The following is a 57671-nucleotide window of genomic DNA, read 5'->3' as shown; positions in this document are numbered from 1 at the left end:
CCCAGATGAGCAGCCGCCAGATACGCGAATACTGTAAGCTGGACGATGCTTCGCTGCAATTGCTTAAACTTGCCATGGAACGTCTGAACCTATCGGCCCGCGCGTATGACCGTATACTGAAAGTAGCCCGCACCATAGCCGACCTGGATGCTGTAGAGAATATTGCCCCACAACACATTAGCGAAGCAATACAGTACCGTAGCCTGGACAGGGAAGGGTGGCTTGGGTAATTTAAGATTGTAGATTTCAGATTTGAGCTTCACTCATACCCATTATATCCTGATAAATAGTTAACCCCTTAATTATAAAAAAATGCTAAAACAAGAATTACAAACCCTGTTTGCAGCGATGCCGCAACTGGTTAAAGATAAATTACAACCCGTTATGGAAAACCTGCTGGAACGCGCCGCTGACCTTGATGCTGAAACTGATAAGGGTTCTGAATATTATGAAGATGAATATGAGGATATTATGAAAGAGGTACATAAGGTAAAATACCTTAACGACCAGTGGCAGATATTAAACGCCAGAAATAATAATTAAGATGGGTTTATTTACAGATGTCTTTGAGCGTTCTAAAAAGCACAAAGAAATTATAAGCGTACGGTGCTACAAAGATGATGAGGGTTTCTGGGCAGGCTACGTGCAGGACTATACAGATGATATTATAAGCCTGAAGCACTATACTAAGTATGGTAAGCCCGACGGCGTAATAATCCTGAATATTAGCGATATAAAAAGCATTGATTTTGACGACGATTACTCACGCGCCATGCAGTGCGTTATAGATTATTCGGCTGAAATTGATAAGGAAATGCCGCTGGATGTTGATATACCTACGTCTGAATTATGGCAGTTCAGCCTATTGAAATATGCCGAAAACAATAAGGAACTGGTAGCCAAAGTTGAAATAAACAACGGTGACCTTTATTCTGGTTTTGTAGAACAGGTAAGTGAAGACGATGTTATACTGCACTTTGTGGGTAACCTTGGCGAAAGCGAGGGCAGGGGCATATACCGCATTGAAGATATAACGGCAGTGCGCCTTAACGATGTTGAAAGCCGTAAAAGGCTGATGCTTTTTAAGTGGCGCCAGGCAAAGCTATAGTATTCATTCCAGTTACTTAAACGCGTCGTTTTGGATTATAAAAACCTTCTTAAATCAGAATGTATTGTGTAGGAGCGCTACCTGTAAAAGGATATGTAGTTTTATCCTTCGCACATTTTTTGATTGCCTTGTCGCCCACGGCATTTGGCAGCACTAAGAGCCTCGATTAGCGAGGTCTTTCAATTGATATAAATCTATATGGCGAAAGCAATATTGCATTGCCTATATTTGTATATAACCTCATCTTATGGATAATAACATCCTCGTAATAATAGGCGGCGATGCGGCCGGTATGTCGGCCGCATCAAAAGTAAGGCGCGTACAGCCTGATAAACAAATAATCGTATTTGAAAAATCAGGCTATACCTCCTACTCCGCCTGTGGAATCCCCTACTTTATCTCGGGGCTCATAGCCACTTCTGACGAACTCATTGCCCGCAGCCCAGAGGAATTCCGCACCAAATATAACATCGATGTGCGTACCCAGCATTTGGTACTACAGGTAGACACCGAAAATAAACGGATTCGCGTGCTGGATAAAATCAAAGACACAGAATTTTGGCAGCCTTACGGCCAATTGCTCATTACCACGGGCGGGAAACCTTACTGCCCAAAAGATATAGCTGGCTACAATGCCCAAAATGTTTTTGGCGTAAGCACCCTGAAAAGCGGCATTAACATCGAGAATTTTATCCGTAACAATAACCCTAAAAACGCTGTGATTATCGGGGGTGGCTACATAGGTCTCGAAATGGCCGAAGCATTGCTTATACGCAATATAGGCGTAACCATAATAAACCGCAGCGCCCAGTTGATGAACACCCTTGACCCCGATATGGGTCAAATCGTAACCGAGGCCGTACGTAACCTGGGCGCAAAAGTGTATTTAAATGAAACCCTTAAAGCGTTTGAAATACAGGAAAATGCGGTTACCCACGTTATCACCGATAAGCAATCACTGCCTGCTGATATGGTAATTTTCGGGATGGGGTCGTCGCCCAATACGGCGTTCCTGGCGGGCTCGGGTATTGCACTGGGTGTACGCAATGCCATAAAAGTAAACGCACAGATGCAAACCAATGTGCCTGATGTTTGGGCAGCCGGCGACTGTACCGAAACGCTGAACCTGGTAAGTAAAAAACATTTCTATATTGCTATGGGTACGGTAGCCAATAAAACCGGCGTGGTGGCAGGTAGCAGCATTGCAGGTGAGGCTGCCACGTTTCCCGGGGCAGTGGGCACAGCGGTATGCAAAGTATGCAGCTATGAGGTAGCCCGCAGCGGACTGCAGGAAAAAGAACTTAGTAAACTGGGTATAGAATATGTTGCCACAATAATAGACAGTACAACACGGGCCGGTTACTACCCCGACAGTAAAAAAATAGTGGTAAAGTTGCTTGCCGAAAAAAACAGCGGCAGGCTTTTGGGCGGCCAGATTATAGGTGAAGAAGGTGCCGCTAAGCGTATTGATGTTTTGGCAACAGCCGTAACACACAACCTTACGTTGCAACACCTTATCGATATGGATTTGTCATACGCCCCACCATTCTCACCCGTGTGGGATCCGGTGCAAACCTGCGCAAGAAAATTAGTGAAGTTGATATAATTTTCTTTATTTTTGGGAAATCAAAATTTAAAAATTAACCAAACCAATGAAAAAGTCTATCCTTTCGGCGGCGCTATTGCTGTCGCTTAACTGTGCCTTTGCCCAAACCGTTTTACCCGATTTTAGCAAATACCCCATAACAAATAGTAAACAGGCTACCGACGCGAATCAAAATGCACTTCAAACTGCCGAATATTTGTTAACGAACCCAATAGACAAGAACAAAGTCGACAGGGCAACCGCAGCAGGGTACCTGATGCGTTGGATGGAAGAAAGCCCCGATTTTACTTTTAGTTTCGACGCCCATTTTGGTCCGGTTAGTAAAGAAGTAGAGGTAAGTGCTATTTATATTGCATCAATGGCGAAGTATCAGATTGAAAACAAAAAGAAGTTGCTTACTGCCGATGAATCGGCCCAGGTTTGGGAAAACTTTGCAAAATACATGGCTAACCCTGCCAACAACGTCCAGCCGAAAGGCACCGTTAAAAAACTGGTAGACGCCTATAAAGAAGGAAAGCTCAAGGAGTATTTAGCCAAACAATAGGTATAAAAAAACGCTGCAAGTTGCAGCGTTTTTTTATATTTAGTGCTTATTTCTTTTTGTATAATGCTACGTTTTGCTCTAGCCATGTAAGATATTCCTCCTTATTGGGAGTATAGCCCACAGGCGCTGGCGCATCGGTCTGCTCTTTACCGTCACTACCAACAAAGGCGTAGTAAGGTTGCGAATTTGTTTTATACTTACTTATCTGTAAGTCGCTCCATTTATTGCCTATAGTTTTTATATCCTTACCGGTAGTGTTACTTGTGTACTGCTCACTTTCCGGCAGCTCTTTTTTATAATCTACATATAACGATACCAGCACTACATCATTTTTAAGAATGGAAAGTATGCGTGGGTCAATCCATACATTATCTTCCATCTTACGGCAGTTTACACACGCATATCCGGTAAAATCTACCATCAGCGGCTTTCCTGTTTTAGCCGCATACGCCAGGCCCTTATCATAATCTTCAAACGCTACAATACCATGAGGCCCATTGTGAGCGCCTTCCGGTAAAACAATTGAGGCATCACCGGCACCGGCATTTCCGCCAAAACCGTTCGGGCTTTCACTATACGTTGGCGACGGTGGGAAACCGCTAATTAACGAAAGCGGTGCTCCCCATAAACCAGGTATAAGGTACACTGTAAACGACAATACCAAAAGTCCAAGTAATAACCTGCCTACTGATATGAACCCGCCGGGTGTATCGTGCGGCAACGTTATTTTACCGAACATATATAAAGCAAGTGCGCCAAATACAGCAATCCATATGGCGAGGAATGTTTCTCTTTCTAAAAGGTGAAGTTGCAACACAAGATCGGCATTGCTTAAAAATTTGAAAGCAAAAGCAAGTTCAAGGAAACCCAGGAACACCTTAACCGTATTGAGCCATCCGCCTGATTTTGGCAGGCTGTTTAGCCAGCCGGGGAACATGGCAAACAGCATAAACGGCAAGGCCAGTGCAAGCGAAAAGCCAAACATCCCTATTACAGGAGCTATGCCGCCTTTTGAAGCAGCTTCTACCAATAGTGTACCTACTATAGGCCCGGTGCAGGAAAACGAAACTATGGCAAGTGCAAGCGCCATAAAAAATATACCTATTATACCACCCCTATCGGCCTGTTGGTCTATTTTATTAGCCCATGAGTTGGGCAGCATTATCTCAAACGCGCCAAGAAACGAGCAGGCAAAAACAATCAATAGCACAAAAAATATAAGGTTAAATGTTACATTAGTAGATAACGCGTTAAGCGAATCAGCACCGAAAATAGCGGTTACTAACGAACCCAATAGTACATATATCACTATTATTGAAACCCCGTATATAATGGCATTTCTTACGCCTGCAGCCTTTGTTTTACTTTGCTTGGTAAAAAAGCTCACCGTCATAGGGATCATGGGGAATACACACGGTGTAAGCAAGGCTGTAAAACCTGAGAAAAATGCTATAAGAAAAATGGCTAGCAGGCCTTTATCTTCTTCTTTTTTTTCTGTTTTTACAACATCAGCTACCCCTGCTTTACTCGCTTTCGCTGTGTCCGCAACTACAGTATCGGCAATGGGAGCCACAGTTGTAGCTGTATCCTGAGCAGTAGTTGCCGCTTCCGGTTCATACCCTGCTACAGCAATAGCCTTAGGCGCAGCAATCTTTTCAAAGCGGTTTACTTCTTTAACAGTACCTTTACCAAGGTCAAACTGAAACAGCTTGGTGTCTTGTATGCATACCTCTTTACACACCTGGTATTCAAAGGTTACCTGTACAATTTTATTAGAATTATCTTTCAATTTTACCATTTGGGTAAGCTGGGCCTTTTCCTTCCAAAAGGTTTCTGTTACACCAAAAACATCGTTAAAGGCCTGCTCGGTCTTACTTTCTTTGGTTTTGCCTATAAGTTCATAGTTGTTTTTTGCATTATTAAAGGTAACCAGCATAGGTATGGCCCCGTTTTCATCGCTAAATTGGGAATACATGTGCCACTCTGCCTCTATAGTAGCATTAAACGTGAGCAGGTATTCGGTAGCCGACTTTTTTTCGGCTTTGGCCGTCCATTTTACAGGCTGCTTTGTCTGGGCATTCGCCAAAAAAGCTACTAGTAAAAGAAATACAAAAACAAGTTTTTTCATTTTATAAAACTTCAATTTTTAAAATTTGTGTTGTTTGCGGTGTCGCGGCAAAGCGTTCGTCGGCACGGTGGCCAATGATCCAGACAATGTCTTCTCCGGAGCAAAGTAACCAGGTCTGTTCCTTGTCTGCCAACGAGAATTTTTCATCTTTAAAGAACTTTGAAACCTTCTTTTTATTGCCTTGCATGCCCTTCGGACAAAAGTAATCACCATCCCGCCATCTACGAACAAATAACGGGAATTTTATTACGGCTTTATTAACAAAAATTACATTTTTTGTGTCGATATCGCCTTTTTTTGCCACATTTTGCAGACATAACCCTATCGGAATAGTAGTTTTTTCAGTATTCTCGGGAATTTCATATATCGAAGTATCGCTATCTGTTATAGGTTCCAGCATCAGGGTTTCGCGATCCTTTAATAACCTATACGCATCTGTAAGCACCCTTTTACCTGACTGCGCATGTACTAAACCATAAATATCATCCCAGGCGGTAAACCCAAGCGGAGAAAGCCATTGATACAAATAGGCCTCATAGTTAGGCAGGCGCAGCAATTGGTTAAGATTAATAATTTTTCGGTTGTCAAATTCGGTAACTACCTGTTGGTATACAAGCACCGTGGCATCAGCAACTAAAGTTTGCGCCTGCTGCAAATGCTGTAGCGTGTTTGTAAACGAACCAGAGAACGAAGGGTTAAGCTCTTTTAACAATGGCAGCACATGGTGACGCAATTTATTACGCAGGTATTTATCCGATGCGTTGCTGCTGTCTTCCCGCCATTCTATATTATTTTCTTCGGCGTAGGCTTCAATTTCACTGCGCGAAAAAGGTAGTAGCGGGCGCACTATTTTTCCATTTTGCTTAGGGATGCCGGTAAGCCCTTCAAGCCCGGTGCCGCGTGTAAAATTTATCAGAAATGTTTCTGCAGAATCGTCAAGGTGGTGTGCTGTTATGAGGTAATCAAGTTTGTGCGCTGTAAGCAATTCTTCAAACCAGGCGTAGCGCAACTGCCGCGCCGCTATTTGAATGGATACTTTAGTATCGGTAGCTAAAGCATTTGTATCAAAATGAGTTACAAAAACATGTATTTCATTATCAGACGCATATTGCCTTACGAAATTCTCATCACCATCGCTCTCCTTACCTCTTAACCCAAAGTTGCAATGTGCAAGGTAAATATCATGGCCAAGTATCTTTAATAAGTGCACCAAAACCATGCTGTCGATACCGCCACTAACGGCAAGCAGGAGTTTTTTTCCGTGGAGAAAGTTTAGATTTTTGTCAATATGTTTTGTCAGTCCTGAAAGCATAGAGACAAAAGTAAGCAATAAACGTGATTATAAATACAACTTACTGACAAGTGGCATTCGTCATGGCAGCTTCTAAAACCTGCCGCATCGCCCTTGCTTTAAGCAGGCATTCTTCATATTCATTTTCAGGAATAGCTTCAGCCGTTATAGCGCTCCCCACCGAAAACGAAACATACTTTTTCTGTTCATTATAGAGTATACTACGTATTACCACATTAAAATCGAAGTCGCCGTACGGTGTAAAATAGCCCACTGCGCCGCTGTAAAGTCCGCGTTTGGTTTCTTCCAGCTTCTCAATGATTTGCATGGCTGATATTTTAGGCGCACCTGTCATGCTTCCCATTGGGAACGTGGTTTTGAGTATATCTTCAGGCCACACATCGTTGCCAACTTCTGCTACCACGGTCGAAATCAGGTGGTGTACCTGCTTAAAGGTATAGGGTACGCAAAGCTCCTCTACCCTCACACTGCCTTTTTCGGCAGTATGGCTCAGGTCATTACGCACCAGGTCTACAATCATTATGTTTTCAGAACGCTCTTTTTCATTGGCTGCAAGGGCTAATTTTATCGCCTCGTCTTCTGCCAAATTACTGCTACGTCGTGCCGTACCTTTTATAGGCTGGGAGATTACCCTGTCCCCCTCCTTCTTCAAATAACGCTCCGGCGAGGCCGATAGTAAATAATGCTTATAATTTTTAAGGAATACCGCAAACGGCGGCTCACTTACAGCATTCAGTTTATTGTAGGTTTCAAGCGGATCTATGATAGCATCTTCGGCATAAAACTCCATGCATAAATTGGCCTCATAAATATCACCCCTGTGTATGTGCGCCAGCATTTGGTCTGCTTTATCAATGTAGGATTCTTTTGATATACGGGCATTAATGGTCGTCAGTTGTTGGTTGTTGGTTGCCGGCGGCAATTCATTTGTAATTCCTAATTCGTAATTCCTAATTTCTTCAATATCCCCCTCCATCTCATCATCACACATTGCCAGGTAGCGCAGTTCAAGTACATCACCGTTAAGCAGGAATATTTTTTTAGGCTGGAAAAAGAACAAATCGGCAAAACCCAGTCCGTCAAAGTTATTTGACGTTAAGGCTTCGGTATCGTTTTTAAGGTCGTATGCCATGTAACCAAAAATCCAGTCAGCCGTGGTTTTACGGTACATGGCAAGGTCTTCAAACGCCTTGTGGTAGTCGGTAATTATAGAAGTAAATGCATCTACGGCCAGTATAGCATCATATTCGGCATATTTGCGGTGGTAGTTGTTAGAATCAAAAAATAGCACCTCGCGGTACTGCTGTGCCCAGGCAAGCAGCTGCTGTTTTGTAAGGGTTGCATCGGGTTCAGTATATTGTAATATAGTTCTCAAGTATCAGGTGCTGTAAGCGGCAAATTTACTAAAAACCATAACAAAAAAAGCGGAAACGTTGCTGTTTCCGCCGCTAAAAAAGAAGGTGTCTTTTTTATTTTGTCTTACCTATTACAGGGTTAACCCTTACGTAGGCTTTGTTGTCAAAAGAAATTTGATAAGACGATGGGAATATTTTGCTGGGTAAATAGTAATCGGTAGTAATTATTTGAGCGCCGGATTTTTTTGCGGCTTCAAAATGCGAGTAGTCATTAGCCCTTGCCTGCTTAGTATCGGCATCGGCACGGGTGCGGATGATATAGCCCTTTTTAACCAGTCCAGGTATGGTAGTATCCTCGGGGTTGTTACGGAAAAGTGCTGCGGCCTCCGGTGTACCAGGTTCGGCGTTTATAAACACTATGCGCCCTTTTAACGAGGGGTGGCCTTCTTTATACACATCGCGCTTTTTGCCGCTGTTATCCAGTATAAACATAAACTTGCCGCGCGCATCCTTTAGTTTAGGCCAATTTCCTTTAAGTACGGCGGCTTCAAGGGTTTTATAGTTGCCGCGCACCATGTCTGGTGTAATAAGTTTATCGGCACCCAGTCCATTGATGATAGCCCTGTCTACATCGTCAAATACCTTTGATGTAAACTCTTCCTCGGTAGTGCCAAAATGGCCGTCGCCATCCTTAGGCTCCAGCGTTATGAAAACAGGCTCGTGCGTGGGATGCTGGTCACTCCACTTTTTAAGGGCGGCAAGCAGCCCGTCAAAAGTGCTGTACCAGGTACGGAAGTCGATATCCAGCATATGGAATACCTTAAAGCCTGGTTTATCCATTGCGCCATCTGTATTATACGGTTCGGTAGGTGCAGCCATTTCAAGGCCTTTAGGGTGGGCATAGCGCCCACCCCTGGTATCGGCATGTATGTCTATCTCCAGGTTTCGCAGTCCCATATCAAGCTGTTTTGTTATTTCAATATGCTCATATTGCAGCCCGCTAAGGTCGCGGCCGGTATCAAGCGCCTGCACGGCATCATATAGCTGTGGCTCTATAGCCTTGCGGTAGCTGTTGTGTGAACCTATTACTTGTATCTGATTCATAGGCTGGTTATCGTCCTGAGCAAAAACCGTGGTACCATATAATGCAATGCAGTAAATAAAGGTTGTTTTAAAAATTGATTTCATATACCCGTGTTAGTTTGTAGTTAGGGTTACAAAACTATTCTTCCTGTTTTAAAAACGCGTGAGGTAAACGCAAACAAAACGACAGCATAACTTTATTAAAATGTAAACACAAATACTGTTATGCCTGCATAGTAAACGTTGTAGTTGTAAATATAACCTGTGTTAGTAAACGTGGAATTAATTTAAAAGTAACCTTTAGGAAAAAGGCCGCGGTAAGATAATGCTCAATTTTGCAGCTAATATTTTAAGCACTCCTCCACGGTGCTTTAGGTACTAAAACTAAAATATGCATAACACCTAAATAAACGAATTACTGCCCATGAAATAAACCATTGTCGCTAAAAAAACTACTAAAAAAACAAAAGCCGCAGCTCTGGAACAGCTACGGCCGGAGTAAATAAGCCATCATTAACACAATAACTTAAACCCATGTATTTAAAAACTACTTTTTTAAATCTAAAAAGTTGCATACTGCTTGTACCTGCGATATTTTCGCTCCAACGTAGTTACGCAAACGATGATGTAAATGTAAATAATAATTATTTAACAACTACATTACTAAGATATGAATATTTTCAGCAAACCGTTAGCGGTACTGTAACCGATGCTGCCGGTTTACCCCTTCCCGGTGCCACAGTATTAGACAGGGCTGCCAATAAAAGCACTGTAACTGACATTGATGGTAAATTCCAGATTGAGGCCCCCCAGGGAGCCACCCTTGAAATTACCTATGTAGGGTATAAAACCCAAACCGTAACCGTATCGGGCAGCAGCTTAACTATCAGCCTTACAGAAGACAGCAGCGAACTACAGGAAGTGGTACTTATAGGCTATGGTAACCAGAGTAAAAAAGATGTAACGGGTGCAGTAACCCAGCTAAGCAGCAACCAGTTTCGCCAGGGTGTAAACATTTCTGCCGACAACCTGCTACAAGGTAAGGTTGCCGGTGTGCGCGTAGTGCCTACCAGCGGCGAGCCGGGCGCGGGCATAAATGTAAGTATCCGTGGTATAGGCTCTATCCGTAGTGGCAGTACACCGCTTTTTGTGGTAGACGGCGTGCCGCTAAGTAACGACGATGCCAGTCCTCAGGGCCCTAACGTAGGTCTTGGGTCGCAGTCGGCAAAAAACCCGCTAAACTTTTTAAATACTAGCGACATTGAGTCTATAACCGTGCTTAAAGATGCGTCTGCCGCAGCCATATATGGTGCACGTGGTAGTAATGGCGTGGTAATAATAACTACTAAAAAAGGCGCTACAGGCAAGGCAAGTTTTACGGTAGATTCTTATATGGGCTTTGCCAGCGTAGCCAATAAGATAGATGTACTAAGCGCCGGAGAATACCGCAGCGCGCTTGCAGAAACCGGGGGAAACACGGCTTACGACCATGGCGGCAACACCGACTGGCAGGATGTAATATACCGGACAGCCGTTACTGAAAATAACTCGTTTTCCTTTTCAAAAGCTACCGATAGCGGTAACTACTTTGTATCGCTTTCGCAAATGAACCAGGATGGTGTGGTAGAGAAAAGCAACTTTAAGCGTACCACCGGCAGGATTAATGCTGCCGAATCGTTTCTTGATAGCAAGCGCCTGAGGATTAAGGTAAACCTTACTGCCAGCGAAACTAAAGATACCGGTGTACCGATAGGTGATGACGGCGGAAGCGATGGCCAGCTTATTATACACACGCTGATGGCGAACCCAACCCAGCCTGTATTTGACGAAAACGGCGACTATACTAATTTTAATATGAACGCCCACTATAACCCTGCCTACCTGCTTAGCATTTTTAATGACGAAACACGTACCACAAGGATACTGGGTAATGCAGAAACATCGTTTCGCATTATAAACGGGCTGGACTATAAGCTTAACCTGGGTATAGACCGTTCTATGTCTGAAAGGAATACCACAGTATACCCTAACCTTACAGACCGTAGCCGCGAAGGCCGCTACATACAAGGTAATATGGAAAACAAAAACTCGCTTATAGAGCATTACCTTACCTATACTACTACCTTTGGATCGCATAAAATAGATGCGCTTGCCGGTTTCTCTTACCAAAAGTTTGAACGTAGTGGCACAAGCTATACCATGATGAGCCTTAGCGGAAACCAGAACACAGGGATAGACCCTGCAAACAATCCTGCTTTTTTTGGTTCGCAAGCCAATGTAAGCGGCTATGCACAGGTTAATGAACTGCAATCGTACTTTGGCAGGGTTAACTATACCTTTGCAGACAAGTACCTGTTTACGGCTTCGCTAAGGGCAGATGGTTCTACACGTTTTGGTGAGAACAACAAGTATGGTTACTTCCCGTCGTTTGCGGCGGGCTGGAACTTAAGCCAGGAAAGCTTCCTGCAGCAAAGTACCGTGGTTGATAATCTTAAGCTGCGTGTAAGCTGGGGACAAACGGGTAACCAGGAAGTACAAAACAAAATTACACAAGCCAGTTATGCATTGTTGCCCGGTGAAGGCTATTACCTTTATGACGACCTGGAACTTGTAAACGGTGTATATGTGGCACGTACACCAAACCCCGATCTTAAGTGGGAAGTGGTAACCCAGTATAATATAGGTACTGATTTTAACCTGTGGGGCGACAAACTGTATGGTACATTAGATTATTTTAATAAAACCACTACCGATGCTATACTTAATATACCTTCACCTCCTTTAAGCCCTACCCCTACCGTATGGAGAAATGTAGGGGGAAAGATAGTAAACACTGGAGTGGAGCTAATGCTTGGTTCAAAAATTATTGACACCCAGGATTTTTCATGGTCTGTAGATGCTAACGGCGCTACGCTACACAATGAAATACAGGACCTTCCGGTAAGCGAAATACTTTCAGGAGCGGTGTCAGGCCCGGGCCAGAGCGGTGTATTAGCAAATATTTATAAAAGCGGCTACTCCGCCGGATCATTCTACCTGCGCAGGTTTGCAGGCTTTGATGAAGACGGCTTACCTACTTATGAAGATACCAATGGCGATGGTGTTAGCGATAATAACGACCGCCAGATTATTGAAAGTGCCCTGCCTAAGCTAAGCTATGGCATCAATACAAATCTTCGCTATAAGGCTTTCGACCTATCGCTTTCATTCATTGGCCAGAGTGGTGGCTACCTGCTTAATAATACAGGCCTAAACGCGTTAAACATTAACAACCTGGCATCTGACAGGAACGTTGCTACCAATTATTATGAGAGCGGTGCTAATCCTTCGGTGGCCCCGGTGGTATCTACACTATACCTTGAGAGTTCTGATTTCCTTCGCCTTAACAGTGCACGCATAGGCTATACCTTTAAGCACCCTGGCCTAAACTGGTTAGACAGCCTTAATATTTATGCCACAGGTACTAACCTGTTTACCATTACCCCTTACACGGGTTACGACCCGCTTATTAACAGCCCTAAGTCAAGCGGCGGTAACCAGAGTATCGGTATAGACTATGGCGCTTATCCTACAACAAGAACATTTATTTTAGGTGCAACCTTAAAATTATAACGACTATGAAACTGAAAAAAATTACAACCCGATTTTTTACCACTGCAATCGCTGCACTGGCGCTGGCAGGATGTACATCGCTTGATGAAGAAGTACTTGACGAAAAGCTGGGCGACGATGCCTCAAGCCCCGCAGGTGCCCTGGCAGCTGCTTACGACCGCCTGGGCGACGGCACCTTTACCAGCATAGGCGGTGTATTTGCTATGCAGGAAATGGCCAGCGATATAGCCCTGCTGCCTACACGTGGCTCTGACTGGGGCGACGGCGGAAAATGGCGTGCCATGCACGAATTTACCTGGGCTCCTGATAATGCCGTGGTTACTGATAACTGGAACAGGCTTAATGACGGTATAACACGTTCGTTAACTGCGGTTGCTTCCATCAGCAGCAGTACTGATGCTGATTTGCCACAAAAAACAATACTTCTTGCAGAGGCAAAAGGGCTTCTTGATTTTTACCTGTACCATACCCTCGACCTTTTTGGCCAGGCTCCTTACCGCGACCCACTTGACCTTAATGCGCCAGTACAGGCACTACAAGCAGGCGAAGCCATTGACAACCTTATACTTGATGTTGAGGCGCTAATACCAAACCTTGCCGATATGGGAAGTAACAACACACACCACGGCAGGTTTACAAAACAGGCGGCTTATGCATTACTATCGTCTATGTATCTTAACCGCGCAGTATTTAAAGACCGTTATAACGCAAGTTCTGCATTTAACTTTACCGAAGCAGCCGTTAGCGGCAACGGTACGGATATGGACAGGGTAATATACTATACCAGCCTGCTTATAGACAGTGGTATGTACCAGCTTTCAAGCAACTATTTTGAGAGCTTTGATATTGCCAATACAAACGCCCCTGAACTTATTTTTGCCATTTCGCAAAAAATAGACGGCGTGCATAACGGAAGCAATGACCTGGCTTACAACTCAATGGAGCGTAACCAAAGGTGCTCGCCTATAAACAGGGGTACTAACGCATCGTGCATTACGCCGGAGTTTTATGCCATGTGGGACGGAAACCATACTGACCCCCGTTTTAACCGCAAATACCAGTATGCCGATGGTACCTGGTTTATGAATGACGGTACTGATACAAGCGTACCGGCTACCAGCATTGTTCCTAATTCCAGTCCTCAGCAGCCCTGGTTTCATTTTAACAGGGGTTTGCAGGAAGGTCAGCAGTACGGGCCGAAGCTAATTACAGGCCCGGCGTTTGAAATGGACGGTAACCGTATTAAAGTTTCCGCACTTGTGTGCGAAAAGAGTACGAGTACACCGATGAACTTTACACCGGAACTTAATTTTGATATCCCGTCGCAATCTGTTTTTTCACAAAACCAGATAAACCGTGGCGTACGTTGCTTTAAATATGAGTTTGATACAGGTAGTGGCAACGGTGCAAGTAATGTTGATATAGCATTGTACCGTTTAGGTGGCATCTATACCATGAGGGCTGAAGCCTACATGCGCAAAGGCGACGCCGCGTCTGCGCTGGCAGATATTAACCTGCTTCGTACAAGCCGCACCCGCGAGTCGCTTTACGGCAATGCGCCGGGTACACCTATTGCAAGTATCACTATGGACATACTGTACAGGGAAATAGCATTAGAAATGTATTGGGAGATGTGGAGAAGGCCGCAAATGGTGCGTTTCGGCAAGCTTGAGGCGGCACTTCCGGGTTCTGCCAAGCCTGCTACGCAACCATTCAGGAGGGTATTCCCTATACCGCAGCAAACTATGGACGTATCTGACCTGTTTACCCAAAATCAGGGGTATGCAGACTAACATAAAGTTTGTTACATAAAATAAATGGCTGCCTCAAAAGGGTGGCCATTTTTAGTATCATAAGTAACGATACCCCAAATAGTTAGCAATTACCCTACAAACTCTATATTCTTACCATATTACTAAAAATCAGTATATTACAATAAAAATACTTTAGGTAAAATTAGGTATTAGCTGTATTTATTATAAAATTTGCAATTAATATACTACAGTTTGGAAAGCGCCTTACTTATTTTCGCAGGCTTTATAATAGGCACATTCGGCACCCTTATCGGCGCAGGCGGCGGTTTTATATTAGTACCCCTGCTGCTCATCTTTTATCCTATGCTTGGCCCTGAGCTTACCACAGCCATATCTATAGCAGTGGTAGCCATAAATGCTGTTTCCGGTACTGTGGCTTATGCTAAGGTGGGGCGTATAGATTATAAGGCAGGAATTACATTTGCGGTCTTCACAATACCTGGCTCTATATTAGGGGTTTACACCGTAAAATATATACCTCGGGAAGCCTTTAATATGCTATTCGGTTTACTTTTAATTGGATTGTCGGTATTCCTGTTTTTTAAAAACAATAAAGGTACTTCCTTAAAAAAGCCCATTTCATTAAAAAAAGGCACCAGGACACATATACTTACCGATACTTCGGGTGTGTCATATACCTACTCATACAGCGAGTGGCTGGGTAATGTGATTAGTGTAGTTGTAGGATATATTTCTCCCCTGTTGGGTATAGGGGGCGGCATCATACACGTGCCAGCCATGGTAAACTGGTTAAAATTTCCCGTACATGTGGCTACCGCTACCTCACACTTTATACTTGCTGTAATGGCAACGGTTAGCGTGCTTACACATGCCTATAACGGTACGTACGACACTCCGCAAACCCTGCACATGATTTTATTGCTGGCCATGGGTGTAGTTCCCGGTGCACAACTGGGCGCTTACTTTTCGCATAGGCTAAAAAGCCATGTAATATTACGGGGTCTAGCAGGATGCCTGGTTATTGTAGGAGTAAGGATATTGATGAGTTAGCCTTTTTATCAAGTTTTATTTAAAAAAAAAAACGGGCCTATTTACATTCCACTTTATCAAGCACCTGCTCGCTGGTTTTGTTTTTATCCTTATACTGCCAGATGCCGTTTTTGCCTTCTGCCATTTCTCCATATTTAATAGCGACTGCACTATCGGTAAGTGTAAATATGACTTCCTCATTATACACCATCCCTTCGGCATGGCTATTAGCAATTACAGTACCCGTAGTGCCTGACAGGGTGCCTTTGTAGTTAGCGATTTTTTTATCCTTTTCCTGTGGCTTCCAGTGAAAAATGCCCCATATACTGTCGCCCTCCCGCCTGTCGATTGTAAATATAATACTGTCGCGAATGGTTTTACCGCCTCCATAATCTGCTTTACCTTCAGTAACCTGTAAAAAACATTGCTTTCCGGTTATTACTGCAGGTTGTGGTGTGGTTTCTTCCACTGTTGCCTCTTCGGTTAGGCTATCGGTGGTTTTATCTTTACAGCCTGCCAGCATCAACGCTGTACAGGCTAAAGCTAAAATTCCTGTTTTCATAGTATTATTTTTAGTTATTACCATTAAAAGTACTTCTTTAGAAACAAAAAAAGAACCCTTTTAAGGGTTCTTTAGGTATTATCTTATAAATCGTGAAACGATATTAATCTTCATCGTCTTCTTCATCGTCGTCATCAGGGTAATCACGGTCAATATCCCTGTCCTCATCGTCATCCTCATCATCTGTATCGTCGTCGTCATCGGTACCGGCTACCGTTTCCTTTTTAGGCGTATCGTCATCATCGTCGTCATCATCGCCCATTTCAAGGTCTTTTAATGCATCCAGGTCATCTGCCGGCTCATCAATCTCGTCGTCGTCAAAATTCTCAATCCTGTCAGCAAGCTTGGTGCTTACCTTAACCAGGTAGATTGTGTCTTCGGTCCTAACTTCAACTGCCTCAATGGTTTCATTTTTAGCATTTTTAAAGCGTACAATGTTAGAATCGTCGTATCCGTCAGGAAACTTTTCAACCAGTAAGGTCAAAATTTCATTAGTAAGCTTGGCGTAATCAACAATAACTCTCTTCATGGTTTATTATAAATCTAATAGGTAGGCAAATATAAGCGGTGCAACAATAGTGGCATCACTTTCTATAATAAATTTTGGTGTGTTTATATCTAATTTCCCCCATGTAATTTTCTCGTTAGGCACCGCCCCTGAGTAGGAACCATAACTTGTGGTAGAATCAGATATCTGGCAGAAATAGCTCCAGAACGGCACATCGTGCATTTCCATATCCTGATACAGCATTGGCACTACGCAAATAGGAAAATCACCGGCTATACCTCCGCCTATCTGGAAGAAGCCTATGCCATTGCTGCTGTTTTTAGTATAATAATCAGCAAGGTATGCCATATACTCAATACCGCTTTTTACCGTACTGGCCTTAAGCTCACCCTTAATAACGTAAGAAGCAAAAATGTTACCCATAGTGCTGTCTTCCCATCCCGGTACGATAATAGGCAGGTTAGCTTCGGCAGCGGCATACATCCAGCTGTCTTTAAGGTCTATTTCATAATATTCTTCAAGCACGCCGCTCAACAACATTTTGTACATAAACTCGTGCGGAAAATAGCGTTCACCTTTATCATCGGCATCCTTCCATATTTTGTAAATGTGCTTTTGCAGGCGGCGAAACGCTTCATGCTCCGGTATACAGGTATCTGTAACACGGTTAAGGCCACGCTCCAGTAAATCCCATTCCTGCTGCGGTGTAAGGTCCCTGTAGTTTGGTACCCTTTCATAATGGCTGTGCGCCACCAGGTTCATAATATCCTCTTCAAGGTTAGCGCCGGTACATGATATTATCTGTACTTTATCTTTGCGTATCATCTCCGCGAAGATCTTACCCAATTCTGCGGTACTCATAGCACCGGCAAGGGTAACCATCATCTTGGCCCCGTCCTGCAGTTGCTTTTCATACGCTTTTGCCGCATCTACAAGCGCTGCCGAATTAAAATGCAGGTAGTACTTTTCGATAAACTGGCTTATTGGTCCTTTAGTCATCTGTTTATGTAGTTTTTTCTGTTTTTACGGTTTCAATCTCTTTTTCAGCCACATCGTAGCCTAATATTTTAAGCACATCATCGGCAGTCTGTTCCGGCGAAAACACCTCAGTAGCCAATATACCATTTTTGTCCCTGTCTATAAGTATGTGCTTGGGCTGTGGTATAAGGCAGTGGTGCAGCCCTCCGTAGCCCCCTATAGTCTCCTGGTAGGCGCCGGTATTAAAGAAGCCTATATAAAGGGGCTTATCTTTATTGTACTTAGGCAGGTATATGGCGTTTAAGTTTTGTTCAGAGTTATAATAATCATCGCTGTCGCAGGTCATGCCACCTAGTAACACACGCTCATACTGGTCGTTCCATCGGTTTATGGCAAGCATTATAAAGCGCTTGTTTATGGCCCAGGTATCCGGCAGCGTGGTAATAAAAGACGAATCGATCATGTTCCAGGCCTCCCTGTCATTTTGCTGCTTTTGGTACAAAACCTGGTAAATGGCACCGGCGCTCTCCCCCACTGTAAATGAACCAAATTCTGTAAAAATGTTTGGTACATCTACCTCTGCATCTTCACATGCGATTTTTATCTGGTTGATGATTTCATCAATCATGTACTGGTAATCGTATTCAAAATGCAGCGAGTTCTTTATAGGGAAACCGCCGCCTATATTTAGGCTGTCCAGCGTTGGGCATTCTTTTTTAAGGTTTACATATACCTTTAAACACTTGGCAAGCTCGTTCCAGTAATACGACGTATCGCGAATACCGGTATTGATAAAGAAATGCAGCATTTTAAGCTCCAGGTTCTTGTTTTCCTGTATCTGCTTGCGGTAAAACGGAACGATGTTCTTGTAACCAATGCCCAGCCTTGAGGTATAAAACTCAAATTTAGGCTCTTCCTCGCTTGCAATACGTATGCCTATGCTAAACTTGCCTTTTATCTCTTCCTGTAGCAGGTCGAGCTCCTCATAGTTATCAATTATGGGTATGGTCTTATTGTGGCCGGTGTTTATAAGCCTGGCAATATTAGTAATGTACTGCCCACGCTTAAAGCCGTTACACAGTATGTATGTATTTTTATTTATTTTACCTGTTTTAAGCAGGTTCTCTACAATATTAACATCAAAGGCTGCAGAGGTTTCTACATGTATGTTGTTTTTAAAAGCCTCATTCATTATGTATTCAAAATGAGAACTCTTGGTACAATAGCAGTAATAATACTTACCATCATATTTGTTTTTTTCCATCGCGTTACGAAACCAGTCTTTCGCCTTACGGATGTTGTTTGAAATCTGTGGCAGGTAGGTAAACTTAAGCGGTGTGCCATATTGCTCTACCAGCTTCATCAAATCGATATTATGAAATTGCAGCTGATGCTCTTTATTAAGGGTAAACTCTTCCTGCGGGAAATAGAACGTTTGATTTATAAGGTCAAAATATTTGGTATTCATCTTGTTATGTTTGTGTAAAAGAGTATAAAAATAAGAAAAGCCTACGATTGTACCCTATTTTCAAACCCTCAAGTTAGCATACCTTATTTGTAACTTTTCGCGGTTACCAGATAAATTATATAGCACTGCCGATAAGAGCTGACCTGCAAGGTTACGCATTGCCATAAAGGCCGCCATAACGGTAAAATTTACGGTGCTTCCCGGCAGGGAAAATGTGTTACCTTTTAATTTCATCATGGCAAATGTAAAAAAATATACTCCGTATTTAAAAACAATTGTCTTAAAAAAATGTTAGTTTTGATAGTCAGCAAAGGCCCTGATAATCAAATCGTTTTCAACGCTTTTGTTAATAACTGCCAAACCTATTTTTTCTATAAGTGTATATTTAACCGCCCCGGCCTCATTTTTCTTATCGTGGCTGGTAAGTTTTATAATATTTTCTATATCCTGTGGCGAAAAACGTACAGGGCCATAAAGTGCTTTTATCACCTCTTTTATCTCCCTGTATTCTGTTTCGGTTATTAACCCCTGGCTTAATGAAATATAGGCTTCCAGCACCATGCCTATAGCAATGGCCTCACCGTGCAGAAGCGGTGTTTTATCTTCATCTTCAAGAAAATATGATTCTATGGCATGCCCCAGCGTATGCCCGAAGTTAAGTATTTTTCGCAGCCCCTTTTCATAAGGATCCTGCGTAACCACTTCATTTTTTATTTCAACAGAGCGGTGTATCAGCCCGCTAAGGTCATCGGTAGTAAGGCCTGCCAAACCGGTAAATTCATTCCAGTAAGATTTATCGGCAATCAGGCCGTGCTTCAGCATCTCGGCAAGGCCGCTGCGCATTTGTTCCGTTGGCAGGGTTTCCATAAAAGCAGTATCTACAAGCACGGCTTTAGGATTGCTTATCAGGCCCACCTGGTTTTTTAATACACCCAGGTCAACACCCGTTTTACCCCCTACTGACGCGTCTACCATAGCCAATAGTGTGGTGGGTACGTTTATAAAATCCATACCACGCTTAAAAGTAAGGGCAACAAAGCCGCCCAGGTCGGTTATCACGCCACCGCCTATATTAATCATAAGACTCTTGCGGTCGGCCCCCAGTTCAGTAAGGGCTTCCCACACCTGCACACAGGTATTAATATTCTTGTTGTCTTCACCCGGCTCTATCTCAATTATTTCAATGGGTAAGTCCGTTGCCAGGTTACCAAGGAAATGCGGCAGGCAATAAGTAGAACTGTTTTCATCACATAAAATAAAGATACGGCTATAGCTTTCGGGCTGTAGCAATTCTGTGAGGTACTCGTAGCACTGCTCGTTAAAATAAATGGTATAGCCTGAAGCCTCTATGTGTTGCATGCTGCCAATATTTAGTAGGTGAGGCAAAATAAAGTATTTTATATGATAAATTATCAGTTACTACATATCTTTGCGTAAATTTTTTGAAAATTTAATGGAAAAGATCTTCAACAATACAGCCGCGGCCTTTGCCCTAAAGAGCGATACAGAGCTTGACAGGGCATATTTCCTGTTTAAACTTATAGCTTCTGAGCCTTTGGTTCGCATCGGGACGGCAGTAACGAACTTTGCCCTTAAGGCCCACCTGCCTGTAGAAGGCCTTATACGCGCTACGGTTTTTGACCATTTTTGCGGCGGTACTACCGAAGAAGACTGCCTGCCCGTTGTAGATAAAATGTACGGCAAGGGCCGTGTATCGTCTATACTGGATTATTCGGTGGAAGCTAAGGAAGAGGAAGTCGAATTTGACAAAGCGCTCGAAAAAACACTTAAGACCATAACTTTCGCTAAAGAACGTGAGGCCATACCTTTTGCGGTATTTAAGCCTACCGGTTTCGGGCGGTTTGACTTGTGGCAGAAAATGGGCGAAGGAAAGCAGTTTAGCGTTGAGGAAGCGACGGAATGGCACAGGGTAGTTGAACGTTTTGAAATTGTGTGCAAAGCGGCTTACGATAATGATGTGCCGGTGCTGATAGATGCAGAGGAAAGCTGGATGCAGGATGCCGCCGATAACCTGGTAGCCGACATGATGGCAAAATACAATAAGAATAAGGCAATAGTATTCAATACGCTACAAATGTACCGTTGGGACAGGCTTGATTACCTTAAAAAGCTGCACGAGAGAGCACAGGGTGAAGGTTTCCACATCGGTATGAAGGTTGTGCGTGGCGCGTATATGGAAAAGGAAAATAAGCGCGCGGCCGAAATGGGCTACCCCTCACCCATTTGCATCAGCAAAGAGGCAACTGACATTAACTATAACGATGCTATACTGTATATGACAGAGCATATTGATACTATGGCGGTTTTTGCCGGTACGCACAATGAAGACAGTTCTTACAAACTGATGAAGCTAATACACAAAGCCGGTATTGCCAAAAACGATAAGCGTGTGTGGTTTGGCCAGTTATATGGCATGAGCGATAACATAAGCTTTAACCTGGCAGCCAATGGCTATAACGTAGCCAAATACCTCCCCTTTGGCCCCGTGCGCGACGTGATGCCCTACCTTATACGCCGGGCGGAGGAAAATACCTCTGTTGCCGGTCAAACCACAAGGGAACTTAATTTGCTTAAAGCAGAGAAGGAACGGAGGAAGAATTAGTGTTCAGTGTTCAGTCGCAGTAGGCAGGAGCTTCACTCGTAGCCAAATATTCTAATCTTGAATTTTATTTTAAAACCTACAAGGTTAGAAAAACCTTGCAGGTTAGGGAACCAACCACGGCTCGTAAGCTCCTGCAAGGTCTTCAAGACCTTGTAGGTATAAATTTCAACAACACATTATTTTATCTAAAACTCATTATAAATAAACAGCCACACTAATTTCTTAGTATGGCTGTTTATTAATTTATACAAAATTGGAAAGCCGAACAATCCAACTATCGAACAATCCAATTATCGAAGCGAAGCGAGCGCCTGCTCTATGGTAGCAATTTTTGCCAAAGCATCGGCTTCTTTCTGGCGCTCATTGGCCACCACCTTTTCAGGAGCACCGGCCATGAATTTCTCATTGTTAAGTTTTGACTGTACCGATTTAAGGAAGCCCTGATTGTATTTTAGCTCTTCTTCCAGCTTGGCTATTTCCTCTTCGATGTTTACCGAACCGGTTATTGGCACAAAATACTCATTGCTCTTAACCCGGAAGGTAAGCGCGCCACTTACGGTAGCTGTTACATATTCAACCGAGCTAACATTGCCCAGTTTAGTAATGATGCTGTCAAAATAATCGGACGCGTTTTCGCCATTAACAACTTTCAGTTCGATAACATCCCTGAACGGAATGTTCTTGTCTTTACGTATGGTACGAATACCTGCTATAACATCTACAGCGAAATCGAACTCAGCCAACAGTTTTTCGTCATACGGCGTTTGCTCCGGCCATGTAGCAACGATAAGCGCCTCTTCAGGTGTCCTCTCAGCAATGTACTGCCAGATTTCCTCGGTAAGGAACGGCATGAATGGGTGCAGCAGCTTCAGGTTTGCCTCAAGCAGTTCAATAGCTTTAGCAAACGTGGCACTGTCTATGGGCTGCTGGTAGGCGGGTTTTATCATCTCGAGGAACCATGAGCAGAAATCATCCCAAACCAGTTTGTATATCGCCATAAGCGCATCGCTGATGCGGTATTTTTCAAAGTCGTCTTCAATCTGGGCAAGTGTTTTTTGCAGCTTGGCCTCATACCATGCTATGGCTTTAGCTGAATGGTCGGGCTGCGCGATCTCGGCTACCTCCCACCCTTTTATTAGTCGGAACGCGTTCCATATCTTATTGGCAAAACCTTTACCCTGGTTGCACAGCTCTTCATCAAACATAATATCGTTACCCGCAGAAGCGCTAAGCAGCAAGCCTACCCTTACGCCATCGGCACCGAATTTATCAATAAGGTCCAGCGGGTCTGGCGAGTTGCCTAACGATTTACTCATTTTACGGCGTTGGCTGTCGCGTACTAAGCCTGTAAGATATACGTTGGTAAACGGTTTTTCACCGGCATATTCATAACCCGCAATAATCATCCTTGCCACCCAAAAAAATAAAATATCCGGGCCGGTAACAAGGTCATTGGTAGGGTAATAATATTTAAACTCTTCGTTTTCAGGGTTCATAATACCTCCAAAAACACTCATTGGCCACAGCCATGAGCTAAACCAGGTATCAAGCGCGTCGGCATCTTGCTTCAGGTCAGAAATGGTAAGGGCGGTATTGCCTGTTTTTTCTTTAGCCAATTTCAATGCGTCTTCCGCCGTCTCAGCTACTACAAAATCTTCCTTGCCATCTCCGTAGAAGTAGGCCGGAATTTGCTGGCCCCACCACAACTGGCGCGAAATATTCCAGTCGCGGATGTTCTCCATCCAGTGCCTATAAGTATTATTGAACCTGCTTGGGTACAGTTTTACTTCTTCGCTCTCTAACACCGCTTTTATGGCAGGCTTGGCCAGTTCTTCCATTTTAAGGAACCACTGGTCGCTCAGCCTTGGCTCTATAACCGCTTTTGTCCTTTCGGATGTGCCCACTTTATTCAGGTGGGTTTCTGTTTTTTCAAGGCTGCCTATGGCTTCAAGCTCAGCAGCTATTTCGTCACGCACTACAAAACGGTCTTTACCCGCGTAATGCAGGCCGTAGCTGTTTAGTGTGGCATCTTCATTAAAAATATCTATTATCTCAAGGTTGTGCTTGTTCCCTAGTTCCTTATCATTAACGTCGTGTGCAGGGGTAACCTTAAGCGCGCCTGTGCCAAACTCCATATCTACATACTCATCAAAAATGATGGGTATAACACGGTTAACTATAGGCACAATCGCTTTTTTACCCTGAAGGTGCGTATAACGCTCGTCGTTAGGGTTAATACATATAGCCGTATCACCCAGAATTGTTTCAGGGCGTGTGGTGGCGATAGTGATATATTCTTGAGTGCCTTCAATCCGGTATTTAATGTGGTACAGCTTTCCCTGGCGCTCTTCGTAAATAACCTCTTCGTCGCTTAGCGTAGTTTTAGCCTCAGGGTCCCAGTTTACCATACGGTAACCGCGGTAAATAAGCCCTTTGTTATATAAATCTACAAACGAACGTATAACCGAAGCGCTCATATCAGGATCCATAGTAAACTTGGTACGTTCCCAGTCGCACGAGGCGCCAAGCTTTTTAAGCTGGTCAAGTATTACGCCACCATATTTATCAGTCCATTCCCAGGCATGTTTTAAAAACTCCTCACGGGTAAGGTCCGCCTTATTGATTCCTTCAGCTTTTAGCTTGGCAACAACCTTGGCTTCGGTTGCTATACTGGCATGGTCAGTTCCAGGCACCCAGCAGGCGTTAAAGCCCTTAAGGCGCGCACGGCGGATAAGTACATCCTGTATGGTGTTGTTAAGCATGTGCCCCATGTGCAGCACGCCTGTAACGTTAGGCGGTGGGATGACTATAGTATATGGAGTACGGCCGTCTGGCTCTGAATGGAAATAGTTATTTTTCATCCAGTAGTCATACCACTTGTTCTCTACTGCTTTTGGGTCAAATTGCGACGGAATACTCATATCGTGTTTTTAGGGGTAAACAAACATCCAAAAAAATGGCCTATTTTTAAAAATTTGTATGCAAAAGTAACCATATAAGAACAATTATAAAAAAAGGCGGCACATAATTTGTTGTTTAATTTATGATGATTAAATTTACCGGAAACAAAAGCATTTTTTAGCATGAAAAAAATTTTACCATTAGTAGCTGTGCTGTTCTTAGGCCTGGGTGTATTTGCCCAAACCGGCGCTAAGATTGAGTTTAAGACAGACACCATAGATTATGGTACTACAAACAAGGAAGACGACAACGGCGTAAGGGTTTTTGAATTTACAAATACCGGTACCGCGCCACTTATAATAAGCGATGTAAAATCGAGCTGCGGATGTACTGTGCCCAGTAAACCAACCCAACCGATACCACCCGGAAAAAGTGATAAAATAGAGGTTAAGTACAACATGCACACCGGCCCTATACGTAAAACTATTACTGTAATGAGCAACGCGGTTAACGTACCCGATGGAACCGTAGCCCTAAAAATTAAAGGTGAAGTTGTAGAAAAAGATAAGGTGGACGTACTACAGAAGAAAAAAACAATGATGGACCAGTAAGAGAGCGTTATTATAGCCAAAGCCCACTCATAAGAGCGGGCTTTTTATTTTGGGGCGCGTTTTGAGCATACCAGTTTATGCAGCCTCTACCGAAATCAGTTCATAATTATCTTCGGCGTATACCAGGTGGGTATTGCAGGTATTGCGCAACCACTGTTTAATTCGTTCATATAAGTCTTTCTTAGTAGTAAAGTCAGCTGGGGAAAGAGTTACCTGTAATATAAGGAAAGTGGTAAATTTTTTTATCTTGCAGGCGTAATTGCGCAGTTCTTCGGATATACCGGTATCATTACGTACCGATATTACCTTGGCATTGCCTTCTTCTATTGACCGCACCATAGTACTGCAAAGGTTTTTATCCCACCGTTCCTCGTCGGCAGAATGGCGCCCGCTCGCGGGCATTTCCAAGACTATAAAATAAGGTTCCATAATGTAAGTTGATTACCAAATAAAGTTATAATAAAAATCAACGCAAACGATATAATTATAACTGAATTAACTTACAATTGCATTTAATCGGGCAATAAGGTTTTTAATCGAAAAATATGTTAAAAACGTAAAACATGGAAAGAAAATTCTTAAAAAATATCACATAAAAAACGCCCCACATTGTGGGGCGTTCCTCTATCTATCTACTATCTTCAGTCTTTAAACTATAGATAATTACTTAACTTCTTCAAAATCTACATCCTGAACGTTGTCGCCTTCAGCCTGTTCGGCCTGAGGGGCACCTTGCTGGGCGCCGCCCTGGGCATCTCCACCTTGTTTGTACAACTCTTCAGAGGCTGTTTTCCAGGCAGCATCAATCTTGTCAAGTATTGGCTGTATAGCATTAGTATCTTTAAGCTGGTATACTACTTTAAGCTCGGCAAGGGCATCTTCAATAGGCTTCTTGTTAGCATCTGAAAGCTTATCGCCAAACTCTTTAAGTTGTTTCTCAGTTTCAAAGATCATAGAGTCTGCTTTGTTAATAAGCTCCGCTTTCTCTTTAACAAGTTTGTCTGCCTCGGCATTAACTTCAGCTTCTTTACGCATCCTTTCAATTTCTTCCTGCGTTAAGCCTGAAGAAGCCTCAATACGGATATCATGCGATTTACCTGTTCCTTTATCAGTAGCAGATACCTTGATGATACCATTGGCATCGATATCAAAAGTTACCTCAATTTGCGGTACGCTCCTTGGTGCAGGCGGAATACCATCTAAGTGGAAACGGCCTATTGTTTTGTTATCGGCAGCCATTGGCCTTTCACCCTGTATAACATGTATTTCTACCGATGGCTGGTTATCCGAAGCTGTAGAAAATACCTGCGATTTTTTTGTAGGGATAGTAGTATTAGCATCAATAAGCTTTGTCATTACACCACCCATGGTTTCAATACCAAGAGAAAGTGGCGTAACGTCAAGTAGCAATACATCTTTAACGTCACCGGTAAGTACACCACCCTGGATGGCTGCGCCAATTGCCACAACCTCATCCGGGTTAACACCTTTAGACGGTTTTTTACCAAAGAATTTCTCTACCTCTTCCTGTATGCGCGGTATACGTGTAGAACCACCTACAAGGATAACCTCATCAATGTCAGATTTGTTTAGGCCCGCGTCTTTAAGGGCTTTTGCCACAGGATCCATAGAGCGTTTTACAAGCGCATCGCTAAGTTGCTCAAATTTAGCCCTTGTAAGTGTTTTAACCAAGTGCTTAGGGCCTGTAGCTGTAGCCGTTACATATGGCAGGTTTACTTCTGTTTGCGTAGAAGACGATAGCTCAACTTTAGCTTTCTCAGCTGCTTCTTTTAAGCGCTGTAGGGCCATAGGGTCGTTACGCAGGTCTATGCCTTCTTCGCTTTTAAACTCATCGGCAAGCCAGTCTATAATCACCTGGTCAAAGTCATCACCACCCAGGTGGGTATCACCGTTTGTAGAAAGTACTTCAAACACGCCGTCGCCAAGCTCAAGGATAGAGATATCAAAAGTACCACCACCTAAGTCGTATACTGCAATTTTTTGGTCAATACCTTTTTTATCAAGGCCGTAAGCCAGCGCCGCCGCTGTAGGCTCGTTGATAATCCTCCTTACTTTAAGGCCTGCTATTTCACCGGCTTCTTTAGTTGCCTGGCGCTGCGCGTCGTTAAAATAAGCCGGTACGGTAATAACCGCTTCGGTTACGGTTTGCCCAAGGTAATCTTCGGCAGTCTTTTTCATTTTTTGCAACGTCATGGCGCTTAGCTCCTGTGGTGTATACAGGCGGCCATCAATATCTACACGTGGGGTATCGTTATCGCCCCTAACTACATTATAAGCAACATTTTTTACCTCTTTAGCGCTTTCAGAATATTTGTTTCCCATAAAACGCTTGATAGAAGCTATTGTTTTTGTAGGGTTAGTAACCGCCTGCCTTTTTGCTGGGTCGCCTACTTTAATTTCGCCGCCCTCTACAAATGCGATAACAGATGGGGTTGTCCTTTTTCCTTCTGCATTGGCAATAACTACGGGTTCGCCACCTTCCATTACGGATACACACGAGTTAGTTGTTCCTAAGTCAATACCGATTATTTTACTCATCTTGTTTATAGTTTACTTTTTTGAATTTGATATTTCTTGTTTCACTCGCATTTCTTTAGGCAATGATTGTGCCATTGATATAAAATGTTTTTTTGACAGGATAAATATGACAGGATGTCATTTTAAGAAAGCTATTATATAATATGTTTAAAATTAGATTTTAAAAATTACATTATTCAATTTAAATGCCTATTTTTAACAATATGAAATAATCAAACCGTATAATTTAATTTAAATTACACAAACAACCATACCAAAATTAGTTTCATTATTATATTATGGGTACAAGCTACAATGTTAGATATAATAAGATAGCATTACTGGCAGCTATGATTACGCTTACTGCGGGTGCTGTAGTTATGGTAGGGTGGCTTGCAGAAATAGAAGCGCTTAAAAGTATCTGCCCTAATTTTGTATCAATGAAATTTAACACTGCCCTGTGTTTCATATTGCTCGCGGTTGCCCTTGTTATAGAATTGAAACGGGGCAGGCGTAAAAATAAAGTTGTCCCAAAAATACTTGCTTCAATCGTGGGGCTTTACGGGCTATTGTCTTTCGCTCAGGTTTTTGGGTTTAATTTCGCAATAGATGAATTGTTTATAAAAGATACCGTTGCGGCATTTAAAGGCGAGCACAGCCCCGGGCGTATGTCTCCACTTACTGCTGTTTGCTTTCTGTTTAGCAGCCTTGCACTGTTATTAATTAAATCAGGTGGTAAAAATGCAAGGAAACTATACCAATTGCTACTACATGTGGTTACCCTGGTTGCTTCTGTAGCATTTTTAGGCTATTTATTTAGCATCCCAAACCTGTACAGCTATTCTTTTGCTAATTCTATGGCGCTGCACACCAGTGTACTTTTTATACTATTTTCATGCGGTGCAGCCTTTATACACCCTAATACCGGCATAGTGGGCCTGCTAACCGGAAAGGAAATAGGAAATATCATGGCCAGAAAGCTTACCGTTTCTATAGTCCCTACCGTGCTTATACTGGGGTTTTTAAGAGCCGGCTTTACAAGTGCCAGTATAGTGCCGGACGAACTGGGTATAACACTGCTGTGCATCTCCTTTTTAATTATATGCTTTATCTGCATCTGGATAACATCTAAAGCGTTGAATAAAATAGCCCTTAAAGGGCAGCAAATGCAGGAAAACTTCAGGGTAAGTATAGAAGCATCGCCCTACGCGCTTATATTATCAAACCGTGAAGGCGAAATAATACATGTAAATAACAAAACAGCCCGGTTATTTGGCTATACAAAAGAGGAGCTAATAGGCAGCATGACAAAAATAATAACGCCTGAGGAACTGCGCAGGGATGAAAGGATAAGAAGTGAACATTTTTTTTTAAATCAAAATACTTTGCATTACGGTGCAAACGATGAAATTTACTGCCAGACTAAAAAAGGCAATAAATTTCCGGTGGAGATAATTATAACTCCCGTAAAAACCAGCGAAGGCACATTGGCACTGTCTTCTATAGTAGACATTACAGAGCGTAAGCGAAGCGAGCAGATAATGCAGGACCAGCTAAGGGAATTGCAGCAAAAAAACCAGGAAATGGAGCAGTTTAGCTTTATAGCCTCCCATGACCTGCAGGAGCCTCTTCGTACCGTATCTAACTACATAATGCTGCTTGAGGAAGATTACCCCGAACAGATAAACGGTGAGGTAAAAGAGCACTTGGGTAATATAAACGAAGCGGTAGACCGCATGAAAAAACTAATACGCAACCTGCTCGACTTTAGTAGGCTGGGACGGGACAAAACACTTGTAAGTACTGATATACAAGCAATTTTAGCCGAGGTTTTAGCCGATTTACAGAGCCTTATTCGCGAAAGCAATGCCATCGTTATTTACAACCCGGAAGAATTGCCTACACTATATGCTTATGATACAGAGTTGAGGATGTTGTTTCAAAATTTATTAAATAATGCTGTAAAATTTAGTAAAAAGAACATTCCTCCTGAGATTTCAATACATTGCCGCCTTATAGACGGATACTATGAATTTGCAGTTAGAGATAACGGAATAGGCATTAATAAAAAGCACATAATTAATATATTTAATATTTTTCAGCGAATTCATGGTAATGATGAGTACCAGGGCTATGGCATAGGGCTGGCCCACTGTAAAAAAATTGCTGAAATGCACGGGGGTAAAATATGGGCGGAGTCTGAACCGGGAGAAGGGAGTACATTTAAATTCACAATTTTAAACCTTAAATTATGAGCAAAACAGTAAATCATATTTTACTTATTGACGACAATAAGATTGACAACTTTTTTCATGAAAGGATTATAAAAAAGTATGACCCGCAAATAAAGATAACCACACTGCGCACCGCCTATGAAGCGCTTGATTTTATCCAGAGCCAGGAAGAAAAGCCCAATATTATTTTCCTGGATATTAATATGCCGGGTATGAGTGGCTGGGAGTTTTTAGACGAGTATAAAAAACTAAAACACCTTTATCAGGATGTGATGATTGTAGTGATGCTTACCACATCAGAAAATCCTGACGATAAAGCCCGCGCACTAACCCATGGCATGTTGTCAGACTTTCGTTCAAAACCACTCACGCTTGAAATACTGAAAGAGGTAATTGAGAAATTTCATCAGTCAAAATAGTTCATTTTAATTTTAATTTTAGCTATGAAAGCATAGTAAATAAATTGCGTGGTTATAATTTGCACATTTGTATCGATGAAAAGCACATATCTATAGGCGGGTTACTTGCTAAATATTTAAACATGAACTTAATTAGCATTTAAACTAATTGGTTATGTTTAAAGTAGATTATAGTTACCGTAAATTTATAATAGTAAAAGGCATTTTGGTTTTTTCAATAGCTTCTATTGCTTTAATTGGCTGGTTTTTTAACATAGATATTTTAAAAAGTGTACTGCATGGCGCTTCTCCAATGAAATTTTATACAGCAATTGGGCTGTTAACCTCAGCAGTATCGTTAGTCTTACAGGTCTCTAAAAAACAAATTATAAAAATAGCAGGCCGTATAATAGCACTTATACCTTATTACTTCTATGGCATTTCCCACAGCAATATCTTTTTTTCTCATATCCATAGCTGCGTCATTTGTAAATTATAATGAAGGCATTACGGGAATATTTATAGGAAACCGCATTAGCAATGTTATAGCGCGTAAGCTCTTTTTTAAAATTGTGCTTCTAACAATTATTCTGAGTTATCTTCGAATTTTAAGCCACCAGAAGGCAATGATTAATGTGGAATTTGGTATTGCCTTATTTGCAACCAGTTTCATTATCACCTCACTTTTTATTATCTGGAGAGCCACGGTTTATATAAACCGAACTGAAAGCCAAAAAAATGCAGCTGAAGAGTACTTTCAAAAGGCTATCGAGGCAGCGCCGAGCGGATTTATAATTACCGATAAAACCAGGAAAATAACTCTGATGAACTCTGCCGCCGAAGAAATGTTTGGCTACAAACGTCAGGAAGGTTTGCTTTTTGCTTTTAAAACAAAGCCGTTAACTATAGAAATACTGAACGAGGTAATGCAAAAACTCCACGAGATAAAGTAGGATTATATCCTGTTAAAATACATGGCTTTAACAATACCGTCGCTCAGCCCTATCTTTGGTACATAAATATTGCGTGCTCCGCTCCATTTCATGGCATTAAGATATATGCGTGTGGCATATATAATTACGTCGGCACGGTCTGTATTAAGTCCCAGCTGGGCAATACGCTGCTCATAAGTTAGTGAGTTTAAAAACAGGTATTGGCTGTTAATATAAAAGTAAGAGAGTGGCTTATCCTGCTTTTTGCCCGAAAGTTTAAACAACTTGTTTATATTTCCGCCAGATCCTATCAGGCTTATATTTTCATAGGGCTCTGTAACGGTTTTTATCCATTTTTCTATTTCCTGCCATACCACTTCGTTTACCATATTGTTAAGCAATCTCACAGTACCGTTTTTAAACGAACGCGAAGCCACGATCTTTCCATCTGCAAATAATGAAAACTCGGTGCTACCACCGCCCACATCTACAAAAAGGTAGTTTTGGCCGGGTTTTAAAAACTCATTCAGGTCGGTTGCCGCTATAATTGCAGCCTCTTTTTTACCGTCTATAATATCTATTTTTATACCTGCTTCGCGTTCTATAATTTCGGCAACTTCCTGGCCATTATAAGCCTCCCGCATAGCCGATGTGGCACATGCCATATAACGCTCTACCTTATATACCTTCATGAGAAGCTTGTAGGCTTTCATCGCATCTATCATCCGGGCAATGTTTTCTTCACTTATTTCACCTACAGTAAAGGCATCCTGGCCCAGGCGTATGGGCACACGCACCAGCGAGTTTTTATTAAACTGCGGCTCCCTGCCCTCCTGCTCTACTATATTAGATATTAAAAGCCTCATGGCATTAGAACCTATGTCTATAGCCGCATATATTTTTATATCAATCATTTTCTAAGCTTCTGAGCTTCTGAGTTGCTAAGCCACTTAGGCGCTCAGAGGCTTTTTATATTACTTCCCTGTAGAAGTGTTATTTAAAATATTTTCTTTTGTATCCTGAGATGCTAAGGAGCTAAGCGGCTCAGAGGCTAAGTTGCTTTCTTCCGGCTTAACCACTTCATAAATCACTTCGAGCTTATCCCTGTAATAGTTATAGGTTTCTATCTGCGCCCGAAATGGCTTTGCATTCCCACGCTTGCGGTATTTATTTTCAAGCCCCTGGCTGTGCAGGCGGGCTTTTACATTACCTTTCCAGCCTATTTCAAAGGTATCCAGTAACTCTTTTTTAATATCTTCGTCATAAATAGGGCAGCTCACTTCCACGCGCGAATCAAGGTTACGTGTCATAAAATCTGCCGACGAAATATAAATATCCGGTTTGCCATTGTTCCCAAAAATAAATATCCTTGGGTGCTCCAGGTAGTTATCTACAATACTTATTGCCTCAATATTGTCGCTCATGCCCGGCACGCCCGGCACCAGGCAGCACATGCCACGGATAATAAGCTGTATGCGAACCCCTTCCCTGCTTGCTTCATATAGCTTATCAATCATCCTAAAGTCGGTAAGGCTATTCATCTTCAGCTTTATAAAAGCATCTTTACCGGCTATGGCATGCAGTATTTCACGGTCTATAAGCTTGCTGAATTTATTACGTGTATAATGCGGAGAAACTACGAGGTGCTTGTATCGGTGCACGCGGTAGTTAACGTCAAAAAAGTCAAATATCCTGGCCACCTCCTTCATTATCTGCTGGTGCGCCGTAAAAAGGGTAACATCTGTATAAATACGCGCAGTACTCTCGTTAAAGTTACCTGTAGATATAAAGCCGTAACGCCTTACCTTACCGCCCTCCATACGCTCGGCAAGGCAAATCTTACTGTGTACCTTAAGCCCTTTTACGCCAAATATCAGATTGATGCCCTCAGTTTGCATGGCCTCGGCATATGTAATGTTACTGGCTTCGTCAAAACGGGCCTGTAGCTCTATTTGTACGGTTACCTTTTTGCCGTTACGGGCAGCATTAATAAGCGAACTTATTATCTGCGAGTTCTTGGCAAGGCGGTACAGCGTAATTTTTATGGCGAATACTTTAGGGTCGAGTGCTGCTTCTCGCAAAAATTTTATAACGTAAGAATACGTTTGGTAAGGCGCGTATATAAGGTAATCTTTCTTTTTTATTTTTTGCAGTATGCTTCCCTCCAGGCTTAGTCCATTAACTGGTAGCGGCGGATTTTGCTGGTACAGCAGGTCGTTACGGCCCAGCGTGGGGAAATCCATATAATCGCGGCGGTTGTGGTAGCGCCCGCCGGGTATAATACTGTCAGACGCATCTATTTTAAGGTTTGTAAGCAGGAACTGTAGTGTATCATTTTCAATTTCCACATCATATACAAAGCGTACGGGTTCGCCTATACGCCGGTCTTTTACCCCAGTCCAAATTTTTTCCATAAGGCTCTTACTCTGGTCGCTGTCGAGATCGAGCTGGGCATCACGGGTAATTTTTATCATGTGGGCCGTAACGCTCTCATATTTGAAAATATTAAAAATGCTGTCGAGGTTAAAACGGATAACGTCATCCAGCATAATAATGTACTGTTTTTCAGATGCTGAAGGAAGTATAAGGAACCTGTTTATGGTACGTGGCACTTCTATAACCGCATAGCGCACTTTATGCTTGCTTAAAAAGCCATCTTCGTCTTCGTCTGTACCTAACTTGGTTTTCATGTTAAGCTTTACGGCAAGGTAGCCGGAGCCATCACGCAGGCTTGGGAATTCCTCCAGGTCGTTAAGGATGATGGTTACCAGCTCCGGCCCTACTTTTTGTATAAAAAAATCTTTCACAAAAAGCTGTTGTTCGCGGTTCAGCTGGGTTTCATTAAGCATAAATATATTTTCCCGTTCAAGCTCTTTTTCTATAAGGCTTAGTATACGGAGGCTTTCAGACTGCTGCTCGATAACTATATCGGTAATTTCGCCTAAAAGCTTGTGTGCAGAATGGTTTAGCGGCAATTCTTCGCTGGTAATGCCTTCAAGGCTCAGGCGACGGATAGCAGCGTAGCGTACCCTGAAAAATTCGTCGAAATTATTTGAAAAAATCCCTAAAAAACGAAGCCTGTCAAGTAGCGGAACTGTTTCATCTGCAGCTTCCTGTAGCACCCTGGCGTTAAAGGCGAGCCAGCTTTTTTCCCTGTCAGTATACAGGTTTACCGGTGAGTGGTGAATCATATTGTTTTAAATCTCTTGGAAATAGTAACACATTTGTTATACCCTTGCGGATGTCATTCCAGTCGTTTACATCAAACGAAATGGAAACAAAACCGGATGTAGGCACGTTGTCTACAGCGCGGTTTCCAAAGATATTAACAAAATTAGTAATAGCCTCATTATGTCCAAAAAGAATTAGGTTATCAAATTGGTTATCGCAGCATTTTATTATTTTTTCGAGCTTTTTTTCATCAAACGTATACAGGTCATCCCTAAAATTTATGGTATCTATAGGTATAAACAGCGTTTCAGCAAATATATAGGCTGTATTTTTTGCGCGCTTTGCGGTACTGCTCCATACTATGTATGATGTAGGGAGGTGCTGCGCCGCATGCGATGCAACCAGGTGGGCATTGCTTATGCCACGGGAGTTAAGCGGGCGGTCTTTATCAGTAAGGGGTGCATCCCAGCTTGACTTGGCATGGCGAATCAATATCAGGGTTTTCATACGTTTCTGGTTTTTAGTATCAATATTTTAAAAGTCCGAAAATAAAAACGTATTACTCTTTAAATTTTGTTAATTTTCGTTTCGGCTTACGCTATGGCGCCAGCCTGATAATTTTCCAGCTGTAGTCATCCTGCAAAATATAGCGGATGCGGTCGTGCATACGGTTAGGCCTGCCCTGCCAGAACTCAATTGATGTGGGCCGTACCAGGTAACCGCCCCAGTGCGGCGGGCGCGGAATTTCTTTTCCGGCAAACTCATGTTCAAGTACTTTAAGCCTGTTATCAAGGTACTGGCGCGATACTACTTCGCCGCTTTGTTCAGAGGCCCACGCACCCAGTTTACTGCCATCAGGACGGCTGTCAAAATAACCATCACTGATATTCTCCGTGGTTCTTTCGGCCTTACCTTTAATAATTACCTGACGCTCCATACCCTGCCAGAAAAAACTAAGGCATACGTTAGGGTTGGCTTCAATAGCCCTGCCTTTATCCGAGTTATAATTAGTAAAGAATACAAATCCTTCATAATTGTACGACTTAAGCAACACCACGCGGCTGTTAGGGTAGCCATCTAACCCCAGTGTACTAATTGTCATTGCGTTAACTTCGCCCCCAACGCCCGTTGCTTCCACTTCTAAAAACCAGTTTCGGTAAAGTTCGATAGGCTCCTGCGGAATATTTTCTTCCGTAAGTTCGCTTTTTTCGTATGATTTGCGGTAATCACTAAGGTCTGACATGTGTATGCATTTTATAATACAAATGTAATGCAAAAACCTAAAGCAGTATCGTTACATAATAAAAGCAGCGTAGCATTTTAATAATCGTAATCAATATTTATGCTTAATTCATTATGATTACATTTACGGCAAATTCTAAGAAAATATTATGAAGTTTAAAATCCTTTCAGAAGAACTGCTCAGTAAAAACTGGGCCACCCTTACAAAGGTAACCTACCAATTTGAAAACGAAAATGAACTACCCGGCATAGCCGAGAGGGAGGTATACAACCGTGGCAACGGCGCTACAATACTATTATACAATACAGAAAAAGGCACAGTAATACTCACCCGCCAGTTCCGCATACCTACCTGGTATAACGGTAACCCCACAGGCATGATGATAGAGGCTTGTGCCGGTAAGCTGGACGACAACGAACCTGAAGAATGCATACGGCGCGAAACCCAGGAAGAAACCGGCTACACCATAGGCGAGGTAACAAAGATAATGGAAGTATATATGTCACCCGGCTCCGTTACCGAAACCATACACTTTTTTATAGCACCCTACAGCAGCGCCATGAAAACAAGCGAAGGCGGTGGCCTTGACGAAGAAAACGAGGATATCGAGGTATTGGAACTGCCTTTTACCAAAGCTTACGGCATGATAAAATCGGGCGAGATTAAGGATGCAAAGACGATTATGTTGTTGCAGCACGCAAAGCTTGAAGGGCTTCTGAGCCACTAAGCCACTTAGCTTCTAAGCAGCTTAGCCGCTTTTTTAACACTCCTTTGTAGAACGTAACCTAAGATAATGCTTATTTTTAGGGCAACAAACGTATAACAATGGACATTACTTTTAATAACGACCCTAAACTTGCAATATTACTACCACTACTGTATCACGCCTGGCAGGATAATGAACTCACTACCAATGAATATAAGTCTATAGCCGACTTTATAAACGCACAAAACTGGCTTACCAAAGCAGAGAAAGACTTCCTGAAATCTAAAATAAATGCTGACGCACCCCCTACCCGATCTGAACTTTTTCACTGGCGGGAAAAAATAGATACTGCTTTGACTGCTAACGGCAAAAATGTAGCTTCGCTTACCGACCTTGGCATCATGATAGCCAATGCTGAAAGGCCTGCCCTAAAAGAGGAAGACATTAAAACCATCGCCCCGGCTCTTGTGCTCCTTGAACAACAACTGGGCATTATAGGGAGCGATGCAATTGCACAATATTCCCGCAAGGCACAAAGCGTCACCCAGCAGCACAATACCGAACAAAGCTTTGATATTGCCGATATGACAGCTTTCCTTGACGGCGACCACGCGGGTATAATCAATAAAGTAAAAGCAATTATAGGCACCGATGCTTTTAATCCTGTAGTAGATAGCGATGTAGCCGCTTTCCGCGAAAAGGTGCTGGAGTGGTGCAAAGTGTTAGCCAAAGAAGGCCTGGGCAGTTATGCTTACCCTAAAGCACAGGGCGGCCAGGGCGATATGGAAGCCTACTTTGCCATTATGGAAACATTGAGTTACCAGGATTTGAGCCTTGTGATTAAATTTGGTGTGCAGTTTGGCCTTTGGGGCATGAGTATCTTATTTTTAGGAACCGAAAAACACCACCAAAAGTACCTAGCAAAAATTGGCTCGCTGGAACTGCCCGGTTGCTTCGCTATGACCGAAACCCACCACGGCAGTAATGTTAAGGGTATACACACCACGGCTACTTACAATCATGCCACGCGCAGCTTTACCATAAATACCCCCGAAAAATACGACCGCAAAGAATACATAGGCAATGCTGCCACCCATGGCGAGGCAGCGACCGTGTTTGCCAAACTTGTTATAGATGGCAAAGACTATGGCGTGAATGCGTTTATAGTACCCATTCGCAATAAGGAAAAAGAAGTATTACCCGGTATTACCATTGAAGACTGCGGCCACAAAATGGGCCTAAATGGTGTGGACAACGGCATTATCTACTTTGATAATGTAGCCATTCCGTATGAAAACATGCTTGATAAATTTGCCAGCGTTAGCGAAGCGGGCGCATTTGAAAGCCCCATACCCAGCGATAACCGCAGGTTTTTTACCATGCTGGGAACTTTAGTGGGCGGTCGTATAGGCATACCGCGTTCGGCATTGGCGGCAGCTAAAGTAGGCCTTGCGACGACTATAAAATACAGCGACAAGCGCAGGCAGTTTGGCCCCGAAGGTGGCAATGAAGTACCCATACTCAACTACCGCATGCACCAGCGCAGGCTCATGCCCTACCTGGCGAATGCGTATGCGCTTACGTTTGCCCTGCAATATCTTACCAAACGCTTTATTAACCGCACCGAGGATGATATGCAAGAGATTGAAGCATTGGCCGCAGGGTTAAAATCTTACACTACCTGGAACGTGCGCGATACCTTGCAGGAGTGCCGCGAAGCCTGTGGCGGCAAGGGCTACCTGAGCGAAAACCGTATAGACGACCTAAAGAACGACAGCGAAATATACACCACGTTTGAAGGAGATAATACCGTACTGATGCAACTAACAGCCAAAAACCGCCTGGGCGAATACCGCAAGGAATTTGGTGAAATGAACGTGAGTACCATTTTTAATTATGTGGTAGAGCAGGCAAAAACCGGCATTACTGAGAAAAACCCGTTTGCTACCCGCAATACAGACGATGCTCACCTTAAAGACCCTGCCTTCCATTTGCAGGCGTTTAAATACAGGGAACGAGAGCTGGTAGCATCTGCCGCAAGGCGCTTTAAAAAACTGGTAGATGATGGGCTTGATGGTTTTGATGCGGCTAACATAATGCACCCTCACATGCTGCAAATTTCCGACTCTTATTTGGACAGGGTAATACTGGAGCAGTTCCAGGCAAAACTGGAAACAGCATCCACCAATACCCCGTTAAAAGAAGTTCTTACAAGGCTGTATAACCTTTTTGCGCTGAATAAAATTGAGGAGCATAAAGGCTGGTACTTGGAGCAGGGTTATATGGAAGGCGTAAAAACCAAAGCCGTGCGTAAGCTGGTAAGCCAGCTGTGCTGGGAAATCCGCCAGGATGCCGTGCCGCTTGTAGACGCGTTTAACATTCCGCAGAATTGCCTTGGGGCTATTGCCACTACAAAAATTGCCCAGGCATAAGTTATTGCTACATTAAACTATTGTTATTACCTTTGCACTCCTTATGCTAAAAACTGTAAACATACAAAACAAGCGCGCGCGCTTTGAATTTGAGATTATCGACCGGTACACGGCGGGCATTGTTTTGGCCGGCAGCGAAATAAAATCCATACGCCTGGGCAAGGCTTCTATTGCCGAAAGTTTTTGCGAATTCCAAAACCACGAACTCTTTGCCATTAATACCACTATTGAGGAATACATGTTTAGCCGAAACTTTGGCCACACCGCCAAAAGCGCACGCAAGCTGCTGCTGAACCGCAAAGAGCTGAAAACCCTTGAAAAAGCAGTACAGAATCAAGGCCTCACGATAGTGCCACTGCGCCTTTTTACAGATGAGAAAGGCCGTGCAAAACTAGATATTGCCCTTTGCCGTGGTAAGAAAAACTACGACAAGCGCGAAACCATGAAGGAGCGCGATACTAAACGTGATCTTGACAGGATAAAGAAGGAATATAAATAGTTTTTTATAGTCAAAAGAATAAAAGTCAAAAGTCCGTGGATAACGTAACGGACTTTTGACTTTCGACTTTTATTCTTTTGACTTTTTTTATGCGAAGTACTGAAGTGGTTTGTTCAGTCAAAAGATTGGGAAATTTTATGCCGACCTGAACTTTCAAAAAAACTTTAAACCATAAACAAAAAACACTGTAAAGTACTGAAGCGGCGTGTTCAGTAAAAATGAGTTATTAACATTTGGCACCCTGCCAAGAATCAAAAAACATACCACACTGATTATCAGTACGAAAAACTGTTTCGATTTTAGGCATCAAAATGAAAAAAGTTAAGCAATTTGTGCAATGTGAGTAATATGATGTGGAAGATAGAGGCCTAAAAAAAAGTTATCAACACTAAAAACGAGAAATTCTCCAAAAAAGAAGTTGTAGTATTAATTCTTATTCTCTAATAACGGCACAAACCTGAATTCTCCAAGTTCATGTTTTTCAAACTGGGTTTCGTTTTTGCGTATCAGCAGGTTCATTATTTGGGGCTTGCCTTCCTCGCCTACCGGTATTACCAGCCTGCCCCCCACTTTCAGCTGTGCCATAAGCGGCTTCGGAATCATGGGCGCGCCGGCGGTTACAATAATGCTGTCAAATGGTGCATAGTTAGGCAATCCCTTATAACCATCGCCAAAGGAAAGGTGTTTTGGGCGGATGCCAAGCTTGGGCAGTAATATAGAGGTACTTTTAAAAAGTTCGCTCTGGCGCTCTACACTATATACTTTAGCCCCCATAGCAAAAAGAATGGCGGTCTGGTAGCCTGAACCGGTACCTATTTCAAGCACTTTATGGTCTTTTTTAACTTCAAGCAGCTGGCTCTGATAGGCCACTGTGTAGGGTTGCGATATGGTTTGCCCCGCCCCTATGGGGAACGCCTTGTCCTGGTAAGCATAATCTTCAAAACTGGAGTTAAGGAACAGGTGGCGGGGCACTTTTTTAACGGCATCTAATACGGCTTTGTCCGTAATGCCTTTCTGTTCTAAAACGGTTACGAGTTGATTACGAAGTCCCTGATGTTTGGCGGTGTCTTTCAAAGTTAAGGCGGTAATATTTTGGTAAAAATAGCAAACAAAGAGGCTATTTTCCAAACCAAAGTTAAAGTAGTTACTATTATAAATTATTAGTGATTGAGCAGCATTTGGTTAACTGATTTTTGGAAATTCAGCGTAAATAACACTATTTTTGTTTAAAATCTGAATCAATATGCTAAAAGTTGGCGTTTTGGGCGCGGGGCACCTTGGTAAAATCCACCTGCGTTTACTAAACCAGTCTGATAAATACGAACTTGTAGGTTTTTACGACCCAAACAGTGATAACGCTGAAAAAGTTTCAAAGGAATTTGGCTACCTAAAATTTAACACCATCGCTGAGCTCGTTGCAGCGGTAGATGTAGTTGATATTGTAACCCCTACCCTGAGCCATTACGAATGTGCCAAAGAGGCAATCGCTGCCGGTAAGCACATTTTTGTAGAAAAACCCATTTCTAATACAATAGAAGAAGCAGAGGAAATTATTGCCCTTGCTAACCAGCATAATATTAAAGGCCAGGTAGGCCACGTAGAGCGCTTTAACCCCGCTTTTATAGCTACAAAGGCAAAGATAGAAAACCCGATGTTTATAGAAACGCACCGCCTGGCTGAGTTTAACCCGCGCGGTACTGATGTTCCTGTGGTACTCGACCTGATGATACACGACATCGACGTGATACTGAGCGTTGTAAATTCGCCGGTAAAAAATGTATATGCAAGTGGTGTATCGGTTATTAGCGACACGCCCGATATTGCCAATGCCCGCATTGAGTTTGAGAATGGCTGTGTGGCTAACCTTACCGCAAGCCGCATTTCGCTGAAGAATATGCGCAAGAGCCGTTTTTTCCAGAAGGATGCTTACATATCGGTAGATTTCCTGGAAAAAGCATGTGAAGTAGTTAAGATGAAAGACGCGCCGGAAGTGCCGGGGGATTTTGACATGATACTGCAAAATGCTGAGGGCATCAAGAAACAAATTTATTTTGAAAGCCCCGATGTAGCCGCAAACAATGCCATACTGGACGAACTCGAAACCTTTGCAGATGCCATTAATAATGACACCAAGCCAGTAGTTACACTGGAAGACGGCACTGAAGCGCTTAGGATTGCTCATAGGATAGTGGCGTGTTTTAATAATTAATTGAACCTAAAATATAATTGCGGATAAATAAATATCCGCAATTTTTATAAATAACAAGGAACAAATAAACTCATGAAAAACATAGCAGTAATAGGTGCCGGAACCATGGGCAACGGCATAGCACACGCCTTTGCCCAAAGCGGCTTTAATGTAAAACTGATAGATATTTCGGAACAATCGCTTGAAAAAGGTATGAATACCATTGCGGCCAACCTTGACCGTATGGTGGCTAAAGGCACAATTACTGAAGCTGATAAGCACAAAACCATAGGCAGCATCATTACCTATACCGATATTGAGGATGGCGTGGTAAATACCGACCTTGTAGTGGAAGCTGCAACCGAAAATACCGACCTGAAGCTAAAGATATTCAAAGACCTTGACCGTTATTGCGACACCGAAACGATACTGGCTACCAATACTTCATCTATATCAATCACGCAGATAGCGGCGGTAACAAACAGGCAGGACAAGGTAATAGGCATGCACTTTATGAACCCGGTGCCTATTATGAAGCTTGTGGAAATCATACGGGGGTATAATACCTCGGATTCCGTGACAAAAAGCATTATGGACCTTAGCGAAAAGCTGGGCAAAGTACCCGTTGAGGTTAATGATTACCCGGGTTTTGTAGCAAACCGTATTTTGATGCCCATGATAAATGAGGCTATAGAAACCCTGTATAACGGCGTGGCCGGCGTGTATGAAATAGACACCGTAATGAAGCTGGGCATGGCGCACCCTATGGGGCCGCTACAGTTAGCCGACTTTATTGGCCTTGATGTTTGCCTGAGTATATTAAACGTAATGTACGATGGCTTTAAGAACCCTAAATATGCCCCATGCCCGCTACTGGTAAATATGGTGCGCGCCGGCAAGCTTGGTGTAAAATCGGGCGCAGGGTTTTATGATTACAGCGAGAGTAAAAAAGCGGAGAAGGTAGCGTATAAGAAGTAGTCCCTGGCCAGTAGTCAGTGCTCAGTATTCCATCGTAGTTGGCAGTTTCCATTCCGACCGAAGCGAAGCGTAGTGGAAGAATATTTGTCAATGTAAAGTATTAGATTGCCGCGCTCCGTTCCTCCGCTCGCAATGACAGCACCCTAAAAAATCTGCGATAATCTAGTAAATCAGTGTCACCTGTGTTCCAAACTTAAACCTGAAACTTTAAACAAATTCTTTGGCAACAATAATACCATTTAAGGCGGTACGCCCGGCACGCGATAAGGTAAGCCTGGTAACCTGCCGTTCTTACGACGAATACAGCCCCGCTGAGCTCGCCTCGCAGCTGGATTATAACCCGTTCTCGTTTTTGCATGTGCTTAACCCGGCTTATGTAAATATGCACAAGCTTAGTGAGAGTATTCGGTTTAAATCGGTGCATACAAAATACAGGGAATATAAAGATGAGGAAATACTAAAGCAGGAAGCCACGCCGGTTTTTTACTTGTATGAAATTCAGAGTAAAAATAAAGTATTTACGGGCATCATTGCGGGAACCTCTATTGCCGATTACCAGAATAACATCATCAAAAAGCACGAAGACACGCTACAATATCGAGTAGAATATTTTAAAGATTACCTGCACCAAACAGGCTTTAATACCGAGCCGGTGCTCATCACCTACCCTGATAATGCCGACCTGAAACAATGGATAACCCAGCGCAAGCAACGCCGCCCGCTGTACCTGTTTTCTTCGCTTAACCGTGATAAGCATACGCTGTGGCGCATAAAAGACCCACAGGAAATTGCATGGCTACAGGCGGAGTTTGCCAATATGCCCAGCCTGTACATAGCCGACGGCCACCACCGTTCTGCATCTGCGGAACTGCTGTATAAGCAGGATAAGGAATCGGGAAATAAAAACCTGGATTATTTTATGAGCTTTCTCATCGCGGAAAGCGACCTGAAGATATATGAATACAACCGCCTGGTAAACGACCTTAACGGGCTGACCAAGGCCGATTTTTTAAGTGCACTGGCAAAGTATTTTGACATTGAAAACCGTCACCTCGAACTTTGGAAACCAGATAAAAAATTTGAGTTTGGCATGTACGTTGGTGGTGAATTTTACAGTCTTACCCTGAAACACAAACAATTTGCGACCGTACACCAGGCGCTTGATGCACAGATACTTTACACCAAAGTACTTCAGCCATTACTTGATATTAACGATTTGCGTAGTGATGAGCGCATTACGTACATTCCCGGCAACAAACCCATTACCACAATTAAAGAAATGGTAGACGAAGGCACCTTTGCCGTTGGCTTTATGCTCTATCCGGCTTCTATTGATGAAATAAAAGAGCTGGCAGACAACAACCTGATAATGCCGCCAAAAAGTACGTATATTGAACCGAAGTTCAGGAGCGGGCTGGTGGTGTATGAATTATAGATTGTTAGTATTTTAGAATCGATAGATGGACCGTTCAATTGTTCGATTTTAACCCACACAACTGGCTGTAAACTAATAACCGTAAACTGTAAACTAAAAATGAGTATCGCAAATAACATCCTCTCCATAAAAGCCTCCCTTCCGCCCCACGTTACCCTGGTGGCAGTGAGCAAAACTAAGCCCGTGGCTGACCTTACGGAAGCCTACAACGCCGGGCAGCGCATTTTTGGTGAGAACAAAGTGCAGGAAATGGTGGAGAAATGGGAGCAGCTGCCTAAAGACATCCAGTGGCACATGATAGGCCATGTGCAAACCAACAAGGTAAAGTACATGGTGCCTTTTGTGAGCCTCATCCACGGTGTAGACAGCCTTAAGCTTTTGGTTGAAATCAACAGGCAGGCAAAACGCTACCGCAAAGTAATCAACTGCCTGCTGCAAATTCACATAGCTGAAGAAGATACAAAATTTGGGCTTAATGAATTAGAACTTAAAGCACTACTTGAATCAGATGAATTTAAGCAACTGGAAAACATTTGTATTACCGGACTAATGGGCATGGCTACATTTACCGATGATGAGGCTCAGATTCGCAAAGAATTCTCATATCTGAAAAGCATTTTTGACCAACTGAGTAAGCAACCGTCAACCGTCAACTTTCAACTGTCAACTTTAAGCATGGGAATGAGCGGCGACTATCGCATAGCAATTGATTGCGGAGGTAATATGGTCAGGATAGGAAGCAGCATATTTGGAAACAGATAATTTTGTATATTTGGAGCATTAGGAGATTTGTTGATTAGTTGATTTGGTCATTTGAATGAACCATACACAACTTTAAAACGAGCCTGAAACCTTAAACCTGAAACGAATTTTTGTACGCAATACTAGACATAGAAACTACCGGTGGGCAATTTAACGAAGAAGGAATAACAGAAATTGCCATATACAAATTTGACGGGCATGAGGTTGTAGACCAGTTTATAAGCCTTGTAAACCCCGAAAAACCCATACAGCCCTTTGTTGTAAAACTTACGGGCATTAACAATGCCATGCTGCGTAGCGCCCCTAAGTTTTTTGAGGTAGCCAAGCGTATAATTGAAATTACCGACGGCTGCATACTCGTGGCCCACAATGCCCAGTTTGACTATCGCGTGCTGCGCACCGAATTCAAGAGCCTGGGATACGATTTTGAAAAGCAAACGCTCTGCACCGTAGAACTCAGCCAGAAATTGTTACCCGAGCAGCCCTCGCACAGCCTGGGCAAGCTGGTGCGCTCGCTGGGCATACCCATTACCGACAGGCACCGCGCTACCGGAGATGCCATAGCCACGGTACAACTCTTTAAGTTATTACTGCAAAAAGACACAGAAAAAGAGATTGTAAAAAGCCTTATCAAAACCGAAACCGAGAAGAAAGGGCTTGTACCCCGCCTTAAGGACTTGCTGGAAAGCATACCGGCTATCACGGGGGTCTATTACATTCATAAAGAAGATGGCACGCTTATTTACCTTGGCAAGAGCCGCAATATAAAAAAACGGGTAAACCAGCATTTTACAGGTACTTCGCGCAAGTCGAAACGTATTCAGCGCGATGCCTATACGGTTACGTATGAGGAAACGGGCAGCGAACTAATTGCACTGCTTAAAGAATGCCAGGAAGTTAAGGTAAATAAACCCATACTGAACCGCGCCCAAAAGAAGACTGTTTTTCCGCTGTCGTTATATCCGGTTATTGATAAAGAGGGTTATATCGCGCTGAAAATTGATAAGACCGACGGCAGGAAAAAAGAAGTTATTTCATTTCCCGGGCCCGCAGAAGCGAAAAGTGCGCAGTACCGCATTACCGAAAAATACAAGCTGTGCCAAAAGGTAAATGGCATGGACCCCTCGGTAAAAGAGGCCTGTTTTCCTTATGGGCTGGGCAACTGCAACGGTGCCTGCATTGGCAAGGAGTCGGCTAACGATTATAACGCGCGGGTTATCGATTTTATAAATGCGAACAGCTTTTATAACCAGAGCATTATCATTATAGACCGGGGCCGGGCTGTTGATGAGCGTAGCGCTGTGCTTATTGAAAATGGTATTTATAAAGGCTACGCATTTTTTAACCTTAACTACCAGGTAAATAACATCGAAATCCTCAAGAACATCCTTATCCCCATGGACAATAACAAGGATGCGAAAAAGATAATCCAGGAATATATTCGCAAAAAGAAAGCGCTTAAAACAATACGCCTTTAGCAGGTTTTGTATCTTTACGTTATGGATACACCCGAACCTATAAACAGGGGCCTGCTTCCCGAAAAGCAACGACACCGGCTGCATACCATTATTTATGAAGCCGATACCGCCGCAGGTAAAACCTTCGACATTATACTGCTTATAGTAATTTTACTAAGCATTGTGGCAATAATGCTGGAAACCGTAACATCGGTAATGGTACAATATGGCAGCGCCCTCTCTGTTATAGAATGGATTATTACCATATTTTTTACCCTTGAATACATAGCGCGTATAGCGTCTGTAAAGCAACCGCTTAAGTATATTTTCAGCTTTTATGGCATTATCGACCTGCTTGCAACGCTTCCCATGAATATAGGCTTTATATTTCCCGGCTATGGCTACCGTTTTCTTATATCCATACGTGCCATACGGTTGCTCAGGGTGTTCAGGATACTCCATCTTACCCGGTTTATAGGCGCTGCTAACCAGCTTACGGCAGCGCTTAAAAAAAGCAGGGAAAAGATAGCAGTGTTTCTTTATAGCGTTATGGTTATCTGCATTATACTGGGCACACTTATGTATGTAATCGAGGGCCCTGAGAGCGGTTTTACCAGTATCCCTACCAGTATTTACTGGACTATTGTAACACTCACCACGGTGGGCTTTGGCGATATTACGCCCATTACCCCGCTGGGGCAGTTTGTGTCAGTCATCATAATGATAATGGGGTATGGCATTATAGCCGTGCCTACCGGGCTTGTTACAGCGCAGATATTAAACGACAAAACCCAGCTCAATACCCAGGTATGTCCTAACTGTACCGCTAACAAGCACCGCGATGATGCCCGGTTTTGCTACAACTGCGCCGCACCCCTGAAAACCAATGCCGATGCCTAAATTTCTTATTACCGTTATAGGCCCTACAGCCATTGGCAAGACTGCACTGGCTATTGAGATAGCAAAGCATTTTAAATGCGAAATCATCTCCGCAGACAGCAGGCAGTTTTATGCCGAAATGGCTATCGGAACCGCTGTTCCGTCTAAGGATGAACTCGCCGCCGCCCCGCACCATTTTATACAAAACATCAGCATTTTTGAAGACTACAGCGTGGGCGACTTTGAACGTGATGCTCTTGCAAAGCTCGATAAACTTTTTGCTGAAAATGATTTTGCCGTTATGGTAAGTGGCTCCGGCTTATACATTGATGCGGTGTTGAAAGGATTTGATGATTTTCCGGATATCGACCCTGCAATACGTAAGCAGCTTATTGCCGATTTTGAGGAAAGAGGCATTGAATACCTGCAAAGTGAGCTGGAGCGTCTAGACCCTGTGCACTACCAAAAAGTAGCCAAGGAAAACCCGCAGCGGCTTATGCGCGCGCTGGAGGTATGCATTGGCAGTGGCCGCCCCTACTCCTCCTTCCTTAATATCAAAAAGAACAGCCGTGGCTTTACGCCGGTAATCATAGGCCTTGAAGCCGAACGGGAACTGATGTACAGCCGCATTAACCAACGGGTTGATATCATGGTACAGCATGGGCTTATTGAAGAAGCAAAGGCATTGTACCCGCACAAGCAGCTCAATGCATTGCAAACCGTGGGCTACCGCGAATTGTTCAGCCATTTTGACGGGGAAATAACGCTTGATTTTGCGTTGGAAGAAATAAAAAAGAATACACGCCGTTTTTCCAAGCGGCAGATGACATGGTTTAAGCGCACCGAAGGTGTTAAGTGGTTTGATTTTACTACGCCTCCAGCTGACATTATTAATTACATTACAGAAAAGACAACATGCCTATAGCCCCTGATTTTACGTCGGTTTACAGCCACGAATGGGAAATAAACTTTGTGCAGTGCAACCCGAACGGCCTGCTTAAGCATACTGAATTGTGTAACATTTTGCAGCTTACCGCCGGCTATCATGCCGAAAAAGGGGGCCTTAGCTTTAGCGACATGCAGGAGCACAACCAGGCATGGGTACTGAGCCGTATGCGTGTAGAGATAAGCCGCCTTCCCAAGTGGCGCGACACCGTTACTGTAAAAACATGGATATATGATTTGCAGGGTTCGCGCTCCATACGCGCACTGGAAATGTATGTGGGCGAAGAAAAAATTGCAGGCTGTGTAACGTTTTGGGCCGTATTCAATACCAAACTACGTAAGGCCGAAACCCTTGCATTGCCCCACGAACATTTTATAAAATACCCGGAGCGGGAAGCAACCACGGAATCTTTTAGAAAAATTGACCTGGGCCGGCAAAGTGAAATAGCCACAAGCCGCAGCGTAGTGTTGAGCGACCTTGATATTGTAAACCACGTAAACAACGTGAAATACCTGGAATGGTGCCTTGATTCCATAGACTACAAGCCCCTGCTTAGGCAGCAGCTGCAAAGTTTTGACATGAACTTTATGCGGGAACTGCAGCTTAAAGACGCGGTGGTATTACATAAAGCTATAGAAGATAAAACCACGTTTTTCAGTATCACAAAAGACGATAAACCGTGCTTTGCATTGGAACTGAATTGGAAGTGATCGTTTTATTTATAATACATTATGAATAATTTTACCACAAGGTTCACAAAGTTTTTCACGGAGGCCACAAAGCTAAATAGAAATGAACTATTGTCTTACCAATGGCCGCAAAACTTTGTGCCCTCCCGCCAAGGGCGGTTTTCATTGTGCACCTTGTGCAAATCTTAGCGGCCTTTGTGGTAAATTATGTGGTAAAGCTTCCAAATATTTAATTAACAGATATTAATACAACAGCTGCACTTCCTTAATACCGTATTCAGACACAGTTTCATCTTCCAGCCGCACGCGAAGGCTGCCATTGGGTGTAACGCTCTCTATAATTCCCATAAAAGTTTTACCGGCCTTTTCAAACGGCATGGGTAAACCTTTTTTATACAGCAGGCTGTGGTAATCATCCCATATACCTTTTTCGTCTTTATTAATAAGCCGCGATACCGCACGCTTTATTTCTTCGAGTATTGCAACCAGTAGTTCCTCCTTATCAATTTCCCTTCCTGTAAATAAGGCAAGGGAAGATGCTTTGGGTAAACCCTCAAAATTTTGCTGGTTCACATTGACACCTATCCCTATGACCGAAAATATCTCTCCGTCGCTCTTTATGCTGTTCTCTATTAAAATGCCGCCAACCTTCTTATTACCTGCCAAAATGTCGTTAGGCCACTTGATGATTATACCCGGTATGCCAGTACTGACAAGCGCCTTTGATATACCAACCGCCACGCCGGCATTCAGCGAAAAAATAGTATTTACGTTGGGCAGCAGGTCTTTAACCAAAAGGCTAAAGGTAAGGTTTTTACCCGGTTCTACGGCCCAAGCTGTGCCCATCTGGCCGCGCCCGCCGGTTTGGTTTTCGGCTGTTACAACGGTAAAGTTTTCTACATAGCGGGTGGCTAAAAGCTCCTTTAAGTAATCGTTAGTAGAGTTTATGGCACTGAGTTTGATTATATTCATTTAGAAGTTGTCAGCTACTTGTGATATTCTTGTACATTTAAGTTCAAAATTAAAAACAAAAAATGGTAACTTTGCGTAATATATAATTTTTTAAATGGCAAAGAAAAATGTAAGCAACGATGAGCTTTTAGCAAATATCATCAAAGGGATTGAAGAGGTAAAAGGTAATGATATAGATATTCTTGACCTGCGAGAGATAGACAATACTGTATGCGACTACTTTATAATATGCAACGGTAACAGTAACACGCAGGTAAATGCCATTGTAAGTTCCATTCAAAAAATAGTTTCCCGAGAAGTAAAAGATAAGCCCTGGCACATAGAAGGTACCGAGAATGGCGAATGGGTACTTATGGACTACGTGAACATAGTAGTACATGTATTCCAAAAACACGTAAGGGAATTTTATAATATCGAAAGCCTTTGGGGCGACGCCCGTATAACGTCGATAGCAACAAATTACTAAAAGAACTGAAAATTATAAATGTCAACAGATAACAAACCGAATAAGCAGAAAGTAAGTCCGTGGGTTATATATGGTGCCATTGCCGCACTTTTATTAACTATTAGTTATTTTAGCGGAGAAGCAAACTGGAGCGACCCTAAAACATCATCGCTTTCTGACTTTTACAAATACCTTGATGCCGGAGCGGTAAAAAAGGTAACCTATAATAAAACTACAGCCGAAGTATACCTTAATGAAGCTGCCTTAAAAGATAAAGTACACGAAAAAACGCGTAATGACATTTTTGGCAAAACCAGCAAGGGGCCGCATTATACTGTAAACATAGGTAATGAGAACGAACTTTTCCTAAAAAAACTTGACGAAGCCAATAAGGCCGGTAAACTGGAGCAATACAGTGCCCAGTCTGATGGCGCTTGGGGAGAAATCCTTATAGGGCTGCTTCCTATTATAGCGTTAGTTGCCATCTGGATATTTATGATGCGGCGCATGGCAGGCGGTGGTGCCGGCGGTGGCGGTGGCCAGATATTTAACATAGGAAAAAGCAAGGCAAAGCTATTTGATGAAAAAAACGATATCAAGGTAACCTTTAAAGATGTTGCCGGGCTTGAAGGCGCTAAAGAGGAGATTCAGGAAATTGTTGAATTTCTTAAAACGCCTGAAAAATATACCAGTATAGGGGGCAAAATACCTAAGGGTGCACTGCTTGTAGGCCCACCGGGAACAGGTAAGACCCTGCTTGCAAAAGCGGTTGCCGGCGAGGCAAAAGTACCGTTCTTCTCGCTGTCCGGTTCAGATTTTGTAGAGATGTTTGTGGGTGTGGGTGCAAGCCGTGTGCGCGACCTGTTTAAGCAAGCCAAGGAGAAAGCACCTGCCATTATATTCATAGACGAGATTGATGCTGTGGGCCGTGCCCGTGGAAAAAACAACTTCAGTGGCTCTAATGATGAACGTGAAAATACCCTTAACCAGCTGCTTACCGAGATGGATGGTTTTGGCACCAATACCAATGTAATTGTTCTTGCTGCTACTAACCGTGCCGATGTGCTTGATAAAGCGCTTATGCGTGCCGGCCGTTTTGACAGGCAGATATATGTAGACCTGCCGGACATCCGTGAGCGTAGGGAAATATTTGAGGTACACCTTAAGCCACTTACAAAATCTGAAGACCTTGATACCGAGTTTCTTGCCAAGCAAACACCCGGGTTTAGCGGTGCAGATATTGCCAATGTATGTAACGAAGCCGCGCTGGTCGCTGCCCGTAAAGATAAAAAAGCAGTAGACAAACAGGATTTTCTTGATGCGGTAGACCGTATTGTGGGAGGCCTTGAAAAGAAAAATAAAATTGTTTCTCCCGAAGAAAAACGTGCCATAGCCATACATGAGGCAGGCCACGCTACTGTAAGCTGGATGCTGGAACATGCGGCCCCACTAGTTAAGGTAACTATAGTGCCGCGCGGGCAAAGCCTGGGCGCAGCCTGGTACCTGCCGGAGGAAAGGCTTATTGTAAGGCCGGACCAGATGCTTGACGAGATGTGCGCTACTATGGGTGGGCGTGCGGCAGAGAAAGTAATTTTTGACCGGATATCTACCGGGGCGCTAAGCGACCTTGAAAAAGTAACCAAACAGGCACGTGCGATGGTTACTATATATGGCCTTAACGAAAAAATGGGCAACGTTACCTATTACGATAGCAGCGGGCAAAGCGAATACAACTTTTCTAAACCTTATTCTGAAGAAACGGCAAAAGTTATCGATTCTGAAATAAGCCTGCTTATCGAAAGTCAATACCAGCGCGCTATTGTGATACTTCAGGAAAATAAGGATAAGCTCACAAAGCTTGCCGATATACTTATTGAGCGCGAGGTAATATTTAAAGACGACCTCGAAGAAATTTTCGGACACAGGCCTTTCGGGAAAATTGGCCCTGAAGTGGTTACCGAAGCGTAAGCACTAAAACATAAATAAAGTTTAAAAATCTTAATTCAGTTGCTTAATTGAATTAAGATTTTTTTATCTTTGATTTTTAAGCAAAAGCGGGATTTTACGAGGTATGAGCCTATTCAAAAAGATTTTCGGTACGGGAGAAACAACATCAGGAGAAGAAAATGCAGATAAAAGCGCTTTTCTTCCTACTGAACAACTACCTGTAGACGAAATGTTTACCATGAACTTCAGGAAAAATGGCGGTAAATTTTTATACTGCGACAGCATAGCCGATGTAAACGAGCAGTTTTTAAACGTGCTGGTAGAAAACGACTGGTTTGAGTGCGAAGTGCTTTGCTTTGAGCCACGGTTGTACCACCTGCTCGACGATAACAAGCTTACGTACCAAAACACGAGTTCACCACGCTTTATACTTGCAACCTGTGAAAGCCTTGTAGCCGATGAAGGTTCTATCCTGTTTTCGTCTAAGCAAATAAAACAGAACAAGCCAAATGAGCTGCCGGATAATATGGTAATATTTGCCACCACCAGCCAGATACTTGAAAACAAGAGTGAGTGCCTTAGGCACATCAAACGTAAATACGATAAAGACTATCCCACTAATATTACAGCCATAAAGTATTTTGAAAAAGCTAAAGATGAAGATTTCCTGCATTACGGCAGCGTAGCCAAGAACCTTTATCTCTTACTTTTAGAAGACCTGTAATATGAGTGAAACCCTTACACGGCTACTATCAGGAATAGTGTATATTGCGCTGCTGCTCGCGGCAACTCTGCTCTCCCCTATCAGTTTTAAAATTTTATTCGGTTTTTTTTTAATTGTATCGGTTATAGAATTTTGCAAACTATTGTTTCTTGATAATAAAGTTCCCTTACTTATTGCTGTGGCAGGTATTTTATTATTCAGCATATATATTACTGACGACTTTTATACAAACCTGCTGTTAAATATTGCGGCGCTTGTTATATCACTGGGTTTGCTGTCTAACCTTTTTAAAAAGGAGCCCAGTGCCCCAAAAGATAAAACCAGTAAGCTTGTGCAACTGCTGGGATATGTGATTATCCCTTTTTTGCTAATAATAAAGCTACCGTTTCTAACAGGCGACTACAATCCTTATGTAATCATTGGCATGTTTGTGCTCATCTGGGCAAACGATACTTTTGCATACATAGTAGGTAAATCCATTGGGAAAACCAAACTTTTTGAACGCATTTCCCCAAAAAAAACCGTTGAAGGTTTTATCGGCGGTGTTGTTTTTACTGTTGCGGGCGCCTATATTTTGGGGTTATACTACACTTTTTTAACACCACTGCAATGGATGGTATTTGCTGCAATCCTTTCAGTATTTGGTACTTTGGGCGATCTGGTAGAGTCAAAGCTTAAACGCACGTCCGGAGTAAAAGACAGTGGCAGCATTATGCCGGGCCACGGCGGAATTTTAGACCGCCTGGATAGTGTATTGTTTGCAATACCTTTCTTATTTTTGTATTATCAAATCTTAGAATATGTTTCATAAAGAAGGCGCTAAAATTATTTTAATCGGCATGGCAGTTACAGTGGCTGTAGTGCTGCTTGCAGAGAAGTTTATAGAAAGTTTCTGGCTGCTAAAGTTTATACAGCTATTTGCACTGGCATTCCTTATACTGATTTTGCAGTTTTTCAGGAACCCGAAACGCCATGTAACAGCGGCCGATCATAATATAATAGCCCCTGTAGACGGAAAGGTGGTGGTAATAGAAGAAGTGTATGAGCCGGAATATTTTAAAGAAAAGCGCCTTCAGGTATCAATATTTATGTCGCCTATAAACGTGCATGTAACCCGCTACGCGGTTAACGGCCTAGTAAAATTCAGCAAGTACCACGCCGGTAAGTACCTTGTGGCCTGGCACCCAAAAGCCAGTGAGGAAAACGAACGTACTACTGTGGTTATAGAAAACAACCTCTTTGGCGATATATTGTACCGCCAGATAGCCGGCGCGCTGGCAAGGCGCATTGTAAATTATGCTAAAGAAGGCATGCACGTAGTACAGGGCACTGATGCCGGGTTTATAAAATTCGGGTCGAGGGTAGACCTTTTTTTACCTATTGGTACCGAACTTAACGTTAAACTTAATCAAAAAGCAATAGGCGGTAAAACGATTATCGCTACAAAAGCGTAACTTTATTATGCCGGAGAAAAACCTTGATGCACTTTTTGAAGAAGCGTATGAAACAGCCTCTAATATGAAAGAGGCGCTGCCGCAGGATGTAATGCTCCGCATTTATGCCTACTACAAGCAGGCAACCGCGGGAGAGGCAAACGCGCGTGCAGATCAGGGCCAAAACCTTCGCGACGCCTTTAAGATGAACGCCTGGATGCAGGTGCGGCACCTTACCGTAAACGAGGCAAAAGCCTTATATATAGAAACTATTAATTCATTAACTAAATAATATCGTGTTATGAAAAAAATAAAAATTTTTGTTTCGGCCCTGATTATTGCCACTGCGTTACAGTCCTGCAAAGAAAAAGATACCCTGCAGGAAGTAACCGTGCCGGAACCGCAAAAAGAAGCAGCCACCCCGGCAATGGGTAACCCGGATGATGTTAAAGCCGAGGATGCCTCCGTTACATTCCAACTTATAAAACTGCCGTATAAATATGATGCACTGGCGCCAAATATTGATGCCCGCACCATGGAGATACACTATTCTAAGCACTATAAAGGATATACTGACAAGCTGAATGCAGCAGTAAAAGGCACGCCGCTTGAAGGCAAAAAAATAGAAGAAATACTTACCACACTTGACCTTGAAAACAAAGCGGTGCGCAACAATGCAGGAGGTTATTACAACCATGGCCTGTTTTGGGAAATAATGGGCCCTAAGGGCGGTGGTGAACCTAAAGGTGCGCTTGCTGAAGCCATAACTAAAGATTTTGGCAGCTTTGAAGCATTTAAAACGCAGTTTACTGATGCTGCCACCAAGCAATTTGGCTCTGGCTGGGCATGGCTTGTGGTAACTAAAGAGGGTAAACTTGCCGTAACCAGCACACCAAACCAGGATAATACACTGATGCCGGGCGCTGCTGTACCAGGTAAGCCTGTACTTGCGCTTGACGTGTGGGAACATGCCTATTACCTTGAATACCAAAATAAAAGACCAGATTATATTACCGCATTTTATAATGTAATTAACTGGGATGCCGTTTCTAAAAAATATGAAGACGCGTTAGCTAAGTAATTACTACATTATACAATTTACAATTCCGCTCACTATGGGCGGAATTTTTATTTATAGCCTGCCCTTGTCTTGCCGTTTTCAAAAAAAAGCGCCATTTTTGGGACTTCAAATCAAACACATGAAATATTTATATATACCGCTGGTACTGCTACTGCTTACCTCATGCGCGGAAGAAAAAAAAGCCAACCCCAAGCCTGAACACAGCAAAACCGACTGGGCGTTCTACAAACTGAAAGGTGAAGTACAGTCGGTTTCAGAAAAATCAGTAAAGGTAACGGATGGCGCAGCAGTATCGGGCCATGAGGTTTCTTCCCAACATGATACCGATATGGCTTTTGACGATTATGGTAAGCTAATCCACATAAAACAATGGATTAAAGAAAACATGCCGTATGAAGAAACAACCTATAACGGCAAAGACCGTATATTAAAGCGTACACAATACCTGGGCGGGACGCCAATGATGATCACCGAAAACCAGTGGGACGCGTCAGGCGAAAACCTCACGGCTACTATACGCCGTAATCCCGATAATAGCCAGATAGACAGGATAGAAAACCGTTACCAAAGAGGAAAACTGACTGAAAAACTTACGTATAACGGGCAGGACACACCTGTTGATAAAATAACTTATGAGTATGATAATGCCGGCAACCTCATTTTAGAAAACCTTTATTTGGGTGTGGCCACCGTAAAGGTAATTTCTAAATATGCCTACAACGAAAAAAAACAAAAAACCAGCGAAGCGCGATACAACTCCGGCAAGATTAATTACCATATATATTTTGAGTATGAGGGTGATAAGATTACCAAAAAAGAAACCCTTGACAGTGTGGGCAAGCCTGAATATACAGAACTGTTTGACTATGACGCGGCAGGGAATGTTATAAAGCATTTAACTAAGGAACGTTATGACAATTCTGAAACGGCAGAGAGTTTTGTATACGACAAGAACAATAATGTAACCACCTGGATTATAAACAAAAAAGGGGCGCCGCCGGTAACTACAATAAAAACCTATGATATGCACGGCAACCTGCTGAGCTCAAAAACAGTTCAGGGCGAGAATACGGTACTTGATGCGCATGAGTATGAGTATGTATACGACAAAAATGGCAACTGGACCAGCAAAAAAATATTAATAAAAGGAAAGCCATCATTTCAGGTAAGCCGTAAGATAACTTACCATAACTGAGAAAATAAATAAGGGTACACAGGATATTTATCCCAATTTATTTTCTACGGAAAAGATACAGGGGTATATTTGCATAAATTTTATCATCATGACCAGATTATTTAGAATAATTGCCACCCTTGAGGGCCTCTCGCTTCTTTTTTTGTTGTTTGTGGCTATGCCCATGAAATATATTTATAAGAATGAAGCTTATATGCATAATGCCGGTATGGCGCATGGAGTACTTTTTATCGCCTACATAATTATCGCTTACCTATTGAAGGAAGAAAGAAACTGGTCATTTAAAAAGTACCTGATTGTAGCAGTAGCTTCGGTAATACCTTTCGGTACATTTTACATCGAATGGAAATTCCTTAAAGCACCCGAAAACAATTAGCAAAATAAAATTTGTTTAACAAAAAACACCTGCCAGGTTTTTAGCCCTGCCAGGTGTTTTTTATAATAGTAAACTCATTAGAAAATTAGTGTATTAACTGATTCTGTTTTTACCCAACCTGTCGTCAACAAACTCAATCTGTGTTTTGCCGTGGGCAGACGGCCGGCCAAAGCTGTCAAGGCTTACCATGGTAATATTATCTACAGTAATTATTTTCTCCTGCGTCATTTTATTACGCACTTCAGAACGCAGTACCAGCGAGGTACGGCCAAATTTTACCACATCTATACCTATCTCTATAATATCGCCCTGGCGTGCTGAGGCCATAAAGTTTATCTCGCTCATGTGTTTTGTTACAATACGCTGGTTCTCAAGCTGGATAATTGAATAGAGAGCGGCCTCTTCATCTATCCAGGCCAGTAGTTTTCCGCCAAAAAGTGTCCCGTTTGGGTTCAGGTCTTCGGGCTTAACCCATTTTCGGGTATGAAATCTCATAATTTGTGTTTTTGTAGTGCCAAAGTTACAATATCCAAGTGGTCAAAAGCCAGCTCCGGCAGCGATTTTACGGGAAACCACTGTGCTTCATCGGCATCATCCGCGGCTGTTGCTTCTGCATTTTCATCAGCAAAACCGGTATACACAACCGATACGGTATGCTGGCGTGGGTCGCGCCCCGGAGTACCGAAAGCGCCCAGCTGCTGCATACCGGTTACAACAAGCCCGGTTTCTTCCTTAAGTTCGCGGGCGGCGGCTACCGGCAGGTCTTCGCCTACATCTACAAAGCCGCCAGGCAAAGCCCACTTACCTT

Annotated in this window: 54 protein-coding genes (2 of these 54 running past the window's edge); 34 read left to right on the top strand and 20 right to left on the bottom strand. The window is 42.9% G+C overall.

What is annotated here, in order from left to right:
- The 5 genes from ACLI09_RS09405 to ACLI09_RS09385 all read left to right on the top strand — a co-directional run.
- A protein-coding gene (locus ACLI09_RS09405; RefSeq protein WP_411419355.1) for a YifB family Mg chelatase-like AAA ATPase crosses the window boundary here: on the top strand, positions 1-230 show its end. The gene continues 1306 nt to the left of window position 1, outside the view; only the last 230 of its 1536 coding nucleotides appear in the window; its start codon lies beyond the left edge, outside the window; its stop codon occupies positions 228-230.
- Between the two features lie 82 nt (positions 231-312).
- Positions 313-543 (top strand): hypothetical protein, encoded by a 231-nt coding sequence (locus tag ACLI09_RS09400; RefSeq protein WP_411419354.1) that lies wholly within the window; start codon positions 313-315, stop codon positions 541-543.
- A gap of 1 nt (position 544) precedes the next feature.
- Positions 545-1108: a hypothetical protein gene (locus ACLI09_RS09395; protein ID WP_411419353.1), complete on the top strand. Its 564-nt coding sequence runs from the start codon at positions 545-547 to the stop codon at positions 1106-1108.
- Between the two features lie 247 nt (positions 1109-1355).
- Positions 1356-2714: an FAD-dependent oxidoreductase gene (locus ACLI09_RS09390; RefSeq protein WP_411419352.1), complete on the top strand. Its 1359-nt coding sequence runs from the start codon at positions 1356-1358 to the stop codon at positions 2712-2714.
- A gap of 46 nt (positions 2715-2760) precedes the next feature.
- A complete protein-coding gene (locus ACLI09_RS09385; RefSeq protein ID WP_411419351.1) occupies positions 2761-3258 on the top strand; it encodes a hypothetical protein in 498 nt (165 codons plus the stop codon).
- Between the two features lie 46 nt (positions 3259-3304).
- Here ACLI09_RS09385 and ACLI09_RS09380 read toward each other — a convergent pair whose 3' ends face one another.
- The 4 genes from ACLI09_RS09380 to ACLI09_RS09365 form a co-directional block, all read right to left on the bottom strand.
- On the bottom strand, positions 3305-5386 hold the full coding sequence (locus ACLI09_RS09380) for a protein-disulfide reductase DsbD family protein (protein ID WP_411419350.1): 2082 nt from the start codon (positions 5384-5386) through the stop codon (positions 3305-3307).
- Position 5387: 1 nt separating this feature from the next.
- Positions 5388-6698: a tRNA lysidine(34) synthetase TilS gene (tilS, locus tag ACLI09_RS09375; RefSeq protein ID WP_411419349.1), complete on the bottom strand. Its 1311-nt coding sequence runs from the start codon at positions 6696-6698 to the stop codon at positions 5388-5390.
- Positions 6699-6738: 40 nt separating this feature from the next.
- Positions 6739-8073, bottom strand: coding sequence for an anthranilate synthase component I family protein (locus ACLI09_RS09370; RefSeq protein WP_411419348.1), 1335 nt, complete (start codon positions 8071-8073; stop codon positions 6739-6741).
- A 94-nt stretch (positions 8074-8167) separates the two neighbouring features.
- Positions 8168-9241, bottom strand: a complete 1074-nt coding sequence (locus tag ACLI09_RS09365) for a phosphatidylinositol-specific phospholipase C1-like protein (protein ID WP_411419347.1) — start codon at positions 9239-9241, stop codon at positions 8168-8170.
- A gap of 429 nt (positions 9242-9670) precedes the next feature.
- Here ACLI09_RS09365 and ACLI09_RS09360 point away from each other — a divergent pair, with 429 nt between their 5' ends.
- From ACLI09_RS09360 to ACLI09_RS09350, 3 genes are all read left to right on the top strand, one after another.
- Positions 9671-12748 (top strand): SusC/RagA family TonB-linked outer membrane protein, encoded by a 3078-nt coding sequence (locus ACLI09_RS09360; protein ID WP_411419346.1) that lies wholly within the window; start codon positions 9671-9673, stop codon positions 12746-12748.
- Positions 12749-12753: 5 nt separating this feature from the next.
- Positions 12754-14541, top strand: coding sequence for a RagB/SusD family nutrient uptake outer membrane protein (locus ACLI09_RS09355; protein ID WP_411419345.1), 1788 nt, complete (start codon positions 12754-12756; stop codon positions 14539-14541).
- A 213-nt stretch (positions 14542-14754) separates the two neighbouring features.
- Positions 14755-15573, top strand: a complete 819-nt coding sequence (locus ACLI09_RS09350; protein WP_411419344.1) for a sulfite exporter TauE/SafE family protein — start codon at positions 14755-14757, stop codon at positions 15571-15573.
- A 37-nt stretch (positions 15574-15610) separates the two neighbouring features.
- On the opposite strand, the gene ACLI09_RS09345 is transcribed toward ACLI09_RS09350, so the two are convergent.
- The 5 genes from ACLI09_RS09345 to aroB all read right to left on the bottom strand — a co-directional run bounded on the left by ACLI09_RS09345 (position 15611) and on the right by aroB (position 20427).
- Complete coding sequence (locus ACLI09_RS09345) at positions 15611-16114, bottom strand: hypothetical protein (protein ID WP_411419343.1); 504 nt, start codon at positions 16112-16114, stop codon at positions 15611-15613.
- Between the two features lie 103 nt (positions 16115-16217).
- Positions 16218-16643 carry a DNA primase gene (locus ACLI09_RS09340; RefSeq protein WP_411419342.1) on the bottom strand — a complete coding sequence of 142 codons (426 nt, stop codon included), beginning with the start codon at positions 16641-16643 and terminating at the stop codon, positions 16218-16220.
- A gap of 6 nt (positions 16644-16649) precedes the next feature.
- Positions 16650-17621, bottom strand: coding sequence for a deoxyhypusine synthase family protein (locus tag ACLI09_RS09335; RefSeq protein ID WP_411419341.1), 972 nt, complete (start codon positions 17619-17621; stop codon positions 16650-16652).
- Positions 17622-17625: 4 nt separating this feature from the next.
- Positions 17626-19068, bottom strand: coding sequence for an arginine decarboxylase (locus ACLI09_RS09330; RefSeq protein ID WP_411419340.1), 1443 nt, complete (start codon positions 19066-19068; stop codon positions 17626-17628).
- Between the two features lie 291 nt (positions 19069-19359).
- On the bottom strand, positions 19360-20427 hold the full coding sequence (aroB, locus tag ACLI09_RS09325; RefSeq protein ID WP_411419339.1) for a 3-dehydroquinate synthase: 1068 nt from the start codon (positions 20425-20427) through the stop codon (positions 19360-19362).
- Positions 20428-20521: 94 nt separating this feature from the next.
- Here aroB and ACLI09_RS09320 point away from each other — a divergent pair, with 94 nt between their 5' ends.
- Positions 20522-21691 (top strand): proline dehydrogenase family protein, encoded by a 1170-nt coding sequence (locus tag ACLI09_RS09320; RefSeq protein ID WP_411419338.1) that lies wholly within the window; start codon positions 20522-20524, stop codon positions 21689-21691.
- Between the two features lie 290 nt (positions 21692-21981).
- Here ACLI09_RS09320 and ACLI09_RS09315 read toward each other — a convergent pair whose 3' ends face one another.
- Positions 21982-24612 (bottom strand): valine--tRNA ligase, encoded by a 2631-nt coding sequence (locus ACLI09_RS09315; protein ID WP_411419337.1) that lies wholly within the window; start codon positions 24610-24612, stop codon positions 21982-21984.
- Positions 24613-24774: 162 nt separating this feature from the next.
- On the opposite strand from ACLI09_RS09315, the gene ACLI09_RS09310 reads away from it, so the two are divergent.
- Positions 24775-25203 carry a DUF1573 domain-containing protein gene (locus tag ACLI09_RS09310; protein WP_411419336.1) on the top strand — a complete coding sequence of 143 codons (429 nt, stop codon included), beginning with the start codon at positions 24775-24777 and terminating at the stop codon, positions 25201-25203.
- 75 nt (positions 25204-25278) lie between these two features.
- Here the strand turns inward: ACLI09_RS09310 and ACLI09_RS09305 are convergent, their stop codons facing one another.
- Entirely contained in the window at positions 25279-25632 is a 354-nt protein-coding gene (locus ACLI09_RS09305; RefSeq protein WP_411419335.1) for a hypothetical protein, read from the bottom strand.
- A gap of 234 nt (positions 25633-25866) precedes the next feature.
- A complete protein-coding gene (gene dnaK, locus ACLI09_RS09300) occupies positions 25867-27762 on the bottom strand; it encodes a molecular chaperone DnaK (protein ID WP_411419334.1) in 1896 nt (631 codons plus the stop codon).
- 278 nt (positions 27763-28040) lie between these two features.
- Here dnaK and ACLI09_RS09295 point away from each other — a divergent pair, with 278 nt between their 5' ends.
- The 4 genes from ACLI09_RS09295 to ACLI09_RS09280 all read left to right on the top strand — a co-directional run bounded on the left by ACLI09_RS09295 (position 28041) and on the right by ACLI09_RS09280 (position 31326).
- On the top strand, positions 28041-29996 hold the full coding sequence (locus ACLI09_RS09295) for a sensor histidine kinase (RefSeq protein ID WP_411419333.1): 1956 nt from the start codon (positions 28041-28043) through the stop codon (positions 29994-29996).
- Entirely contained in the window at positions 29993-30394 is a 402-nt protein-coding gene (locus ACLI09_RS09290) for a response regulator (RefSeq protein WP_411419332.1), read from the top strand. The genes ACLI09_RS09295 and ACLI09_RS09290 overlap by 4 nt, the downstream gene beginning before the upstream one ends.
- A 154-nt stretch (positions 30395-30548) precedes the next feature.
- Positions 30549-30872 (top strand): hypothetical protein, encoded by a 324-nt coding sequence (locus ACLI09_RS09285; RefSeq protein WP_411419331.1) that lies wholly within the window; start codon positions 30549-30551, stop codon positions 30870-30872.
- 73 nt (positions 30873-30945) lie between these two features.
- A complete protein-coding gene (locus ACLI09_RS09280) occupies positions 30946-31326 on the top strand; it encodes a PAS domain-containing protein (RefSeq protein WP_411419330.1) in 381 nt (126 codons plus the stop codon).
- Between the two features lie 2 nt (positions 31327-31328).
- Here the strand turns inward: ACLI09_RS09280 and ACLI09_RS09275 are convergent, their stop codons facing one another.
- From ACLI09_RS09275 to pdxH, 4 genes are all read right to left on the bottom strand, one after another.
- Positions 31329-32219 carry a Ppx/GppA phosphatase family protein gene (locus tag ACLI09_RS09275; protein WP_411419329.1) on the bottom strand — a complete coding sequence of 297 codons (891 nt, stop codon included), beginning with the start codon at positions 32217-32219 and terminating at the stop codon, positions 31329-31331.
- 60 nt (positions 32220-32279) lie between these two features.
- Positions 32280-34496 carry a polyphosphate kinase 1 gene (gene ppk1 / locus ACLI09_RS09270; protein ID WP_411419328.1) on the bottom strand — a complete coding sequence of 739 codons (2217 nt, stop codon included), beginning with the start codon at positions 34494-34496 and terminating at the stop codon, positions 32280-32282.
- Positions 34462-34983, bottom strand: a complete 522-nt coding sequence (locus ACLI09_RS09265; RefSeq protein WP_411419327.1) for a SixA phosphatase family protein — start codon at positions 34981-34983, stop codon at positions 34462-34464. Before ACLI09_RS09265 ends, ppk1 begins: the two co-directional genes overlap by 35 nt.
- 91 nt (positions 34984-35074) lie before the next feature.
- On the bottom strand, positions 35075-35719 hold the full coding sequence (gene pdxH / locus ACLI09_RS09260) for a pyridoxamine 5'-phosphate oxidase (protein WP_411419326.1): 645 nt from the start codon (positions 35717-35719) through the stop codon (positions 35075-35077).
- Between the two features lie 148 nt (positions 35720-35867).
- On the opposite strand from pdxH, the gene nudK reads away from it, so the two are divergent.
- The 3 genes from nudK (at position 35868) to smpB (ending at position 39356) form a co-directional block, all read left to right on the top strand.
- A complete protein-coding gene (nudK, locus tag ACLI09_RS09255; RefSeq protein WP_411419325.1) occupies positions 35868-36446 on the top strand; it encodes a GDP-mannose pyrophosphatase NudK in 579 nt (192 codons plus the stop codon).
- Between the two features lie 98 nt (positions 36447-36544).
- Positions 36545-38857: an acyl-CoA dehydrogenase gene (locus tag ACLI09_RS09250; RefSeq protein WP_411419324.1), complete on the top strand. Its 2313-nt coding sequence runs from the start codon at positions 36545-36547 to the stop codon at positions 38855-38857.
- 43 nt (positions 38858-38900) lie between these two features.
- Positions 38901-39356 carry an SsrA-binding protein SmpB gene (smpB, locus tag ACLI09_RS09245; protein ID WP_411419323.1) on the top strand — a complete coding sequence of 152 codons (456 nt, stop codon included), beginning with the start codon at positions 38901-38903 and terminating at the stop codon, positions 39354-39356.
- A 426-nt stretch (positions 39357-39782) separates the two neighbouring features.
- Here smpB and ACLI09_RS09240 read toward each other — a convergent pair whose 3' ends face one another.
- A complete protein-coding gene (locus tag ACLI09_RS09240) occupies positions 39783-40430 on the bottom strand; it encodes a protein-L-isoaspartate(D-aspartate) O-methyltransferase (protein ID WP_411419322.1) in 648 nt (215 codons plus the stop codon).
- A gap of 169 nt (positions 40431-40599) precedes the next feature.
- Between ACLI09_RS09240 and ACLI09_RS09235 the strand changes: the two genes are divergently transcribed.
- The 8 genes from ACLI09_RS09235 (at position 40600) to ACLI09_RS09200 (ending at position 48711) form a co-directional block, all read left to right on the top strand.
- Entirely contained in the window at positions 40600-41565 is a 966-nt protein-coding gene (locus ACLI09_RS09235) for a Gfo/Idh/MocA family protein (RefSeq protein ID WP_411419321.1), read from the top strand.
- Between the two features lie 72 nt (positions 41566-41637).
- Entirely contained in the window at positions 41638-42522 is an 885-nt protein-coding gene (locus ACLI09_RS09230) for a 3-hydroxyacyl-CoA dehydrogenase family protein (RefSeq protein ID WP_411419320.1), read from the top strand.
- A gap of 220 nt (positions 42523-42742) precedes the next feature.
- On the top strand, positions 42743-43957 hold the full coding sequence (locus tag ACLI09_RS09225) for a DUF1015 domain-containing protein (RefSeq protein WP_411419319.1): 1215 nt from the start codon (positions 42743-42745) through the stop codon (positions 43955-43957).
- Between the two features lie 99 nt (positions 43958-44056).
- Positions 44057-44719 (top strand): YggS family pyridoxal phosphate-dependent enzyme, encoded by a 663-nt coding sequence (locus ACLI09_RS09220; RefSeq protein WP_411419318.1) that lies wholly within the window; start codon positions 44057-44059, stop codon positions 44717-44719.
- A gap of 110 nt (positions 44720-44829) precedes the next feature.
- Entirely contained in the window at positions 44830-46197 is a 1368-nt protein-coding gene (locus ACLI09_RS09215; protein ID WP_411419317.1) for an exonuclease domain-containing protein, read from the top strand.
- A 21-nt stretch (positions 46198-46218) separates the two neighbouring features.
- Complete coding sequence (locus ACLI09_RS09210; protein WP_411419316.1) at positions 46219-47076, top strand: ion transporter; 858 nt, start codon at positions 46219-46221, stop codon at positions 47074-47076.
- On the top strand, positions 47063-47980 hold the full coding sequence (gene miaA, locus ACLI09_RS09205) for a tRNA (adenosine(37)-N6)-dimethylallyltransferase MiaA (protein WP_411419315.1): 918 nt from the start codon (positions 47063-47065) through the stop codon (positions 47978-47980). Before ACLI09_RS09210 ends, miaA begins: the two co-directional genes overlap by 14 nt.
- The gene (locus ACLI09_RS09200; protein ID WP_411419314.1) at positions 47971-48711 is read left to right on the top strand and encodes an acyl-[acyl-carrier-protein] thioesterase; all 741 of its coding nucleotides are present in this window, start codon (positions 47971-47973) and stop codon (positions 48709-48711) included. The genes miaA and ACLI09_RS09200 overlap by 10 nt, the downstream gene beginning before the upstream one ends.
- 222 nt (positions 48712-48933) lie before the next feature.
- On the opposite strand, the gene ACLI09_RS09195 is transcribed toward ACLI09_RS09200, so the two are convergent.
- Complete coding sequence (locus ACLI09_RS09195) at positions 48934-49662, bottom strand: biotin--[acetyl-CoA-carboxylase] ligase (protein WP_411419313.1); 729 nt, start codon at positions 49660-49662, stop codon at positions 48934-48936.
- 94 nt (positions 49663-49756) lie between these two features.
- On the opposite strand from ACLI09_RS09195, the gene rsfS reads away from it, so the two are divergent.
- The 9 genes from rsfS (at position 49757) to ACLI09_RS09150 (ending at position 56863) form a co-directional block, all read left to right on the top strand.
- Positions 49757-50128, top strand: a complete 372-nt coding sequence (rsfS, locus tag ACLI09_RS09190) for a ribosome silencing factor (RefSeq protein WP_411419312.1) — start codon at positions 49757-49759, stop codon at positions 50126-50128.
- 18 nt (positions 50129-50146) lie between these two features.
- Positions 50147-52075 (top strand): ATP-dependent zinc metalloprotease FtsH, encoded by a 1929-nt coding sequence (gene ftsH, locus ACLI09_RS09185; RefSeq protein ID WP_411419311.1) that lies wholly within the window; start codon positions 50147-50149, stop codon positions 52073-52075.
- 103 nt (positions 52076-52178) lie between these two features.
- Complete coding sequence (locus ACLI09_RS09180; protein ID WP_411419310.1) at positions 52179-52778, top strand: lactate utilization protein B/C; 600 nt, start codon at positions 52179-52181, stop codon at positions 52776-52778.
- A 1-nt stretch (position 52779) separates the two neighbouring features.
- Positions 52780-53589, top strand: coding sequence for a phosphatidate cytidylyltransferase (locus ACLI09_RS09175; RefSeq protein ID WP_411419309.1), 810 nt, complete (start codon positions 52780-52782; stop codon positions 53587-53589).
- Positions 53579-54232, top strand: a complete 654-nt coding sequence (locus tag ACLI09_RS09170) for a phosphatidylserine decarboxylase family protein (protein WP_411419308.1) — start codon at positions 53579-53581, stop codon at positions 54230-54232. Before ACLI09_RS09175 ends, ACLI09_RS09170 begins: the two co-directional genes overlap by 11 nt.
- A gap of 7 nt (positions 54233-54239) precedes the next feature.
- Positions 54240-54503 (top strand): acyl-CoA-binding protein, encoded by a 264-nt coding sequence (locus ACLI09_RS09165; RefSeq protein WP_411419307.1) that lies wholly within the window; start codon positions 54240-54242, stop codon positions 54501-54503.
- Between the two features lie 135 nt (positions 54504-54638).
- A complete protein-coding gene (locus ACLI09_RS09160; RefSeq protein WP_411419375.1) occupies positions 54639-55292 on the top strand; it encodes a superoxide dismutase in 654 nt (217 codons plus the stop codon).
- A 118-nt stretch (positions 55293-55410) separates the two neighbouring features.
- Positions 55411-56487, top strand: a complete 1077-nt coding sequence (locus ACLI09_RS09155; RefSeq protein WP_411419306.1) for a hypothetical protein — start codon at positions 55411-55413, stop codon at positions 56485-56487.
- 88 nt (positions 56488-56575) lie between these two features.
- The gene (locus ACLI09_RS09150) at positions 56576-56863 is read left to right on the top strand and encodes a DUF3817 domain-containing protein (protein WP_411419305.1); all 288 of its coding nucleotides are present in this window, start codon (positions 56576-56578) and stop codon (positions 56861-56863) included.
- Between the two features lie 93 nt (positions 56864-56956).
- On the opposite strand, the gene ACLI09_RS09145 is transcribed toward ACLI09_RS09150, so the two are convergent.
- Positions 56957-57358 (bottom strand): acyl-CoA thioesterase, encoded by a 402-nt coding sequence (locus ACLI09_RS09145; protein ID WP_411419304.1) that lies wholly within the window; start codon positions 57356-57358, stop codon positions 56957-56959.
- On the bottom strand, positions 57355-57671 hold the 3' portion of the coding sequence (locus ACLI09_RS09140) for an NUDIX domain-containing protein (protein ID WP_411419303.1). Its footprint extends 103 nt past the window's final position; only the last 317 of its 420 coding nucleotides appear in the window; the start codon falls outside the window, past its right edge; the stop codon is at positions 57355-57357. The genes ACLI09_RS09145 and ACLI09_RS09140 overlap by 4 nt, the downstream gene beginning before the upstream one ends.

The sequence above is a fragment of the Flavobacterium sp. RHBU_24 genome (assembly GCF_046613695.1).
In the GTDB taxonomy this organism is placed as follows: Bacteria; Bacteroidota; Bacteroidia; order Flavobacteriales; family Flavobacteriaceae; genus Flavobacterium.
The sequence above is the reverse complement of the archived record's forward strand: the minus strand, read 5'-3'. Positions and strand labels throughout refer to the sequence as shown.

Coding starts and splice junctions, on each gene's coding strand:
- ppk1 (WP_411419328.1), bottom strand. CDS start 34,496: ATGATTCACCACTCACCGGTAAACCTGTATACTGACAGGGAAAAAAGC.
- tilS (WP_411419349.1), bottom strand. CDS start 6,698: ATGCTTTCAGGACTGACAAAACATATTGACAAAAATCTAAACTTTCTC.
- ACLI09_RS09360 (WP_411419346.1), top strand. CDS start 9,671: ATGTATTTAAAAACTACTTTTTTAAATCTAAAAAGTTGCATACTGCTT.
- ACLI09_RS09175 (WP_411419309.1), top strand. CDS start 52,780: ATGAGTGAAACCCTTACACGGCTACTATCAGGAATAGTGTATATTGCG.
- ACLI09_RS09285 (WP_411419331.1), top strand. CDS start 30,549: ATGTTTAAAGTAGATTATAGTTACCGTAAATTTATAATAGTAAAAGGC.
- ACLI09_RS09365 (WP_411419347.1), bottom strand. CDS start 9,241: ATGAAATCAATTTTTAAAACAACCTTTATTTACTGCATTGCATTATAT.
- ACLI09_RS09165 (WP_411419307.1), top strand. CDS start 54,240: ATGCCGGAGAAAAACCTTGATGCACTTTTTGAAGAAGCGTATGAAACA.
- ACLI09_RS09180 (WP_411419310.1), top strand. CDS start 52,179: ATGAGCCTATTCAAAAAGATTTTCGGTACGGGAGAAACAACATCAGGA.
- ftsH (WP_411419311.1), top strand. CDS start 50,147: ATGTCAACAGATAACAAACCGAATAAGCAGAAAGTAAGTCCGTGGGTT.
- smpB (WP_411419323.1), top strand. CDS start 38,901: ATGCTAAAAACTGTAAACATACAAAACAAGCGCGCGCGCTTTGAATTT.
- ACLI09_RS09305 (WP_411419335.1), bottom strand. CDS start 25,632: ATGGAACCTTATTTTATAGTCTTGGAAATGCCCGCGAGCGGGCGCCAT.
- ACLI09_RS09220 (WP_411419318.1), top strand. CDS start 44,057: ATGAGTATCGCAAATAACATCCTCTCCATAAAAGCCTCCCTTCCGCCC.
- ACLI09_RS09235 (WP_411419321.1), top strand. CDS start 40,600: ATGCTAAAAGTTGGCGTTTTGGGCGCGGGGCACCTTGGTAAAATCCAC.
- ACLI09_RS09310 (WP_411419336.1), top strand. CDS start 24,775: ATGAAAAAAATTTTACCATTAGTAGCTGTGCTGTTCTTAGGCCTGGGT.
- rsfS (WP_411419312.1), top strand. CDS start 49,757: ATGGCAAAGAAAAATGTAAGCAACGATGAGCTTTTAGCAAATATCATC.
- miaA (WP_411419315.1), top strand. CDS start 47,063: ATGCCGATGCCTAAATTTCTTATTACCGTTATAGGCCCTACAGCCATT.
- ACLI09_RS09330 (WP_411419340.1), bottom strand. CDS start 19,068: ATGAATACCAAATATTTTGACCTTATAAATCAAACGTTCTATTTCCCG.
- ACLI09_RS09150 (WP_411419305.1), top strand. CDS start 56,576: ATGACCAGATTATTTAGAATAATTGCCACCCTTGAGGGCCTCTCGCTT.
- pdxH (WP_411419326.1), bottom strand. CDS start 35,719: ATGTCAGACCTTAGTGATTACCGCAAATCATACGAAAAAAGCGAACTT.
- ACLI09_RS09160 (WP_411419375.1), top strand. CDS start 54,639: ATGGGTAACCCGGATGATGTTAAAGCCGAGGATGCCTCCGTTACATTC.
- ACLI09_RS09400 (WP_411419354.1), top strand. CDS start 313: ATGCTAAAACAAGAATTACAAACCCTGTTTGCAGCGATGCCGCAACTG.
- aroB (WP_411419339.1), bottom strand. CDS start 20,427: ATGCAACACATAGAGGCTTCAGGCTATACCATTTATTTTAACGAGCAG.
- ACLI09_RS09155 (WP_411419306.1), top strand. CDS start 55,411: ATGAAATATTTATATATACCGCTGGTACTGCTACTGCTTACCTCATGC.
- ACLI09_RS09195 (WP_411419313.1), bottom strand. CDS start 49,662: ATGAATATAATCAAACTCAGTGCCATAAACTCTACTAACGATTACTTA.
- ACLI09_RS09275 (WP_411419329.1), bottom strand. CDS start 32,219: ATGATTGATATAAAAATATATGCGGCTATAGACATAGGTTCTAATGCC.
- ACLI09_RS09355 (WP_411419345.1), top strand. CDS start 12,754: ATGAAACTGAAAAAAATTACAACCCGATTTTTTACCACTGCAATCGCT.
- ACLI09_RS09145 (WP_411419304.1), bottom strand. CDS start 57,358: ATGAGATTTCATACCCGAAAATGGGTTAAGCCCGAAGACCTGAACCCA.
- ACLI09_RS09295 (WP_411419333.1), top strand. CDS start 28,041: ATGGGTACAAGCTACAATGTTAGATATAATAAGATAGCATTACTGGCA.
- ACLI09_RS09390 (WP_411419352.1), top strand. CDS start 1,356: ATGGATAATAACATCCTCGTAATAATAGGCGGCGATGCGGCCGGTATG.
- ACLI09_RS09395 (WP_411419353.1), top strand. CDS start 545: ATGGGTTTATTTACAGATGTCTTTGAGCGTTCTAAAAAGCACAAAGAA.
- ACLI09_RS09380 (WP_411419350.1), bottom strand. CDS start 5,386: ATGAAAAAACTTGTTTTTGTATTTCTTTTACTAGTAGCTTTTTTGGCG.
- ACLI09_RS09315 (WP_411419337.1), bottom strand. CDS start 24,612: ATGAGTATTCCGTCGCAATTTGACCCAAAAGCAGTAGAGAACAAGTGG.
- ACLI09_RS09170 (WP_411419308.1), top strand. CDS start 53,579: ATGTTTCATAAAGAAGGCGCTAAAATTATTTTAATCGGCATGGCAGTT.
- ACLI09_RS09265 (WP_411419327.1), bottom strand. CDS start 34,983: ATGAAAACCCTGATATTGATTCGCCATGCCAAGTCAAGCTGGGATGCA.
- ACLI09_RS09385 (WP_411419351.1), top strand. CDS start 2,761: ATGAAAAAGTCTATCCTTTCGGCGGCGCTATTGCTGTCGCTTAACTGT.
- ACLI09_RS09290 (WP_411419332.1), top strand. CDS start 29,993: ATGAGCAAAACAGTAAATCATATTTTACTTATTGACGACAATAAGATT.
- ACLI09_RS09250 (WP_411419324.1), top strand. CDS start 36,545: ATGGACATTACTTTTAATAACGACCCTAAACTTGCAATATTACTACCA.
- dnaK (WP_411419334.1), bottom strand. CDS start 27,762: ATGAGTAAAATAATCGGTATTGACTTAGGAACAACTAACTCGTGTGTA.
- ACLI09_RS09345 (WP_411419343.1), bottom strand. CDS start 16,114: ATGAAAACAGGAATTTTAGCTTTAGCCTGTACAGCGTTGATGCTGGCA.
- ACLI09_RS09320 (WP_411419338.1), top strand. CDS start 20,522: ATGGAAAAGATCTTCAACAATACAGCCGCGGCCTTTGCCCTAAAGAGC.
- ACLI09_RS09340 (WP_411419342.1), bottom strand. CDS start 16,643: ATGAAGAGAGTTATTGTTGATTACGCCAAGCTTACTAATGAAATTTTG.
- ACLI09_RS09230 (WP_411419320.1), top strand. CDS start 41,638: ATGAAAAACATAGCAGTAATAGGTGCCGGAACCATGGGCAACGGCATA.
- ACLI09_RS09200 (WP_411419314.1), top strand. CDS start 47,971: ATGCCTATAGCCCCTGATTTTACGTCGGTTTACAGCCACGAATGGGAA.
- ACLI09_RS09335 (WP_411419341.1), bottom strand. CDS start 17,621: ATGACTAAAGGACCAATAAGCCAGTTTATCGAAAAGTACTACCTGCAT.
- ACLI09_RS09210 (WP_411419316.1), top strand. CDS start 46,219: ATGGATACACCCGAACCTATAAACAGGGGCCTGCTTCCCGAAAAGCAA.
- nudK (WP_411419325.1), top strand. CDS start 35,868: ATGAAGTTTAAAATCCTTTCAGAAGAACTGCTCAGTAAAAACTGGGCC.